Source organism: Cupriavidus gilardii (genome assembly GCF_013347325.1).
Taxonomy (GTDB): Bacteria; Pseudomonadota; Gammaproteobacteria; order Burkholderiales; family Burkholderiaceae; genus Cupriavidus; species Cupriavidus gilardii.
Genome location: NZ_CP054626.1, coordinates 57,672 through 112,996, shown reverse-complemented (window position 1 = coordinate 112,996; position 55,325 = coordinate 57,672). Strand labels below are relative to the sequence as shown.

Sequence of the window (55,325 nt, the reverse complement as noted above, 5' to 3'; positions counted from 1 at the left end):
GCACCGGATAGCCGATGCGGTCGGCCTCGCGGCGCAGCAGCGCCGGGTCCTGGTCCTCGCCGTGATAGCCCGGCACCAGCGGCACCGCGGCGCGTTCCATCAGCTGCTTGGCCGCGCTCTTGCTGCCCATCGCGCGGATCGCCGATGCCGGCGGCCCGATGAACACGAGTCCGGCCGCGGCGCAGGCCTCGGCAAAGCCCTCGTTCTCCGACAGGAAGCCGTAGCCCGGGTGGATCGCCTGCGCGCCGGTCGCGCGCGCCATTTCGATGATGTGGTCGCCGCGCAGATAGCTGTCGCGCGCCGCGGCGCCGCCGATATGCACGGCCTCGTCGCAATAGGCGACATGGCGCGCCTGCGCGTCCGCGTCGGAATAGACCGCGACGGTGCGGATGCCCAGGCGCCGGCAGGTGGCGGCGACGCGGCAGGCGATTTCGCCGCGGTTGGCGATCAGGATCTTGGTGAACATGGCTCCTCCTTGTTGATGGGGAACGGCGACCGGCTGGCTGCAGGTGTCCGCGCCGCCCGCCACTCTCCGTCGTCCCCGCGCGGGGCGGGGCAACGGGAGCACGGCAGGCGCGGACACCCTCGTCATCCCGCGTGTCCTTCCGCGCGGATGCCGAGCCGGCCCAGCAGCGCGCGATCGCGCTCGGCCTGCGGGTTGCCGGTGGTCAGCAGCTTGTCGCCGTAGAAAATCGAATTGGCGCCGGCCAGGAAGCACAGCGCCTGCAACGCTTCGTCCATGGCCTCGCGGCCGGCGGACAGGCGCACCATCGCGCGCGGCATCGTGATGCGCGCGACCGCGATCGTGCGGACGAACTCGAACGGGTCCAGCGGCGCGGTGCCCGCCAGCGGCGTGCCCTCGACCTGGACCAGATTGTTGATGGGCACCGACTCCGGATACGGGTCCATGTTGGCCAGCTGCGCGATCAACCCGGCGCGCGCCTCGCGCGTCTCGCCCATGCCGACGATGCCGCCGCAGCAGACGTTGATGCCGGCGTCGCGCACATGGCCGATGGTGTCCAGGCGGTCCTGGTAGGTACGCGTGCTGATGATCTCGCCGTAGAACTCCGGCGAGGTATCCAGATTGTGGTTGTAGTAGTCGAGGCCGGCTTCCTTGAGCCGCTGCGCCTGCTCGGCGCGCAGCATGCCGAGCGTGACGCAGGTCTCCAGGCCCATGGCCTTGACCTCGCGGACCATGTCGATCACCGGTTCGAGATGGCGGTCCTTCGGGCTGCGCCAGGCGGCGCCCATGCAGAAGCGCGTGGCGCCGTTGGCCTTGGCGGCGCGGGCGGCGTCGAGCACCTCGTCGAGCGCCATCAGCTTGCCGGCCTTGACGCCGGCATCGTGGTGCGCGCTCTGCGGGCAATAGCCGCAATCCTCCTCGCAGCCGCCAGTCTTGATCGACAGCAGCGTCGACAGCTGCACGGTATTGGCGTCGAAATGCTCGCGATGGACCTGCTGCGCGCGGAACAGCAGATCGTTGAAGGGCAGCGCGAACAGCGCGGCGACGGCGTCGACGGTCCAGCGGGCGCTGTTGCCGTTGGTATCGGCCGCGTCGGCGCGAGCGGCTTGAGCAGCCTGTTGGCGTGCGCTCTGGCGCAGCGAATCGGCGGAAATGGTGGCGATGGTAGTCATGTCGGGTCGAATTCTGTTGTCAGGCGGCGCGCTCGCAGGGCGCGTCGCCGGGATGTCGGGTGGGGTCGAGCAGCGCGGCCAGATCGAGGCAACGCGCGGCCTGGTCGGCAGGCACCTGCCAGGGCAGCGTGCCGAGCCACGGCGTGCCGATCGCGTCGAACGCGTCCCGCAGCGTGGCGATGTTGTCGTCGGCGAGCAGCATGTCCGGATCGATCCGGTTGGCGATCCAGCCGGCCAGGCGCAGCCCGCGCGCGCGTACCGCCTCGGCGGTCAGCAACGCATGGCTCAGGCAGCCCAGCCGGATGCCGACCACCAGGATCACCGGCAGGCCCAGCAGGACCGCGAGGTCGGCGGTATCCCAGCCGTCGGGTCCGGTGGCCAGCGGCACGCGAAAGCCGCCGACGCCTTCGACCACGACCGCGTCGGCCTGCACGCGCAGCGCGGCAAACGCCGACAGGATCGGCTCGGCGTCGATGCGGACGCCATCGGCCTGCGCGGCGAGATGCGGCGAGCACGGCGTGCGCAGCAGCCACGGGCAGGTCTGCGCCAGCGGCACGTCGACGCTGCTGGCCGCGCGCAATTGCGCGACATCGTCGTTGTGCCACTGGCCGTCGCGCAGCTCGCAGCCGCTCGCGACGGGCTTCATGCCGACCGTCGTGCGGCCCCGCGCGGCAAGCGCATGCAGCAGCGCCGCGCTGGCGTGCGTCTTGCCGACCCCGGTATCGGTACCGGTGACGAAACAGGCAAAGGCGGGAAGTCGGCTCATGCGGCCTCCTTGCACGTAGAGCTGGCCGGTGCCGCGAGCGTGCCCAGTGCCGCCAGCAAGGCCGCGACATCGCCTCGGCCGTGCGCGGCCGACAACGTGATGCGCAGCCGCGCGGTGCCCTCGGGCACGGTCGGCGGACGGATCGCGCCCACGCGAATGCCGGCCTGCTCGAGTCCCGCCGACAGCGACAGCGCCGCGGCGTTGCCGCCGACGATCAGCGGCTGGATCGCGGTCGCGCTGTCGGCCAACTGCCAGCCGGCCCGCGCGGCCATCGGCGCCAGACCGGTCCGAAGTTCGGCGATGCGCTGCCGCAGCGCCGCCCGCCGCTGCGCGCCCTCGTCGCCCTCGATCAGCGCGAGGCTGGCCAGCAGCGCATGGGCCGCCGCCGGCGGCGCCGCCGTGGTGAAGATATACGTGCGCGCGGTATTGACCAGATGCTCGACGATCAGCCGATGCGCGGCGACAAAGGCCCCGGCGACACCGGCCGCCTTGCCCAGCGTGCCGATATAGATCAGCCGCCGCGACGACAGGCCCAGTTGCTCGAGCACACCGTGGCCGCGTTCGCCCAGCACCCCGAAGCCATGGGCGTCGTCGACGATCAGCCAGGCATCGTGCCGCTCGGCCAGCGCCAGCAGTTCGGCCAGCGGCGCGATGTCGCCGTCCATGCTGAAGACGCCGTCGGTGACGATCAGCTTCAGCGGCGACGCGCTGGCGGCGAGCAACGCATCGAGCGCGGCGGCATCGCCATGCGGGTAGCGCTGCACGCTCGCGCGCGCCAGCCGTGCGCCATCGATCAGCGACGCGTGATTCAGCGCCTCGCAGAACAGCGTCACATCGGCGCCGCCGAGCGCGGTCAGCACCGCCAGATTGGCCATGTAGCCGGTGCAGAAGGTCAGCGCGGCCGCCTCCGGAATCGAGTCGGCGTACCAGCGCGCCAGTTCGGTCTCGAGGCGGTGATGCGCGAGACCGTGGCCCGTGACCAGATGCGAGGCGCCGCTGCCGGCGCCCCAGCGCCGCGCCCCCTCGGCGAAGGCCTCGACGATGGCCGGATGGTTGGCCAGGCCCAGATAGTCGTTGCTGCTGAAGCCCAGCAGGCAACGGGGCTCGGCCTCGCTGCCGTCGGGCAGCATGGCGCCGACGGTCTGCCGCGGGGCACACGGCGTATGCGCGATACGGCGGCTGCGGGTCAGCGCCTGGCGTTCGCGCTCGGCCGCGGCCTGGCTCAGTCGATCAAGCAGCATGGCGCGCCTCCTTGCCCGAGCCGGCCGGCGCCGTCACGGTGCCAAGCGCGCTGTCCAGCGCGGCCAGCAAACGCTCGCCGAGCCAGTTGGCCAGCGGCGCGTCGAAGACGTACGGGGGCATCACGTACAGCGTGTTGCCGATCGGCCGGATCAGCACGCCTTGCTCCAGCGCGGCCCGATGGAAGTCGGCGGCGAAGGTCTCGGAGGCGAACGGTTCGTGCAGATCGGCAGCCCAGATCAGGCCGCGCTGGCGCACGTGGCACAGCCGCGCATCGGCGGCCAGGCCGGCCAGCCCCTCGGCCAGCCACTGCGCGCGCTGCCGGTTCATCGCCAGCACGTCGTGCTGGGCGAACAGGTCCAGCGTGGCCACCGCGGCGCGGCAGGCCAGCGGATTGCCGGTGTACGAGTGCGAATGCAGGAAGCTGCGCGACAGCTCGTCGGCGACAAAGGCCTGCTGGATTGCGCCGCGCGTCAGCACCAGCGACAGCGGCAGATAGCCGCCGCTGATGCCCTTGGACAGGCACAGGAAATCGGGCCACTGCTGCGCGCCGAGCGCGGCCCCGCCACGCGACTGCTCCCATGCGAAGAAGGTGCCGGTGCGCCCGCAGCCGACCGCGATCTCGTCGGCGATCAGATGGACGCGATAGCGGTCGCACAGCGCGCGCACGCCGTCCAGATAGGCCGGGTCGTGCATCGCCATGCCGGCCGCGCACTGCACCAGCGGCTCGACGATCAGCGCCGCGATGCTGGCGGCGCGCTGCTGCAACAGCGCTTCGAGCTCGTCGAGCGCGCGCTGCGCGACCTCGCGCGGCGATTCGCCGGGCGCGGCCTGGCGCGCGTCCGGAGACATCGCCACGTGGGCGCGCATCAGCAGCGGATCGTAGGCATCGCGGAACACCGCGACATCGGTGACGGCCAGCGCGCCGACCGTCTCGCCGTGGTAGCCGTGGCGCAGGCAGACGAATTCGCGCTTGCCGGGCAGTCCGCTGTTGCGCCAGTAGTGGAAGCTCATCTTCAGCGCGATCTCGACGGCCGAGGCGCCGTCCGATGCGTAGAACGCATGGCCGAGCGCGCCGCCGGTCAGCGCCGACAGCCGTTCCGCCAGCTCCACCGCCGGGGCGTGCGTGCAGCCGGCCAGCATCACGTGTTCGAGCGTGTCGAGCTGGTCCTTCAGCGCGGCATTGATCGCGGGATTCGCGTGGCCGAACAGATTGACCCACCACGAGCTGGTGGCGTCGAACAGGCGCCGGCCTTCGTCGTCGTAGAGCCAGGGCCCTTCGCCGCGGACCACGGCCAGCGGCGGCCGGTCGCCGCCCGGACGCAGGCGCGTGCAGGGATGCCATACCGCGCGCAGGCTGCGCGCGGCGAGCCCGTCGCCGTGCCGCCGCGCCGGCGCGGCGGGCGGATCGGTGGGGGCGGTGTGCAAGGACTGGGTATGCAAGGGAGTCCTCCATGGTTGGCCAGCCGTACGCGCGCCAGCCCGGGCAGGCCCGGACGGTGCGGCGAACGCGGCTGGATTGGGAGAACGCATGGTAGGAAGGTCCTTGCGGGCTTGGCAAACGGCCGTGGTGTTGCGCGTTATGGGTGTGTTGACGTCAGATTCCGGCCAGATCGGCGACGAAACCGCAATCCCGCGGTACTGCGCGCGCATCTGCGCACATCGTCGCCGGCGAGCCCGCGGATGTCGCCGACACCATCGACGCCATCGGCGCCACCGGCGCCACCGCCAGCATCAGGCCGGCCGCCACGACGGGCTACGCTTCTCGAGGAAGGAGCGCACGCCCTCGCGGCCCTCGTCGGAGGCGCGGATGGCCGCGATGCGCTCGGCGGTATCGGCCAGCAGGTCGTCGTCGATGGACTGGCCGGCGATGTCCTGCACCAGCCGCTTGCTTTCGCGCACCGCGTTCGGGCTGTTGGCGACCAGCGCGGCGGTCAGCTCGGCAACCTTGGCGTCGAGCGCGTCGGCCGGCACCACCGCATGCACGAAGCCGAGCCGCAGCGCCTCGGCCGCATCGAAGCGCTCGGCGGTGATGAAGTAGCGGCGCGCCGCCTGCTCGCCCATCGCGCGGATCACGTACGGGCTGATCGTCGCCGGCAGCAGCCCCAGGCGCGCCTCGGACAGGCAGAAGTGCGCGTGGTCGGCCGCGACCGCGATATCGCAGGCTGCCACCAGGCCGACACCTCCGGCATAGGTATCGCCGTGGATGCGCGCGATCACCGGCTTGGGACAGGCCCAGATCGTATGCAGCATCTGCGCGAGCTGCAGCGCGTCGGCACGGTTCTCGTCGTGCGAGTAGCCGGCCATCTTCTTCATCCAGTTCAGGTCGGCGCCGGCGCAGAACGCGGGACCCTGCCCGGCCAGCACGATGGCGCGCACCTCCGGCGTATCGCCGAGCGCGCGGAAGGCGCCGCTCAGTTCGGCGATCACGGTCTCGTTGAAGGCGTTGCGCACATCGGGGCGGTTCAGCGTCACCGTGGCGACATGGCGCTCGACGCTCACGGTCAACGTGGTGAATTCCATCGCGGTTTCCATCGCTGTCTCCTTTCAGTTCTGTCCAGGTCTATTCAATGCGTCGATTCAATGCGTCGATTCAATGGGCCGGCTGGGCGCGCCGGTTCAACGGGCCCTGGCCGGCACGGCCGCCTTCGCCTGGCTGCCGCTGGCGCCCATCGCCGACCCTGGCCGGTTCAATGGCCGCGGCTCGAAGCCGGCATCGCGCAGCGCCTGCTCGGCCAGCGGCCTCCAGCGCGTCAGGCCCCGCGCGAACAGCTGGTGGCCGTCCTGCCCGAAAGCGGGCAGCGCGTGGTACTTGCCCACGCCGCCAGCGCTACGGAAGGACTCGAACCATTGCGCCGGATACGGTCCCATGTAGCGGTCGTTGGTCGTGTAGATCCAGTGCGTCGGCACGCGCGCGCTGCGGCCGTATTCGGCGAACAGCGCGGCCTGCTGCTCGGGCGCGCAGGGCTCGCCCGGATGCAGCCGCGGATCGCCGCCGCCGCCGCCAGCGAAGTTCAGCACCAGCCGGACGCCCGGGGGGTTCTTCGCCGCCAGCGCGATCACCGCGGCGCCGCCGAACGACTGGCCGACCAGCACGACGCGCGACACGTCGATCTCCGGGCGCGAGCGCGCCATCTCGATGACCTGCAGCACCTGCTGCGCGGCCACCTCGAAGCCGGGCCGATAGTTCTTGCGCGTGCAGCTGCCGGTGTTCTCGATGTCGTCGCCGCCGCTGGCGCCATAGCCGATCCGCGTGGGCACCAGCACCTGGAATCCCAGCGAGGCGAAATATGCGGCCTGCTCGGCCAGCCGCACGCGCCCGAGCCGGGCGCGCGCATAGGGATCGGGCGCGCGGCCATGATTGAGCACCAGCAGCGGATAGCGCTGATGGCCCGGCTCGCGAAACGCCGAGACGACGATGCGCTGTGCGACCTGCCGGCCGTGCGCGTCGGTCACCGTGACCGGCACCGACCAGGTCTCTTCGAGCGGCGCGGCGCCGGCCGGCAATGCAGGCAACGCGGTCCAGGCCAGCAGGCACAGCGCCAGCCGGACGAACGGCACGAACTGCACGAATTGCACGACATCAGGGGCACCGCGCGCACGGCAACGACGCAGCATCGCTTACATCCGGAAGACGCCGAACTTCATCTCGTCGATCGGGGCGTTCAGGCTCGCCGACAGCCCAAGGCCGAGCACCGTGCGGGTCTGCGCGGGATCGATCACGCCGTCGTCCCACAGCCGTGCGCTGGCGTAGTACGGATGGCCCTGATGTTCGTACTGCTCGCGGATCGGCCGCTTGAAGGCCTCCTCTTCTTCGGCGCTCCAGCTGCCGCCGCGGGCCTCGATGCCGTCGCGCCGCACCGTGGCCAGCACGCTGGCCGCCTGCTCGCCGCCCATCACCGAGATCCGCGCGTTCGGCCACATCCACAGGAAGCGCGGCGAATAGGCGCGGCCGCACATGCCGTAGTTGCCGGCGCCGAACGAGCCGCCGATGATCACCGTGAACTTCGGCACCTGGGCGGTCGCCACCGCGGTCACCATCTTGGCGCCGTTGCGCGCGATGCCCTCGTTCTCGTACTTGCGGCCCACCATGAAGCCGGTGATGTTCTGCAGGAACACCAGCGGGATCTTGCGCTGGCAGCACAGCTCGATGAAGTGCGCGCCCTTGAGCGCCGATTCCGAGAACAGGATGCCGTTGTTGGCGACGATGCCGACGGGGTAGCCCCAGATCCGCGCGAAGCCGCACACCAGCGTGGTGCCGTAGCGCGCCTTGAACTCGTCGAAGTCCGAGTCGTCGACGATGCGGGCGATCACCTCGCGCACGTCGTAGGGCTTGCGCGTATCGGTCGGGATCACGCCGTACAGCTCCTCGGCCGGATAGCGCGGCTCGACCGGCGCATGCAGCCGGATCTGGTCCGGCTTGCGGCGGTTCAGATGCTGCACGATATTGCGCGCCAGGCCCAGCGCATGCGCGTCGTTCTGTGCGAAGTAGTCGGCCACGCCAGACAGCCGCGTGTGCACGTCGGCGCCGCCCAGGTCCTCGGCGCTGACCTCCTCGCCGGTGGCCGCCTTGACCAGCGGCGGGCCGCCCAGAAAGATCGTGCCCTGGTTCTTGACGATGATCGACTCGTCGCTCATCGCCGGCACATAGGCGCCGCCCGCGGTGCACGAGCCCATCACCACCGCGATCTGCGGAATGCCCATCTTCGACAGGTTGGCCTGGTTGTAGAAGATGCGCCCGAAGTGATCGCGGTCGGGGAACACATCGTCCTGGTTCGGCAGGTTGGCGCCACCCGAATCGACCAGGTAGATGCAGGGCAGATGGTTCTGCTCGGCGATCTCCTGCGCGCGCAGATGCTTCTTGACGGTCATCGGGTAGTAGGTGCCGCCCTTGACCGTGGCGTCGTTGCACACGATCACGCATTCCTGCCCGGCCACGCGGCCGATGCCGGTGATGATGCCGGCGCCGGGCGCGGCATTGTCGTACATGTCGTACGCCGCCAGCTGCGACAGCTCCAGGAACGGCGTGCCCGGATCGAGCAGCTGCTGCACGCGCTCGCGCGGCAGCATCTTGCCGCGCGACAGATGCTTGTTGCGCGCGTCTTCGCCACCGCCCTGCGCGACCTGGGCGATCTTCGCCTTCAGGTCGGCGACCAGGGCCTGCATCGCCTCGGCATTGGCCTTGAAGGCCTCGGAACGGGCATTGAGTTTGGATTCGAGCGTGGGCATCGGGTCTGTCTCTTCCTGATCTTGTGATGCGTTGCGATGGATGCGTTCGGATGCGTTCGGATGCGTGGATGCGTGGAAGCGTCGGTTCGCGGTGCAGAAATTCAGCGTGCGGCGGCGGCGTGGTTCATCGTGCTTCGCCGCGGATGTCCCCATCGAGGTACAGCCAGCGCGGCGCTTGTCCCGGAGCACGCGGCTCGCGCACGAAGCGGCTGCGTTCATGCAGCCGCGACGCCCGCCCGCCGACCTTGTAGCGCGCGACGAATTCGACCTCGGCGTGCGTGTCGTCCCGCGGCACATGCTCGACGATGGTCAGGCCCAGCCACTGGGTGCGCGGGCCACGATGGTCCTGCGCCGCTTCCTTCGCCATATCCTGCTCCAGCGTCGCCGGGCAGGTCGACGGGTGCCAGCTCTGGCGCAGCCACTGCGCGTCGTTCAGCACGTAGGCGCTGTAGCGCGAGCGCATCAGCTGCTCGGCGGTGTCCGGCAGCGCCTCGCCGCGATGGAAGCGCCCGCAGCAGCCGGCGTAGCTGGCGCCGCCGCAGGGGCACGCGCCGTCGCGCGAAGGCGCCGCCGCCCGCTTCATGCCACCAGCTCCGGCAGTTGCCGCATATCGGTGAAGATGGTCTGGGCACCGGCCTCGCGCAGCATCGCGGCATCGTTGCGCGCGGCATAACCGAACACCGTCATGCCGGCCGCCACGCCGGCGGTGATGCCGGCCGGGCTGTCCTCCACCACCGCGCAGCGCGACGGCTCCACGCCCATCGTGCGCGCCGCCAGCAGATAGACGTCGGGCGCGGGCTTGCTGCGCTCGACCTCGGTGGCCGAGAACACGTGCTCGCGCGGCTGGCCGTCGGCGTCGTGCTGGAACAGCTCCAGCAGGCCGGTGCGCTTCAGTTGCAGCTTGACCTTGACGCGGTCGGCGCCCGAGGCCACGCACAGCGGCATGCCGGACGAGGCGATCGCGGCGATCGCGTCGCGCACGTGCGGCACGGCCTCGACCTCTGCCTCCAGCACTTCGTTGCGCCGGGCCAGCCAGTGCGACAGCCAGTTCTCCGGCAGCGGCGCGCCGCGCATCCGCTCGATGGTGTCGAGCTCCTCGCGCACGGCGCGGCCGAGGAACAGCGCGGTGGAGTCCTCCAGCGAGATCGCGATGCCCAGTTCGTTCAGCATCTGGTTCAGCACGCGGTTGACGATCGGTTCGCTGTCGACCAGCACGCCGTCGCAATCGAAGATCACGCAGTCGAAGCGGCGGGAGGGGGAAGCACTGAGGGTCATGCGGGTTTCTTTTCCTTGAAATCGGGGGTCGGCACGGCCCGCAACTCGGTGGGCGTGCCGCTCTTGAGCAGGGCCTCGATCTGGTCGAAGCGGTCGAAGCCCCAGTAGGGTTCGCCATCGACGATGACGAAGGGCGAGCCGAACACGCCCTTGGCCATCGCCACTTCCATCTCGGCCTTCAGCTGGTCCTTGATCGGCTGGCTGCTGGCGCCGGCGTCCATCGCGGTCGCGTCGATCTCCAGCGCCGCGGCGATCTTCACCAGCTCGGTGGGCTCGGCGATGTTGATGTCGTCGACGAAGTAGGCGCGGTACACCGCGTTGGCGAAGCGCACCGCCACGTCGGCGGCATGATGGTTCTGCAGCCACAGCATCGCGCGCGCGGCTTGCGTGGTCGGCAGCGGAAAGTTCGACGGCCGGCGGTAGGCAATGCCGTGGTGGCGCGCGGTGCGCTCGAAATCGCGCCAGCTGTAGTCGCCCTTGAGCGGAATCTGCGGCAGCGGCGCCATGCCGGTGGTCTTGAACACCACGCCGAGCAGGATCGGATGCCAGGCCACGCTGCGGCCGTACTGGCGCGCGAGGTCGTCGATGCGCGTGCTGGCGAAGTAGCCGTAGGGCGACGAGAAATCGAAATAGAAGTCGATCGGGGCGGCGGTCATGTCAGGTCCTCGGCAAGGGAAACGGCGAACGGAACGGCAGGAACGGCAAGGGCGGCAAACTGCTCGCGTCGGCGCGGCTCACGCCAGCGCCCGGGCAATCAGCATCTTCTGGATGTCGCTGGTGCCCTCGTAGATCTGGCAGACCCGCACATCGCGGTAGATCCGCTCGACCGGGAAGTCGCTGACATAGCCATAGCCGCCGAACACCTGGATCGCATCCGAACAGACCGCCTCGGCCATCTCGCTGGCATTGAGCTTGGCCATCGCGGCTTCCTTCAGGCACGGCCGGCCGGCGTCCTTCAGCACGGCGGCATGCCAGATCATCTGGCGCGCGACCTCGATGCGCGTGGCCATCTCGGCCAGCCGGAACTGCACCGCCTGGTGCGCGAACAGCGGCTGGCCGAAGCTCTCGCGCTCCTTCGAATAAGCCAGCGCCGCCTCGAACGCCGCGCGCGCCATGCCGACGCTTTGCGCGGCGATGCCGATGCGTCCGCCCTCCAGCCCGGACAGCGCCATCCTGTAGCCCGCGCCCTCTTCGCCCAGCAGATTGGCGGCCGGCACGCGGCAATCCTCGAACACGATCTGCGCGGTGTCCGACGAATGCTGGCCGAGCTTGTCTTCCAGCCGCGCGACGACATAGCCCGGCGTATCGGTCGGCACCAGGAAGGCGCTGATGCCGCGCTTGCCGGCGGCCTTGTCGGTGACCGCCATCACGATGGCCACGTCGGCGTGCTTGCCGCTGGTGATGAACTGCTTGACGCCGTTGAGCACGTAATGATCGCCATCGCGCGTCGCGGTGGTGCGCAGCGCCGCGGCGTCCGAGCCGACATGCGGCTCGGTCAGGCAGAACGCACCGAGCATCTCGCCTTTGGCCAGCGGCACCAGCCACTGCTGCTTCTGCGCCTCGTCGGCGAATGCCATCAGCATGCTGCAGACCGGGCAGTTGTTGACGCTGATCACCGTCGAGGTGCCGCCGTCGCCGGCGGCGATCTCCTCGAGAATCAGCGCCAGCGACAGGTAGTCAAGCCCCGCGCCGCCGTAGGCCTCGGGCACCGCCACGCCATAGGTGCCCATCGCCGCGAGTTCGCGGTGGACCTCCTTCGGGAACGTCTTGTCGCGGTCCCACGCGGCGGCCTGCGGCGCGATGACCTCCTGCGCGAATTGCCGGACCGCATCGCGGATCATTTCCTGTTCGGGACTGAGCAGCATCGATACCTCACCAGGGCAGCACGCTGCCGTCGTAATTGCGAAAACCGCCGTTGTCCTGCGCGGTGGCGTCGGCCAGCACGCGGCGCAGGCCGGACACGCTTTGCTGCGGCGTCAGGTCGGCGCCGGCGCCGCCCATGTCGGTACGGACCCAGCCCGGATGCAGCGCCAGGCAGACCGCGTGACGCGCATCGAGCGACACCGACTTGAGCGCCGCGTTGACCGCCGCCTTGCTGACGCGATACAGCCAGCTGCGATTGCTCTCCATCGCGCCGATGCTGCCCATGCGCGAGGACAGCACCGCCAGCACGCCGCCCTTGCCGCCGCGCCCCGTCTCAACGAACGGCAGCACCAGCGGCAGCGCCATCATCGGCCCCAGCACATTGGCATGCATCACGTCGTCGAACTCCTCGGCCGAGACCGGCTGCGCGCCCTCGGTGCGTGGGCCGATCACGCCGGCGTTGTAGACCGCCACGTCGAGCGATTCGCCGTCGAGCGTCCAGCCCAGGCCGGCAACCTGATCGGCTTCGGCCAGGTCGGCGCGGTGCGCCTCGGCGCCCAGCGATTTCAGTGCGGCCAGCCCGTCGTCGCTGCGGGCGGTGGCGATCACGCGCCAGCCGTCGGCGCGGTACTGGCGGACGAACTCCAGGCCGATGCCGCGCGAGGCGCCGAGTATCAGTGCGGTTGGCAAGCTAGCCTCCTGTCGGGTCGGGTGCAGGGTTTCCCGGCTCAGCATTCCGGGTTCGACGTGAGATGCGCGCGGCTTACACCAGCTCGATGCCGACCGCCGTGGCCTCGCCGCCGCCGATGCACAGGCTGGCCACGCCACGCTTGCCGCCGGTCTTGCGCAGCGCGCCGATCAGCGTGGTCATGATGCGCGCGCCGGAGGCGCCGATCGGATGGCCGAGCGCGCAGGCGCCGCCATGGATATTGACCTTGTCGCGCGGGATCTTCAGTTCGTGCATCGCCGCCATCGGCACCACGGCGAAGGCCTCGTTGATCTCGAACAGATCGACGCTGTCGCTGCTCCAGTCGAGCTTGCGATACAGCTTGGCGATGGCCTCGACCGGCGCGGTAGTGAACCAGCCCGGCGCCTGCGCATGGCTGGTATGGCCCAGCATGCGCGCCAGCGGCTGCAGGCCCAGCGCCTTCGCGGTCGATTCGCGCATCATCACCAGCGCGGCGGCGCCGTCATTGATCGACGACGACGAGGCCGCGGTGATGGTGCCGTCCTTGGCGAACGCGGGCTTGAGCGACGGGATCTTGTCGACCTTGATGCGGCGCGGGCCTTCGTCGGTGTCGATCACCACGTCGCCGCCCTTGGCCGCGACCGTGACCGGCGCGATCTCCCAGCGGAAGTCGCCGCGCTCGGTGGCCTGCTGCGCGCGCCGCACGCTCTCCATCGCGAAGGCGTCCTGCGCCTCGCGCGTGAAGCCGTACTTGGCCGCGCAGTCCTCGCCGAAGGTGCCCATCGCGCGGCCCTTCTCGTAGGCATCCTCCAGACCGTCGAGCATCATGTGGTCATAGATCATGCCGTGACCGATCCGGTAGCCGCCGCGCCCCTTCGGAATCAGGTACGGGGCGTTGGTCATGCTTTCCATGCCGCCGGCCACCGCGATCTCGTACGAACCTGCCACCAGGCCGTCGTACACCGTCATCGCGGCGCGCATGCCGGAGCCGCACATCTTGTTGACCGTGGTACAGGCGACCGACAGCGGCAGCCCCGCGCCGAGGGCGGCCTGGCGCGCCGGCGCCTGGCCCTGGCCGGCCGGCAGCACGCAGCCGAACACCACCTCCTCGACCTGCTCCGGCTGGATGCCGGCGCGCTCGATCGCCGCGCGGATGGCGGTGGCGCCAAGCTGCGGCGCCGTGACGCTGGCGAACTCGCCCTGGAATGCGGCCATCGGCGTGCGGGCCGCGGATACGATCACGATCGGATCTTGCATGGTGGTCTCCTTGATGGTCTGTGCTGTGCTGCCGTGCTGTCGTTCGATTTGCTCCCTGCCTCGGCTGCGAGGCCGGACAGGGAGCGGCCTGTCACCGCACCGGAATATGCGGCGGGTCCCCGTACTGCCGGTAGGCCGCCTGCAATTGCGCGCGCAGTTCCTCGTTGCTGCTGGCCGCCATGCCGAGATCGCGCAGCAGGCCATCCGACACGCCGTAGATCCAGCCGTGCACCGTGACCTGCTGGCCGCGCGCCCAGGCATCCTGGATCACCGTGGTCTGGCAGACGTTGTTGACCTGCTCGATCACGTTGAGCTCGCACAGCCGGCTGTGCGCATCGTCCTCGCGCACGATGGTGCCGAGGTAGGCGTCGTGCTTGTCGGCGACGTCGCGCACATGGCGCAGCCAGTTGTCGACCAGGCCCACGCGCTCGCGCTTGAGCGCGACCTTGACGCCGCCGCAGCCGTAGTGGCCGACCACGGTGATATGGCGCACCTTCAGCACCTCGACCGCGAACTGGATCACCGACAGCGCGTTCAGGTCGCTGTGCGCGATGACGTTGGCGATATTGCGGTGGACGAACACCTCGCCCGGGGCGAGACCCAGGATCTGGTTGGCGGGCACGCGCGAGTCCGAGCAGCCGATCCACAGGTATTCGGGCGCCTGCTGGTTGGCCAGGCTGGTGAAGAAGTTCGGATCTTCCGCATTGACGCGGTCGACCCATTCGCGGTTGTTGCGAAACAGCTGGGCGATGGCGTCAGTCATGCTGCCCTCCTTGCCGGCTCGCCGCCGGTTTCGGTTGAGCCGTATCGATGAATGAAGCGTTCCGAGGCATGGTAAGCGTAGAAGTCATGAACATGTCCGGCCAGCAGCCGGTCCTTGTGTCCCTGCCACAGGGCAGGATCGAAAAAGTCCGCATGGTGCCGCAGGAAGGCCGCGCGCACGCGCGGATCTCCCAGCAGGAAGGTGCGGAAGGTTTCGGGAAAGATGTCGTGGCGGCCGACGCTGTACCAGACCTCGCCCGACATCTCCTCTTCCTCGTTGCGGGGGGTCGGTACGCGGCGGATATTGCAGTCGGTCAGGTATTCGATCTCGTCGTAGTCGTAGAACACCACGCGGCCATGTCGCGTGACGCCGAAATTCTTGTACAGCATGTCGCCCGGGAAAATATTGGCGGCCATCAGTTCCTTGATCGCATTGCCGTATTCGATGATGCCGTGCTCGACCTGCTCGTCGGTGCCTTCCTGCAGGTAGATGTTCAGCGGCGTCATGCGGCGCTCGATATAGAGATGGCGCACCACGATTTCCTCGGTGCCGTCCTTGGCGCGCTGGTATTCGATCATCGACGGCGCATGCTCGTGCAGCTCGCGCACCAGCGCATCGTCGAAGCGCGACAGCGGAAAGGCGACGTCCGAATATTCCAGCGTGTCCGCCATGCGGCCGACGCGGTCGTGCTGCTTGACCAGCTGGTACTTCGACTTGATCAGTTCGCGCGTGGTTTCCTTCGGCGCCGGATAGAAGTCCTTGATCACCTTGAAGACATAGGGATAGGACGGCAGCGTGAACACCAGCATCACCAGCCCGCGAATGCCGGGAGCGATGATGAACTTGTCCGACGAATGCTGCAGGTGGTGCAGGAAGTCGCGGTAGAACAGGTTCTTGCCCTGCTTCTGCAAACCCAGCGACGTATAGATTTCCGCGCGCGGCTTGCGCGGCATGATGTCGCGCAGGAAGGTCACGTAGGCCGACGGGATCTCCATGTCGACCATGAAATAGGAGTGCGTGAACGAGAACAGGATCAGCAGCTGTTCCTTGCGCAGCAGCACCGTGTCGAGCGCCAGCTTGCCCGACGGGCCATGCACGATCGGGATCGCCAGCGGATAGGTGCGGTCGCCGTTCAGCAGGCGGCCGATGATGAAGGCCGACTTGTTGCGGAAGAACAGCGACGACAGCACGTGGATCTGGAAATTGGGCGCGATGCGGAAGTCGCCCAGGTGCTCGGTGACCGCGCGCACCACATAGCCGATATCGCGCTTCAGGTCCTCGTATGGCCGCTCGAGCTGGAAGTTGTGCACGATCCGTTCGAAGCAGTCGGCCATGCCTTCGCGGCTGCCCGGATAGTAGGCGCGGAAGGTCGGCCTGGTCGGCGACTCCTCGTTCTCGATGTATTCGGTCGAGATCGCCGGACGCACGAAGATGAAGTCGTTGTTGAAGTACGAGCGGTGCAGGATGCGGGTGAAGACCGAATTGAAGAAGGTCTCGGCCAGCTCCGGCTGGTGGTGGTTGGTCAGCAGGCCGATGTAGTGCAGCTTGATCTGCTGCCAGATCTCGTCCTCGATCTGCTCGGCGTCGTACTCGTCCTCGAGGATCACCGTGGTCTCGCGCACACGTTCGTTGTAGAACGCGATGCGGTCGCGCTGCAGCTGCTGCAGCCCGGCCCAGTCGCCCGCTTCGAACCGGACCTTGGCCTCGATGCTGACCTCGCGAAACAGCCGGTAGTGCTTGTCGAACCCGTCCAGCATGGTGCGCGCCACATCGTAGGCGATCTGCGACGACAGCAGTTTCGGGAAGTGGGACATGGCTGGGGCGGACTACCTGGGCGGGTCAGAATCGGGACGCGGATCCGGCTGGACATCGGCGGAAACCTGCATGCGGCGCTCGCCGCGGGCGAGACCGGATATCAGGGGTGATTGTAAGCGCTTCGCGCGTGGCATCGGTGGCGCCGCCCACCATGGAGCGGCGCACCGTACACCCCGCTTTGCTGTCTTTACCTCGTCATCGCCTCGTCATTACATCGTTTCCGCGAACAGCTCCCGGCCGATCAGCATGCGGCGGATCTCCGAGGTGCCGGCGCCAATCTCGTACAGCTTGGCGTCGCGCCACAGGCGGCCCACCGGATATTCGTTGATATAGCCGTTGCCACCCAGGATCTGCACCGATTCGCCGGCCATCCAGGTCGCCTTCTCGGCCGTGTAGAGGATCACGGCAGCGCAGTCCTTGCGCACCTGGCGCACGTGCTCGCTGCCGAGCGCGTCCAGGTTCTTGCCGACGGTATACAGATAGCTGCGCGCCGCCTGCAGCGTGGTGTACATGTCGGCGATCTTGCCCTGGATCAGCTGGAATTCGCCGATGCTCTGGCCGAACTGCTTGCGGTCGTGGATGTATGGCGTGACCACGTCCATGCAGGCCTGCATGATGCCGACCGGGCCGCCCGACAGCACCGCGCGCTCGTAGTCCAGGCCGCTCATCAGCACCCTGGCGCCGCCGTTCTCGGCGCCGAGGATGTTCTCGGCCGGCACCTCGACGTCCTGGAACACCAGCTCGCCGGTATGCGAGCCGCGCATGCCGAGCTTGTCCAGCTTCTGCGCCACCGAGAAGCCCTTCATGCCCTTCTCGACGATGAAGGCGGTCATGCCGCGCGCGCCGAGCTCCGGTTCGGTCTTGGCGTAGACCACCAGCACGTCGCAGTCCGGACCGTTGGTGATCCACATCTTGGTGCCGTTCAGCACATAGCGATCGCCTTTGCGGTCGGCGCGCAGCTTCATGCTGACGACGTCCGAGCCGGCATTGGGTTCGCTCATCGCCAGCGCGCCGATCCAGTCGCCGGACACCAGCTTGGGGAGGTACTTCGCCTTCTGCGCCGGCGTGCCGTTGCGGTGGATCTGGTTGACGCACAGGTTCGAGTGCGCGCCATACGACAGGCCGACCGAGGCGGAGGCGCGGCTGATCTCCTCCATCGCGATCATGTGGGCCAGATAGCCCATATTGGCGCCGCCGTACTCCTCGGCGACGGTGATGCCCAGCACGCCGAGGTCGCCCATCTTCTTCCAGCAGTCCATCGGGAACTGGTCGGTGCGGTCGATCTCGGCGGCGCGCGGCGCCAGCTCGGCCTGGGCCCAGGACTGCACGGACTCGCGCAGCATCTCGATGTCTTCACCCAGGTCGAATTTCAGGCCTGGCAGGGTCGCGGTCATGGTTGTCTCCTATTTCCTGTTGGAATCCGGATTCGATACGGAATGGGTCGATGGTTGGCCGACGCGGGCGCTCAGACGTGGTCCAGCGTGCGCACCACGCACAGCGTCATCAGCATCGTCGCCACCGCCTTGCGGGTGCCGGCGGTCTCGGTGAATACGTCGCCCTGGGCGACGATCAGCGTGCGGCCGGGCTTGAGCACGCGGCCCACGGCAATCAGCCGCTCGCCCCTGGCGGGCGACAGCAGATTGATCTTGTACTCGGCGGTCAGCCCCGCCTCGCCTTCGCCGACCATCGAGAGCGCGGCATAGCCGCAGGCGCTGTCGGCCAGCGCGCCGACCACGCCGCCGTGAAAGAAGCCATGCTGCTGGGTGACGCCCTCGGACCACGGCATCGCCAGCTCGACCTCGCCGCGCTCGACGCGGACCAGCGAGGCGCCGAAGGTCTGCATCAGGCCCTGGCGGGCGAAGCTGGCGGCGATCGCGTCGGCACGGCCGGTCGGCAGGTCCCCGTCGGTGCGTACCGACACATCGGGCGTAACGTGGGGGGCCTCCGCAGCCTCCGCAGCCTCTGCAGCGGCGTCTGTCACAACATCCGTGGTGGAATTCGGCATGGCAACTTCCTGTCGGCGCCGGCACCGCTCGCTGCGGTGGGCTGTCGGCTTATTTTATTTACGTTTACGTAAACGTCAATCAAATTTGTCGCAAGGTGGGACGTCGATGGTGGCACCGGCCACATTCAGGCACCTGTGACCTCAGCCCACATTCAGGCGCCGGCCGTGCGCTGCCGCTCGGGCTGCGCCGCCGCCAGCAAGGCGCGGCACTGGCGCTCGTGCTGGTCGATTTCGGCCAGCTGCGCCTGCAGATCCTCCATTTGCCGCTCCAGCGCCTGGCGGTGCTGCGCCAGCGAGGCCAGGAAGCGCTCGAGCTGGGGCACCGTATCGCGCGGCGACTCGTACAGGTCGAGGATCTCCCGGATTTCGTTCAGCGTCAGGCCGAGCCGCTTGCCACGCAGCGTCAGCTTCAGGCGCGTTCGCTCGCGGCCGCTGTAGAGCCGCTGCCTCCCCCCGGCGCCGACCCGGTCGGGCGACAACAGCCCCTGATCCTCGTAGAAGCGGATCGCGCGCGGCGTGATGTCGAACTCGCGCGCCAGTTCGGTGATGGTGTAGGTGGTACCGGCCGACAGGTTGGCGGGCTGGTCGGCGGGCTGAGCGGGAGGTGTTGGGGGCTGGCTGGCGGAGCTGGGCATGGGCGCCTGTAAAAGAGAACGAACGTTCGATACGCGTGCGCGTTTTCGCTTAAGATGGCAACAGGCCGTCCGAATTGACGTTTACGTTAGCGTCAAGCAGCGCGCCTGGCAACCGCCCCGACGCCGTCCCGCGCATTGCGTGCCCGGCGTCCGGAATCCGGATCCAACGACGAGAAAGCCCAACGCAGGGCTTCGCAACCGAGAGACTCCCCGATGAACGCACTCGAACACCAACTCCAATATCCGTTCGGCGAGACCATGCCGGAGCCCGGCGCGCGCCAGCAGGTCGCCCCCGGCGTCTACTGGCTGCGCATGCCGCTGCCGTTCGCGCTCGACCATATCAATCTATGGCTGGTGCGCGACCGTGTGGACGGGCGCGACGGCTGGACCGTGATCGATTGCGGCATCACCAACGACACCATCAAGGCGCACTGGGAAACGGTGTTCGCCAACGAGCTCGAAGACCTGCCGGTGCTGCGCGTGCTGGTCACGCATTGCCATCCGGACCACGTGGGCCTGGCGCACTGGCTGTGCCAGCGCTGGGACACGCGGCTGTGGATGAGCCTGGGCGACTATATGAGCGCGCGCGTGATGAGCGGCGGCAACGGCGTCGGCTCGAACGCCGGCGGCGACTTTGCGGCCAGCCACTTCGCGCGGCACGGCCTGGCCGACCCCGACAGCCTGGAAAAGCTGCGCGCGCGCAAGAGCTACTACGCGACGCTGGTGCCCGATCTGCCGACGCAATACCGGCGGCTGATGGACGGCGATACGGTGACGATGGGCGCCGATCCGGCCGCCGCCAGCTGGCGCGTGATCACCGGCTACGGCCACGCGCCGGAACACGTCGCGCTGTACAACGCCGAGCTGAAGGTGCTGATCTCCGGCGACATGGTGCTGCCGCGGATCTCGACCAACGTCAGCGTGTTCGACATGGAGCCCGAAGCCAATCCGCTGGCGCTCTATCTGCGCTCGCTCGACCGTTACCAGGACCTGCCCGAGGACACGCTGGTGCTGCCCTCCCACGGCCGGCCGTTCCGCAACCTGCAGACGCGCATCGGGCAGCTGCGCGAGCACCATGTCGAGCGCCTGGCCGAGACCCGCGCCGCCTGTGCCGAGAAGCCGTGCAGCGCGCGCGATATCGTCAACGTGATCTTCCGCCGCCAGTTCGACATCCACCAGATGACCTTCGCGATGGGCGAGGCGCTGGCCCACCTGCACGTGCTGTGGCATGCCGGCGAGCTGCGGCGGGCCATCGACGACGATGGCATCATCCGGTTCCGGGCCAACGCCTGAATTGCCGCCGGAGTTGCCGCCGGCGGTGCCGCCTGGATTGCCCGTCTGAATCGCCCACCTTGACCGACGCCTGGATTCCGATCCCATGTCCGCCATCGACAGCGCCTTTGCCCAGACCCCGCCGCCGCCCTACTACGCGGTGATCTTCACGTCCACGCGCACTGGCGCGGACGTGGGCGGGGCCAACCACGAGGCCGACTACGGCGCGATGGCGCAGCGGATGGTGGAGCTGGCCGCGACGATGCCCGGCTTTCTCGGCGTCGAATCGGTGCGCGACGGCAGCACGCCGGGGTCGCCCGGCATCACGGTGTCGTACTGGCGCTCGCCCGAGGACATCGCCGCCTGGCAGGCGCATGCCGAACACCGGGTCGCGCAGCGCCTGGGACGCGAGCGCTGGTATCAGGGCTTCCAGCTGCGCGTCTGCAAGGTCGAGCGGGCCTACGGGTTCGAGCGCTGATCTTCGCTGTCGTGGCCGCGCCGGGACGCGGCGTCGTTCGCCGTACCGAAGGCAAGCCCTTGCGTCCCCGCATGCACGGGCACGACGGAAACCTGACGGGAACCTCAAGCCTGGCGCGCCAGCGTCTCCAGGTACGCCAGCCCGTCGATCGCACGGCTGCCGTACCACGACACCATCTCCCCATCGACCAGCAGCACCGGCAGGCCGAGCTGGCGCTCCAGCGCATCGGCGTGGTCCTCGGTGAAGCGATAGGGCTCGGTCGACAGCAGCACCAGGTCGAGCTCGCGCACCAGCGCCTCGCTCCAGCGAAAGCTCGGATAGCGTTGCCCCGGCGCATTGGGCCGCGCGCAATCGCCGCCGACGCAGGCCTGCAGCGCGGCGCCGGTATCCTGGACATCGGGCCAGGTCCGCCAGCCGATCAGCGCCAGCATGCGGCTGATATAGGTGTCGCGCGACACCGTCATCCATGGGTCCTGCCAGATCGCGTACAGCACGCTGCGCGTCGGCCAGGTCCGCGCCTCGAGCCGCGCCAGCGCGTGCTGCAGCCGCGCACATAGCAATTCGGCTTCGGCTTCGCGATCGAAGATGCCGCCCAGCAGCCGGTACAGCTCGAGGTTGTCGCGCGGCGCGCACGGATGGGTGACGATCACGTTGGGCACGAAGCCGCGGATCTCATCGACGGTCTCGCGCCGGTTTTCGTCGATATTGACGACCACATGGGTCGGCGCCAGCGCGCGCAACTTGTCCAGCTGCACGTCCTTGGTGCCGCCGACCTTGGCGACCGCGCGCACCTGCGGTTCGGGATGGATGCAGAAGCCGGTGCGCGCCACCATCCGGTCGCCGAGTCCCAGCGCAAACAGCAGTTCGGTGACCGATGGCACCAGCGAGGCGATGCGCGCATCGGGCGCGGCGCGCGGGTGCGGCTGGCCCAGCGCGTCTTGCCACATCACACGCTCCCGCTGCCGTCGCCGGCCGGATCCGCGGGGCGCTGCCGCTGGCCCTGCTGGTTGTGCTGGCCCTGCTGGCCCTGCCGTTCGTGCTGGCCTTGCGGATCCTGCGTGTCGCGATGATCCGGCTGGCGGGGCTTGCGTGGCGCGCGCGTGAACAGCGCGTCGTACAGCCAGCGCGGCAGCACGTGCAGCACCGAGGCGACCACTCCCATCTGCCACGGCACCACGGCAAAGCGCCGGCCCGCGGCGATCGCCCGCACGGCCTTGCGCGCGAAGGCGTCGGCATCCATCAGGAAGGGCATCGGATACGGATTGCGCGCGGTCATCGGCGTGCGGATATAGCCCGGCGCGATGGTGACCACGCGGATCCGGTGCGGCCGGTGCTCCAGCCGCAGGCTCTCGAGCAGCTTGATCACCGCCGACTTCGAGGCACTGTACGCGCCCGCGCCCGGCAGGCCGCGCACGCCAGCCACGCTGGCAATGCCGACCAGCGTGCCGCGCCACTCGCGCGGCCCCACCTCTCTGGCCTGCATCGGCGCCAGGAACGGCTGGAAGGTGGTCAGCACGCCAAACCAGTTGGTGTCCATCACCGCGCGGAAGGCTTCGAGGTCCTCGCGTTCGCTGGCCACCGTGCCGACCGACACGCCGGCATTGGCGATCACGACATCGGGACAGCCGAAATGGTCGAGGAAGTCCTGCGCGGCGCCGAGCATCGCATCGGCATCGCGCACGTCCGCCGCATAGACGCGGGCGGCATTGGGATTGGGCAGGGTGGCGACGAACGCGCGCAGCGCATCGTCGCGGCGGCCGACCAGGCCGAGAATCGCGCCCTGCCGGGCGTATTCGCGCGCCAGGGCCTGGCCGATTCCGCTCGATGCGCCGGTGAGAAAGACTTTGACGGGTCGCATCGGGCGGCGGGGAGGAGAAAGTCGAAGCGGAGCGCGCTCAGCCGTTGGGCAGCCGTGCCTGGGCGGCAACGGCGGCGCGCAAGGCCATCACAGCTTCTTGTCGCGGACCTGGGTCACCAGGTAGTCCATCGTCTGCAGCGCGGCGCCCTTGCTGCCCGCGATGGACGGCGAGGTCACGTACTTGCCCTGGATCACGATGGTCGGCACGCCGTCGATCTTGTAGGCGTCGGCGATCTTGTTGGCGCGCGTGGTGTTGGTCGACACCGAGAACGAGTTGTAGGCCTCCAGGAAGGCCTTGCGGTCGATGCCGTTCTTGGCCATCAGATCGGCGATCTCGTTCGGGTCCAGCAGGCGCTTGCGCTCGGCGTGGATCGCGCTGAAGACCTTGCCGTGCATGGCCTCGAGCTTGCCCATCGATTCGAGCGCGTAATAGATGCGGGTATGCGGCAGCAGGTCGTCGCGGAAGGCCACCGGCACACGCTTGAAGACCACGTCCTTGCCCTGCTTCTTGACCCAGCCTTCGATCTCGGGCTCGAAGTCGTAGCAGTGCGGGCAGCCGTACCAGAAGAATTCGGTGACTTCGATCTTGCCCGCGGTGACGGGCTGGGCCGCCTTCAGGACCTGGTATTCCTTGCCTTCGGCCGGCGCGGCCTGGGCGGGCGATGCCATCATCAGTCCCGCGGCGGCGGCGAGCGTGGCGAACAAGGCGGCGATTTTCTTCATGGCGCGAGAGAAAAGTGAAACGGTGTGCGTATGACAGCGATGCGCCGCGCGGGTTCAGCCCGCCACGGCGCCGCCGCCTCCTGGCTTACTGCTTGGTGAAGCGGATCACCGACGCCTCGAAACCGGCCGATTGCAGGCGGTCGCGCGCGCGGTTCATGTCTTCGATCTTGTTGTATGGGCCGAGCCGTACGCGGTACAGCTTGACGCCATTGACCTCGCGGTCGGTCACCTTGGCCTCGAAACCCTGCATCGCCAGGTTGGCCTTCTGCCGGTTGGCGTCGTCCTGCGAGCGGAAGGCGCCAACCTGCAGCAGATAGCCGACCTTGTTGGCGTCGGCCTGGGCAATCTCGGCGATCGGGTCGGCCACCGGACGCTCGGCGGGCTTTTCGGCCGGCTTCTCCGCGGTCTTCGGCGCGGGCTTGACCGCTTCCTCCGGGGCCGGGGTCGGCTTGGTGGCGGGCGCGGCCGGAGCGGTCGGCTCGCGATGCGCCGGCTCCGCGGGCGGGCCGACCGGCTTGGGCGGGGTCTTGCTCCACAGCGGCTTGTTCGGGTCCGATGGCGGCTCCTGCACCGGCGACGGCAGCGTACCGACCACGTTGCCGGACTCGGCCGGCTTGGGCGTGCCCTTGCGCTGGAACGGCGTCGGCGCCTTGGTGATATACAGCGCCACCACCACCGCGATCGCCAGGCCGATGATCAGGCCGAGCACCAGGCCGAGAAACGTACCCCCGCGCTGCTGGGCGCGGCTGGCCTTGCGCGGGGCACGCTTGCGTTGCTGTTGCATGGAGTCCTCTTGGATATTGCCGGAAGATTATAGAGCCAGTGCCCGGCCGGGCAGCCGGGCGGCGCGGTCACCGCGGCCCGCGGACGGCAGGCCGTCGACAGGGCCGCGCTGCCGCCTCACATGCGCTGCGGCGCGGACACGCCGATCACCGCGAGGCCGTTGCGCAGCACCTGGCGGGTCGCCGCCAGCAGCGCGAGCCGCGCCAGCTTGACCGGCTCGTCGTCGACCAGCACGCGGTCGGCGTTGTAGAAGGCGTGGAAATCGCCGGCCAGGTCGCGCAGATAGAAGGCCACTGCATGCGGCGCCAGCTCGTTGGCGGCCTGGGCCAGCATCTCGGGGAATTCGGCCAGGCGCTGCCCCAGCGCCAGCGCCTGCGGGCTCGCCGCGGCACCGGTCACCGGCTCCAGGTCGGCGCCGGCCAGCTCGGCCAGGCGCTGCTGCCAGCCCTCGCCGCCCCACGACTCGAAGATCGAGCAGATGCGGGCGTGCGCGTACTGGACGTAGTACACCGGGTTTTCGTCGTTCTGCTTGAGCGCCAGGTCGACGTCGAAGACGAACTCGGTATCGGCCTTGCGCGACAGCAGGAAGAAGCGGACCGCGTCACGGCCGCGCGTGAAATGGGCCGGCCAGTCGGCCACGCCCGCCTCCAGGCAGCCGCGGATGGTCTCGTCGCCGCCATTGCTCCATTCGATCAGGTCGCGCACCGTGACATACGAACCGGCGCGCTTGGAGATCTTGACCTCCTCGCCGTTCTTCATCACGGTGACCATCTTGTGCAGCACGTAGTCGGGATAGCCGGCCGGGATGCCGATTTCCAGCCCCTGCAGGCCGGCCCGCACGCGCGCGATGGTGCCGTGGTGGTCGCTGCCCTGCACGTTGATGACCTTGTGGAAGCCGCGCTCCCACTTGGTCGTGTGATAGGCGACGTCCGGCACGAAGTAGGTGTAGCTGCCATCGCCCTTGCGCATCACCCGGTCCTTGTCGTCGCCGTCGTCGGTGGTGCGCAGCCACAGCGCGCCTTCGCTCTCGTAGGTCTTGCCCTTGGCGATCAGCGTGCGCACGGCCTCCTCGACCTTGCCGTCGGTGTACAGCGACGATTCCAGGTAGTAGCGGTCGAACTTGACGCCGAACGCCTGCAGGTCGATGTCCTGCTCGTTGCGCAGGTAGGTGACGGCGAACTTGCGGATCGAGTCCAGATCCTCGATGTCGCCGGAGGCGGTCACCGGCTCGCCGTCGGAGGCGCGCACGGTCTTGCCGGCGAGGAAATCGGCGGCGATGTCGGCGATGTAGTCGCCGTTGTAGGCGGCCTCGGGCCAGCCGGCCTCGCCGGGCTTCAGGCCGCGGGCGCGCGCCTGCACCGAGATCGCCAGGTTCTGGATCTGCACGCCGGCGTCGTTGTAGTAGAACTCGCGGTGCACGGCGTAGCCCTGCCACGACAGCAGGTTGGCCAGCGCGTCGCCCAGCGCGGCCTGGCGGCCGTGGCCGACGTGCAGCGGGCCGGTCGGGTTGGCCGACACGAACTCGACCAGCACCTGGCCGCGCGCGCCCTGCTGCTGCGCGCCATAGCCATCGCCCTGCGCCAGCACCGCGCGCAGCGTCTCGGCCTTGGCCGCCGGGGTCAGCCGCAGGTTGATGAAGCCGGGGCCGGCGATCTCCAGGCTGGCCACCAGCGGGGCGGTACGCGCATCGGCCTTCACCGCGTCGACGATCTGCTGCGCCAGCTCGCGCGGATTGCGCTTGAGCGTGCGGGCCACCTGCATCGCCAGATTGCAGGCGAGATCGCCGTGGGCGGCCACCTTGGGCCGTTCGAAGGCGACAGCGGGCAGCACGGCATCGGCCGGCGCCAGCGCGCGGACCGCATCGGTGAACGCGGCGGCAAGTTTGGAGGTCTGAACAGGCAGCATGAATGTCTGGGCCCGGCGCCACGTCCAGGACCGCGATGGCTTCGGCCATAGTGGCGGTGCCGTCACCGGCAGCGTAGCGATGCCGCAGCGCGGCACGGGCAATCGATTGCAGAACGCGGATTTTATCAGGTGCTATGCTGACATCATCCGCAGGAGCCAGTCGGCCGGCTCCCGGCACGCCGGAGCAGGACGGCTACCATCCCAACATGGCTGACAAGGAACCACCATGCTGATCACCTTCAAATCCCACGCGGCGCAAGACCTGATCATGATGAACGATCTCGCCGTCACGTTGCTCGGCATCATCGGCAAGCACGTCGGCGAACGCGGGGTGATCACCAAGGAAGAGCTGCCGCGCGCGATCCACCGGCTCGAGGCCGCGGTGATGCAGGCAAGGCAGTCCCCGGCGCAGAGCCAGCTGCCCGAGGAACAGCGCGGCAAGGGCGACGACTACGACGACGAAGAGGAGCCGCTGCACCTGGGGCAGCGCGCCTATCCCTTCCTGGACATGCTGCGGGCCTCGCAGCGCGAGGGCTGCGACGTGTTGTGGGGCGTCTGACGCAAGTCAGGCGTTCCCCCCCAAAAAAACAGGTTCTTCGCAGAATTCCGTGAAGGGTTCCGGTTTTTCGTATGCTTGATGCCTGTTATTTCAGGGGTCAGGAGCGGGAATGCTGGATCGGAAGACGTTGCAGGCGCTGGGTTGCTGGACCGGATACCGTCTTGAGCGGGTAGTCTGGCCCGAAGGCGACAGTCGGACGCTATTGCTTTATCTGAAGCCGACCAGCAAGGTCATGCACTGCCAGGAATGCGGCGCGCGCTGCAAGCAGGTACACGAGACCACCGTTCGGCGGGTACGAGACCTGCCGATTTTCGACTATCGCGTCGTTCTACACGTGCCGCGCCGGCGTGTCTGGTGTGATCAATGTGGCGGCCCGCGGCTGGAGCGCCTGGATTGGCTCGGGCGCTATCAGCGCGTGACAGCGCGCCTGGCCGAGGCTTGTGGTCGACTGTTGCGCGACTGCTCGGTGCGCGCTGTCGCCGCGTTCTATGAGCTTGGGTGGCACACGATCAAGTCCATCGACAAGGCGCGCTTGCGCGAGGCGGTGACGGAGCCGGACTGGGCCAACATCCGCTATCTGGCGATGGACGAATTTGCGCTGCATAAGGGCCACCGCTACGCCACGGTCGTCGTGGACCCGATCGGCCGGCAGGTGCTGTGGATTGGCAAGGGCCGTTCACGCGAGACGGCGCGCGCCTTCTTCGAGCAACTGCCAGCGGGCGCGGCAGAGCGGATTGAAGCGGTTGCCATCGACATGACGACGGCATATGAACTCGAGATCCGCGAGCATTGCCCGCAGGCCGAAGTCGTCTATGACTTGTTCCATATCGTGGCCAAATATGGACGCGAGGTCATTGATCGGGTTCGGGTCGATCAAGCCAATCGGCTACGCCACGACAGGCCGGCCCGACGCGTTCTGAAGTCGACGCGTTGGCTGCTGCTGCGCAATCGGGCCAATCTGAGCGAGGGTCAGGCCATTCATCTGAACGAGGTGTTGGCTGCGAACCGACCGTTGATGACGGTCTACATCCTGCGCGACGAACTCAAGCGGCTGTGGTTCTACCGCCGCCCGGGATGGGCGCAGCGGGCATGGCACAACTGGTTTGAGCAAGCGCAGCAAAGCGGTATTGGTCCGTTACAGCAGTTCGCCCATCGCTTGAGCGGCTACTGGCATGGCATTGTGGCCCGGTGCCGGCACCCGCTGAACACCAGCGTCGTCGAAGGCATCAATAACACCATCAAGGTCATCAAGCGGCGCGCTTACGGCTATCGCGATGAGGAGTACTTCTTCCTCAAAATCCGCGCTGCCTTCCCCGGTATTCCTCGATGAACCAAAAAACAGCCCGGCCGCTGGGGGCGGACCGGGCACCGGACCAGGGGGATCCGAAGGGGGGTACTGCGATATTGCGGCGTCGGGGGAGGCACCGCAATTCCTTGTCCGGCGCTGCCGATGGCTCGATCGGCAGCGCCGGCGACATTCCTGATCGCCGCGTTTCCGGCGGCGGCATGCGCCGCCGCCAATGACCGGGTCCGCTACTCCTTGCTCAGCATGTCGGCCAGTTCGTCGGCGTGTTCCTCCTCGACCGCCAGGATCTCTTCGAGGATGCGCCGCGTGGTCGGGTCCCGCTCGCCCATGTACTGGATCATCTCGCGATAGCTCTCGATCGCGATCCGCTCGGCGATCAGGTTCTCGCGGATCATGTCGGTCAGCCCGTTGGGCGCGACATATTCCGAATGGCTGCGCGCCGACAGACCGTCGGGCGAGAAATCCGGCTCCCCGCCCAGCTGCACGATGCGTGCGGCGATGCGGTCGGCGTGCGCCTGCTCTTCATCGGCATGGACCTTGAACTCGGCCGCGATCGGCTCGGCGTGGATGCCCTTGGCCATGAAGTGGTGGCGCCGATAGCGCAGCACGCAGACCAGCTCGGTGGCCAGCGCCTCGTTCAGCAGCTTGAGCACGGTCGCGCGGTCCGCGTCGTAGTTTTCGGTAACCGCGCCGTCCTCGATATGTTTGCGGGCACGTGCGCGGATGGTGGCGACATCCGACAGAAAGCCCTGGGTCGGCCCCTTGCCGGCGGAGGAGGCATCGGTGCGGGAAGAGGCGGCGCCCGTGGTCTGGGTGTCCATGTATGCGGTTCTCCTGTCAGGTTGCTTTGTGGGGTTCGCGGCCGGAGGTGCGTTGCCTCCGTTACCGTTGCTGGTTGCCCTGGCTCGGCTTGCGTCGCCGGCCTGACCCTCAGTTGCCGTCGTATTGGCCGTCCTCGCTGCGCCGGCGGCTGCTGCCGCCCACCAGCAGCAGCGCGGCGATTGCGCCGACCGCCGCGGCGATCGCGATGGCGCGGAACGGCGACTCGGCGACGCGATGCTGCACGCCGACGACGGCCTGGTCGACACGCTCGCGCGCACGTCCCGCGCTCTGCATCGTGGCCTCGCGCGCCTGGTCCGCCAGCATGCGCGCCCGCGTCTGCAGGCGGCGGCTGGCCTGCGCGGCCTCGGACGAACCTTCGCGCGCCAGCACCTCGATCGTGTGTTCGAGCGCCGAGATCAGTCCCCTCACCTCGTCCACCACCGGCGAGGCGGCCTCGCGCGCGGCGCCGCTGGTATCGCGGGCGGCATGGCGCAGCTGGCGCACCGTATCGCTGGCGCAATCGGCAAGATGGCGGACTTCCTTCTTCACCTTCGGATTGTGGGTCAGCATGGGACTCTCCTTAAGACGCGCGTCGGCCAACGCGCGACGCGACGCGCCGCGCTTGGCCGACGCAATGCAGGCGACCTGGCGCAGGGCCGGCCGACGATCAGCCGGCCAGCGCCGGCCCGTTCATCGGCCCATTCGACGACCGTTCATCGGCCTTTGCGGACCAGGCTCATGACGAAGGTCACCAGCGCCACTACCAGGAAGATGAAGAACAGGATCTTCGCGATCTCGACCGCGCCGGCAGCGATGCCGCCAAAGCCGAACACGGCGGCGACCAGGGCGATGATGAAAAAGACCAGTGCGTAGTAAAGCATGGTGAAACTCCCCTAGATGGATCGAACTGCCTCAGCACAACGGCGCGCAACAGCGCGAGCGGTGGATCGTCGGTAGGCCGTCATTTGACCGACTTGAAGATCGTTACCCCAAGCACCAGGAACAGCACGAACAGAATCAGGAACAGGAAGAACAGCACCTTGGCGATGCCCGCCGCGCCCGCCGCGATGCCGGTGAAACCGAGCAGTCCCGCGACGATGGAAATCACGGCAAAGATCAGCGCCCATTTCAGCATGGTGTTTCTCCTGTTCTCGCGGCTCGGGTGCTTCGGTGCGCCAGGCCATGCAAGCATGGTAGGAATCGCCACTTCGGCGAGGCACCGACCTTGCACCGATTCCCCTGTCAGCGGTTTCCTACAGGTCCGGCGCGGCGCCAGGTCTCGTGCGGAGCACCGCCTTCCGATGCCTGCGAGCGGGCCGGCGGATTGGTTGACCGGGCGCAACCGTTGTGATTCCATCGGCGCAGTCACCGCGCGCGACCGCGAGCGCGCAATCCAGGAACTTCCATCATGTTGAAGCTATCGTCGTTGCGGTCCACCGTGCTGCTCGCGGGTGGCATCCTGCTCACGGTGGTCGTGCTGATCGCCTCGGAGGCCGGCAATATCCGGCTGCGCCAGGGGTATTCGCAAGTCATCCGCTCGCAGAACGTGCAGAGCGACATCAGCGCGCTGCTGGCCGAACTGGTCAACGCCGAAGCGGGCCAGCGCGGCTACCTGCTGACCGGCAAGGAAAGCTATCTGGAGCCGTACCATCGCGCCATCCCGCGCATCAACACGCTGATGAACGACATCCGCAACCGCTTCGCCGACGACCCGGAGGCGTTGAAGCAGTTCGGCGAGGCATCGCTGCTGATCAGCCGCAAGCTGACGGAAATGGAACTGACGCTGATCTACGGCAAGCGCGATGTCGAAGTGGCGCTGGACCTGATCCGCACCGATTTCGGCAAGCAGACGATGGAGAAGGCGCGGCTCGGCCTGGAGACGCTGCGCGCGCGCTCGGCCGCGTCGGTATCGCGCAATCTCGAGAACGCCGACCGCGACATCAACCTGTCGCGCTACGGCATCGGCCTGCTGACCGCGATCAACATCGTGCTGCTGGTCATCGTCGGCTTCCAGCATTCGCGCCGGCTGGCGGTGTCCGAGGCCGCGCGCAGCGAGCTCGAGGAGGAAAGCGCGCGGCTGGACCGCATGGTGCGCGCGCGCACGCGCCAGCTGTCGGCGCTGGCCTCGCACCTGCAGCGCGTCACCGAGGACGAGAAGACGCGGCTGGCGCGCGAGCTGCACGACGAACTCGGCGCGATCCTGACCGCGACCAAGCTCGACATGCACTGGATCCGCCGGCGCCTCCAGAACGACTATCCCGAGATCCAGGAAAAGATCACGCGCGTGATGCTGCATGTGGACCAGGGCATCCAGATCAAGCGCCGGCTGATCGAGGACCTGCGCCCCACCGTGCTGCTGAACCTCGGCCTGAAGGAGGCCATTGCCCAGCTGGTCGAGGAAGTCGGCACGCGCAACCACTGGCAGACCGAGGTCGAGCTCGACCCGTCGGTGCCGCCGCTGCGCGATGCCGCCGCCATCGCGCTGTACCGCATCGTGCAGGAGTCGCTGACCAACGCGACCAAGTACGCCGAGGCGAGCCGCGTGTCGGTCGCGCTGACGCGCACCGACGATCATCTGCTGCTGAAGGTCAGCGACAATGGGCGCGGCCTGCCGGCCGATATCGAAACGCGCCGCACCTCGGGCCACCATGGGCTGCTCGGCATGGAGCAGCGCGTGATCGCGCTGGGCGGCACGCTGCAGATCGATTCGACGCCCGGGGCGGGGGTCACGATCCGCGTCGAGGTGCCGCTGACCGACGCGGTGGTCGCCCCGCCGCCGTCGCTGGACGAGGGCGACGAGCCGCTGCCGCACGAACTGCCCGCCGCGCCGGCGCAGGTGGAACCGCCGCCGCGGCCGGCCGCGGATGCCGGCACCGGCCCGTCTCCCGCCGGCCCCGCCGGGGCGCCGCAGCACGGCCAAGGGGCATGAAAAAAGGAGCCTGGAAAGGCTCCTTCTCGATGGCCGTGCCGGGACGCATTACATCTTGCGTTTCGTTTCCTCCGCCGAGCCCTGCATCTTCTCGCCGCCCCTTTCGATGTCCTTGCCGGCACCGGCGATGGTGTTGCAACCCGTAATCAGCGTGACACCGGCAAGAGCGAACAGCGCGATCAGCTTTTTCATGACGATCTCCTTTGCTTGGCGAAGGGTGCGGCGCGTTGCCGCGACGGAAAAAATTTGCTGCTCAAGGATCGGTCGATGGAACTCGGCACGAGTCGTCGTCGCCGGCCGCCAGCCACAAGCCGCCCGGCGGAACTCAGGTCGGTGCCTGCGCGTATTCCTCGATCACGCGGAATACCTGTTCGAGCTCGAGCGACTTGTCGAAAAAATAGTCGGCTCCCGCCTCGGCGCACTGACGCCGGTAGGTGGGCACCTGCGCATGATTGGTGTAGACGATCCGGATGCCCGGCGCCTGCGCCTTCTGGATCGCCCGCAGCACGTTGATGCCGTTGCCCTGACGCAATTGCAGGTCGACGATGACGACCTCATACCTGCCGCTTTCGAACAGGCGGATGGCGGTGCTTTCGGTATCCGCCCAATCGACGGTCTCGACGAAGGAGAATGCGTTCAAGTACTCCAGCAACATGCTCCGCAGGACCGCCGAGTCCTCGATCAGTAAGACCCGCAGCGTACGGTAGGGAGTTGCCGCGGCTTGATCCAACATGGTTCGATGGTAGCAATGGGGCCAGGGGCCAGGTATCCGGGTCCGTCCTACAGCACCGCCGCCGGCCCCATTGACGCCGGGACGCACGGCGTGCCGTCTATTCGACCAGGCCGTTCTTGATCGCGTAATAGGTCAGATCGGCATTGGTCTTCATGCCCATCTTTTCCAGGATGCGCGAGCGGTAGGTGCTGACCGTCTTGACACTGAGGAACAGCTCGTCGGCAATCACCGAAACGGACTGCCCGCGCGAGAGCTTGCAGAAGATCTGGAATTCGCGCTTCGACAGGGTCTGGTGCAGCGGCTGGTCGGTCGGCTTCTCCAGCCCGCCGATCAGCAGCTCGGCCACGGTCGGGCTGACATAGCGCCGCCCCTGGGCGACGGTGCGGATCGCCTTGACCAGATCGTCGGGCGCGCTTTCCTTGGTCAGATAGCCGGACGCGCCGGCGCGGATCAGATTGATCGCGTACTGGTCCTCGGGATAGGTCGACAGGATCAGCACCGGCAGGTCGGGATGGCGCTGGCGGATCAGCTTGAGCACGTCGATGCCGTTGCGGTCCGGCATCGAGATGTCGAGCACCACCACGTCGAACTCGGTTTCGCGCAGCCGCGCCATCACTTCGTCGCCGCTGGCCGCTTCGCCTTCGACGCGAATATCCGGTTCGTCGGAAATGAACTGGCGCAGACCGGCACGGACGATCTGGTGATCGTCGGCGATCAGGACGCGAATCATGAAGTTTCCCCCCTGCGATGGTATTGCCCGGACGCCGGGGCCAGGCTGTGTTTGGCCTGTTGCATTGTAGTCATTACAAAGCACCGGGAATGTCGGTGTCAGGCTGACAATGTGGCGTGCCAATGGCGCGCGGCACGACGGCGTTTCTTTCCAACGACAACCGGCAGCCAACGGCATGACGGGCCCGGCATATCTCGCGGAACGGAGTCGGCAAGTGTTCAAACCCGGGATTTTTTGATATCGGTGCCGCGTTTTGCGATGGCAATCTCGCAGCCTCCCGGGGAGCCCCCTCCGCAATCCCTCCTCCCGCATCCTCCCCGGCAATCCCACTCCATTACGACATGCCAGCCCAGACCGTTTCCATGGCAGTGCCCGCCCACCAGCCGGCACCTGCCGCACCCTCGCCCCGCCTCGCGCCCACGGCCGCGACCCTGCGCTGCAAGCGTGTGCGCGACGTCAGCCATCTCGATGCGACGACGATGCGTGCGCTGCGCCTCGGTGGAAAGCTGATGATAGGCAAGCAGGCGTTCAGCGTTCGACTGGACAACGCAGCGGACAAGCCACGCTACGTCGTGCAGGCGCTGGCGCGGTCGGGGAGCGGCGAGCGCGCCATGACCCCGGCAGCGGAAGCGAGCCGGCAGGCCCAGGCCGCCATGCTGGCGACGCGGCTGGCCAATCGCCACGTGCAACTGGCGGACCGCGTGCACCGCTTCACCAGCGATCGCCATCTGGTCGAACTGTGCCGCGCCTTCGCCATCAGCCGCGATCTGAACGTGCTGCCGTTCAAGGAGTTCCTGGCGAAATGCAGGGACGGCGCGAAGCTGCGCTTTCACGGCCAGGACTACTACGTGCACGTGGAGCCCGGCAAGCGGGGCATGGCCGATGCCGCCGCAAGCCTGGTGCCCGTCGGGCAGCCGACCACGCCGCTGGCGCGGCTGCTGCAGGCGCTGCGCAACCTGCTGCGCTTCCCGTCGTCCCGGCCGCCGCTTCGTACGGTCGAACAGCTGTTGACGCGCGCCGTACGCGCCTACCATGCGGGCGACAGCGTACCGGCCGAATCGCCGTCCCCGGCCGCGGGCCGTGCGCGGGTCGAGGCCGCGCTGCGGGCGACCGAGGTCGCCAGGCGCGTCGCACCGAGCACGGTCCCCGATCTGCGAGGCGCAAGACTGGCCGGCGCCGACCTGAGCAAACTGGATCTGAGCGGCGCGATCCTGGCTGACGCCGACCTGCAGGGCGCGCTGCTATGCGGTGCCACGCTCGTGTCCGCCGACCTGTCCGGCGCCAATCTGGCGAACGCCGATCTGGAGGATGCGCGCATGGCCCGCGCCAGCCTGCGCCACGCCAATCTGGCGAAGGCACGACTGTCCAGGGCCGCGCTGCCCGGGGCGGACCTGTCGCAGGCGAACATGACCGAAGCCAGTCTGATCGGCACGACCCTGCGCGAGGCGCGGCTCGAACACGCCAATCTGTCGAGGGCCATCGTGTCGTTCGCGCTTTTTGCGGGGGCGCAGATGGATGGCGCGGTGCTGACGGCCTGCTACGGCACCGCGCCGATGTTCGTCCGTGCCAGGGTGACCAACGCGGAGTTCGGCTATGCCTATCTGCCGGATGCGCGCTTCGACAATGTCGAGCTCGCGGGCACGACCTTTCACCACGCCACCTTGCACAATGCGCACTTCAATGAAGCCGGTATTGGCGGCGCCGACTTCGGCGAAGCCGCCGTCGAGGGGGCACGATTCAGTCGCGTCGACGTCGGCGATGGCAAGTGTCTCCTGACGCTGTCGCTGCAGGCGGGCAGCGACTTTTCCATCCGGATCCGCGACGTCGACGAAGCGTTGGCGCAATTGACAACGGGCGTGCCGTTGCGGGATCTGCCGCCGTCCCCGCGCGCCCGGCGGACAATTTCGGAGTATCTGTTCCAGCTCGCTTGCGCCTGCCGGGACGACGTGCGGCGTTGCGCCGCGCTGCGCAACTGGCTGCTGGAGCATCCGCAGTACGAAGCCGAGGCGGCGCGGCAGGTCCTGCGGCGCCTCTATTGGGAAGCCGAACGATCGGCCGACTCCCGCCCGCTGGCATGGCCGGAAACCGCCCCATTGCTGCCGGGGTTGATGCACGACGCCATCGCCTCGCTGGGCGAGGGCAACAGGGCTGCCTGGGCGCGCAAGCACGCGGGGCTGGTGATGCAGCTCGCATTTCTCGCCGCGCGGCCCGATGCGCCGGCAGCGGCGGCGCAACGAACGACCGCGCTGATGGACGCGTACCGCTCAACATTGCCGCCCGCCCTCGCCGATACGGTGGCCAGGCTCGAGAACAACGAGGGCGAAACGTTCTTCCCGATCGTCGCCGATGCAGGCCAATATGCACTGCTGGTGGCGCCGGAATACTATGGCTGCCTGATTCGCGGCGAGTCGCTCGAGCAGAGTGGCGTGTCGTCAAGTCACGGGGCGCTGCCCCCGACCTGGCAGTCGATGCTCCGGCTGACCGCGGTTGCCGATCCGGTGAACACCGGCGCGCAACGCTATGACGTTGGCGGCCTTGCGGACATCGGGAAGGATCTGGCCGCCTGCCCATTGCTGCACAACGCCTATGTCGGAGCGAATCGGTCGCAACAATGGCACGACGGGCTTCTTGCCGTCCTGCCGTTTGGCAGTGAATACCTGACCGATTTCCGGTCGGCAATCGCGGACAACCATGCCGTCCGACGGCTTGTCGATCATGAACATCAGCAGGCGTTGGCGTACCGCTCCAACGAGGTGCTGATCGGCGAGGGAAAGGATGTCCGGCCGACCCCCGCCCATCTGGAGGCGCTGCTCGACACCATGCCGTCCCATCGCGAAGACCCGGCATGCCAATCGCATTTCCTGTGGTGTGTTGCCGCCGTGCTGGCCCGGCTGTCTTCCGACGCATTCCTGGGCACCAGCAATGATGGCCCGTTTGCGCTGAGGCGCTATGCGGCGGCGTTGGGCAATGCGGCCATCTGCATCGACGCGTCGATGGCCTCCGTGCGCCGGAACTACATCGAGCGGCTGCTTTCGGACAGATGTACCGACGAGCTGTCCACGCACATGCTGCTCGACTTGTCCTTGAAACGGACCAACAACACGCGCCAGATGGACATCTTCGATACCGTCTGGCCATCGAAATGGCGCCCTCATCTGCGCAACGTGTTGGCACGGGCAAGGCAACAATAAAAAAGGGGCGGAGATCTCGATCCTCCGCCCCCTGGCAGCGCGGCGATTCGACGCCGCGCTGGCCCGCTTGCTCGCGGGCGATCCCTCTACGGAATCTACTGGATCCAGCGAACTTACTGAACCTTGGCCGACGCGCCCGCGCCGACCGTGGCCGAGGTGCCGCCAGTCGCGCCACCCACGAGGCCGCCCACCTTGCCGGCGGTGCCGCTGACCGTATCGCCAACGGCGCCGACCGTCTTGTCGGCGGTGCCTTCCACCGCGCCGACCGTGTCCTTGGCCTTGCTCTTTGTCTTGCCGTGCGCGTCGTGGGCCTTCGACTTGGCCTTGCTGCCGGCGGTGGCCGCACGGTCCTTGGCGCTCTTGCGGGTGTCGTCGATTTCGCCGGCCTTGTCGTTCAGGCCCGCCTTGACGCCGGTATCCATGTTCGCGCGGCTTCCTGCGACTTCAGCGCCCGCGTTCACGCCGGCGTTGGCGCCGGCCGACGGAGCCGTTGCCGTCGGCGCGGTCAGCGAGCCGGCGGCGCCGCCGGTCGCACCGGCTTGCGTACCTTGCGCCATGGCCAGCGACGAGGCGGCGGCGATCGACAGGGCGGACAGCGAGATCAGCAGTTTCTTCATGGAGTACTCCTTTCGAATGACTGTGCGGCGAGGCTTTCGCCGCGGGTTGTCGCCTGGAGAGCGAGACCTCAGTCTAGGGAGCACCCCACCGCGATGCTGTGAGGAGATGTAATGCGCTGTAAGGAGTCGTGAGCAGGCACACCGGCCGCGGCAGCACTCGCGATGGCAGCTTTCGCCAGTCCCGTCAACGACTTGCGGCGTGGCGCCGCGCGCCGACCGCGCCTGCCGTGGCCGCGCGGCTTCGCACACCGTTACAGGTTCGGCGCGAGCGCGCGCTCGAGCGCGGTCCGGTCTTCGTGCCGGCGCGCCACCATGTCTTCCAGCTGGTCCTGCCCGATCTTGCCGACCGAGAAGTAGGTCGCTTCGGGATGTGCCAGATAGAAGCCGCTGACCGAGGCCGCCGGCGTCATCGCCAGCGCGTCGGTCAAGCCCATGCCGATCTCGCCGGCATCGAGGACCTGGAACATCGGGCCCTTGACCGTGTGCTCCGGGCAGGCGGGATAACCGGGCGCGGGCCGGATGCCGCGATAGGCTTCCGCGATCAGCTGTTCGTTGTCGAGCGATTCATCGGCGGCGTAGCCCCACAGGTCGCGGCGAACGCGCGCGTGCAGGCATTCGGCGAACGCCTCGGCGAGACGATCGGCCAGCGCCTTCAGCATGATCGCGCTGTAGTCGTCATGGTCGGCCTCGAACTGGGCTTCCTTCTTGTCGACGCCGATGCCGGCGGTCACCGCGAACAGACCGACATAGTCCGCGATGCCGCTGTCCTTCGGCGCGACGAAGTCGGCCAGGCACCGGTTCGGCCGGCGCACGCCGTCGACCACCGGCCGCTCGCTCTGCTGGCGCAGGTTGTGCCAGGTCAGCGCGACCTGGCTGCGGCTCTCGTCGGTGTAGATCTCGATGTCGTCGTCGTTGACGGTATTGGCCGGCAGCAGCGCGATCACGCCGTTGGCGGTCAGCCAGCGGCCCTGGATCAGCCGCGCCAGCATCGCCTTGCCGTCGGAGAACACCCGGCGCGCCGATTCGCCGACGATCTCGTCGTTCAGGATCGCCGGGAATTTGCCCGCGAGATCCCAGGTCTGGAAGAACGGCGCCCAGTCGATGTAGTTGGCCAGCTCCGCCAGGTCGTAGTTGCGGAACACGCGCCGGCCGATGAATTTCGGTTTCGGCGGCACGTAGCCGCTCCAGTCGATCGGCGTCTTGTTCTTGCGCGCCTCGGCCAGCGTCACCATCGGCACGGCCTTTTTGTTCGCGTGCTGCGTGCGGATGCGCTCGTAGTCGGCGCGCAGCTCGTCCAGATAGCGCGTCGCGCCCTCGTCGGACAACAGGCTCGAGGCCACGCTGACCGAGCGCGAGGCATCGGGCACGTAGACCACCGGCCCTTCGTAGTTCGGCGCGATCTTGACGGCGGTGTGCACGCGCGAGGTGGTCGCGCCGCCGATCAGCAGCGGAATCTTCTTGACGCGGAAATAGTCGTCGCGCTGCATCTCGGAGGCGACGTAGGCCATTTCCTCGAGCGACGGCGTGATCAGGCCGGACAGGCCGATGATGTCGGCGCCCTCGACCTTGGCCTTGGCCAGGATCTCGTTGCACGGGACCATCACGCCCATGTTGACGACCTCGAAGTTGTTGCACTGGAGCACCACCGACACGATGTTCTTGCCGATGTCGTGCACGTCGCCCTTGACCGTGGCGATCACGATCTTCCCGCGCGCGCGCACGTCGCCGCCGGCCTCGGCCAGCAGGCGCTTCTCCTCTTCGATGAAGGGCAGCAGATGCGCTACCGCCTGCTTCATCACGCGCGCGCTCTTGACCACCTGCGGCAGGAACATCTTGCCGGCGCCGAACAGGTCGCCGACGATGTTCATGCCGTCCATCAGCGGGCCCTCGATCACCTCGATCGGGCGGCCGCCGCGCGCGGCGATCTGCTGGCGCGCCTCCTCGGTGTCCTCGACGATGAAGGTGGTGATGCCGTGCACCAGCGCATGCGCGAGGCGGTCGGCCACCGGCACCGGCTTCTCCGGCGTGCCGCGCCATTCGAGGTTCTCCTCGCGCTTCGCGCCGCCGCCCTTGTAGCGGTCCGCGATCTCGAGCAGGCGATCCGTCGCGTCGGCACGGCGGTTCAGCACCACGTCCTCGACGCGCTCGCGCAGTTCGGCATCGAGCTGGTCGTAGACGCCGAGCTGGCCGGCATTGACGATGCCCATGTCCATGCCCGCGGCGATCGCGTGATAGAGGAACACCGTGTGGATGGCCTCGCGCACCACGTCGTTGCCGCGGAACGAGAACGAGACGTTGGACACGCCGCCGCTGACCTTGGCGTACGGCAGGTTCTGCTTGATCCAGCGGGTCGCCTCGATGAAGTCGACCGCGTAGTTGTTGTGTTCCTCGATGCCGGTCGCGACCGCGAAGATGTTCGGATCGAAGATGATGTCCTCGGGCGGGAAGCCGACTTCGTTGACCAGGATGTCGTAGCTGCGCTTGCAGATCTCGGTCTTGCGCGCGAACGTGTCGGCCTGGCCCTGCTCGTCGAAGGCCATCACCACGGCGGCCGCGCCGTAGCGGCGGATCAGCGCGGCATGGTGGCGGAATTGCTCCTCGCCTTCCTTCAGCGAGATCGAGTTGACCACGGCCTTGCCCTGCACGCATTGCAGGCCGGCCTCGATCACCTCCCACTTGGACGAGTCGATCATGATCGGCACGCGCGCGATATCGGGCTCGGACGCGATCAGATTCAGGAAGCGCACCATCGCGGCCCTGGAGTCGAGCATCGCCTCGTCCATGTTGACGTCGATGATCTGCGCGCCGTTCTCGACCTGCTGGCGCGCGACCGCCAGCGCCTCGTCGAACTGGCCGTTCAGGATCATCCGGGCGAAGGCCTTGGAGCCGGTGACGTTGGTGCGTTCCCCGACGTTGACGAACAGGCTGCCCTCGCCAAGCGTGAACGGCTCCAGGCCGGACAGGCGCATCGGACGAGCGGGACGGGTATCGGTAGACATGGCGGACTCAGGTTCGGGATCGGATGCGCGGCACGCCGGGAACGGATGCGTTCGGCGGCGCGCCGGTAGGGCGTGGGCGGCGGGACGGCGGGGCTGCCGGTCAGGCCGCGGGCGCTTCGTCGCGATACTGGCCGGGCCAGGCGCGCGGCTTGCGGTTGGCGACCCGCTGCGCGATCGCGGCGATATGCTCGGGCGTGGTGCCGCAGCAGCCGCCGACCAGGTTGACGAGCCCCGATGCGGCAAACTCGTCGACCAGCGACGAGGTGACGTCCGGCGTCTCGTCGAAACCGGTATCGCTCATCGGGTTCGGCAGCCCCGCGTTCGGGTAGCACGAGATCGCGGTATCGCACAGCTTGGCCAGCTCGGCGATGTACGGCCGCATCAGCGTCGCGCCCAGCGCGCAGTTCAGGCCGAAGGTGATCGGGCGCGCGTGGCGCAGGCTGTTCCAGAAGGCTTCGACGGTCTGGCCCGACAGGATGCGGCCCGAGGCGTCGGTGACGGTGCCGGAGATCATCACCGGCAGGCGTTCGCCGGTGTCCTCGAACAGCTGATCGATCGCGAACAGCGCGGCCTTGGCGTTCAGCGTGTCGAAGATGGTCTCGACCAGAAACACGTCGGCGCCGCCTTCGAGCAGGCCCTTGCCCTGCTCGTAATACGATTCGCGCAACTCCTCGAAGCTGACGTTGCGCGCGCCCGGATCATTGACGTCCGGCGAGATGCTGGCGGTCTTCGGCGTCGGGCCGAAGGCGCCGGCGACAAAGCGCGGCTTGTCGGGCGTGCTGTAGCGATCGCAGGCCTCGCGCGCCAGCCTTGCGGCGGCCACGTTCATCTCGTAGGCCAGGTCCGCCATCTTGTAGTCCTCCTGCGCGACGCGGGTCGCGCCGAAGGTATTGGTCTCGATGATGTCGGCGCCAGCGGCCAGGTATTGCTCGTGGATTTCGCGGATCACCGCCGGACGGGTCAGCAGCAGCAGTTCGTTGTTGCCCTTGACGTCGACCGGATGCGCGGCGAAACGCTCGCCGCGGTATTCGGCCTCGCCCAGCTTGTAGCGCTGGATCATCGTGCCCATCGCGCCGTCGAGGATCAGGATGCGCTCGCGCAGCAGCCGCGGCAGCTGCGCGGCGCGGGTGTACGGCCGAGCCCGGGGACCGGCCTGCGGGCCTGCCTGCGGACCTGCCTGCGAGAGCGGCGCATTGGGGGACGCCATGCCGGGCGATTCGATGGTTGCAGCGCTCATGGCTTCACTGGCCTCGGTGATGCTGGAAAAGTGCACGATTTTATCAGTTACGGCCCCTTGCCGCCCCTTGCCGGCCTTCCTTGCCCGCGCCTACACTCGGGCAGACCGACCCGTCGAACCGGCCCACCCCGGGGCCGCCGACGGGCCCATCGACCGACACCGACGACTCCGCATGCAACACCTTGCCCCGCGCGAGGCCCAGACCCTGCTGGCCGAGCATCCCGACGCCCTGTTCATCGACTGCCGCAGCGAGATGGAGTACCTGTTCGTCGGCCATCCGACCGGCGCGCTCAACGTGCCGTGGAACGACGGTCCGGACTGGGAGGTCAATCCGCACTTCGTGCAGGCGGTCAAGAAGCTGGCCGGACAGGCGTCGGCGCGGCCGGTGCTGCTGATCTGCCGCAGCGGCAACCGCTCTACCGCGGCGGCACAGGCGCTCGAAGGCGCCGGCTTCACCACCGTCTATAACGTGCTGCACGGCTTCGAAGGCGATCTGGACGCGCAGCGGCACCGCAATACCGTCAACGGCTGGCGCTTCGAAGGGCTGCCGTGGGAGCAATACTGATGTCGTCGACGCCTTGAGCGCGCACAAAAAAACCCGCGCCGTGGCGCGGGTTCTTGTTGCAGCGGGACGCCGCTGTGTCAGGGCATCGGCGGTGCGTCGTCAGTGCATCGCCAGCGAGTGCGTCATCACCGTATCGAACTTGCCAAGAAATTCGTCCACCTCTTCCACGGACGGTTCGCTCTCGATCAGACGTTGCACATCGGCGCGGAAATGTTCGGCCAGCTGGCCGCCAAGGAAGATCTCGCGCTTCATGTTCTTGTCGACGATCTCGTAACCGCCGGAGGCAAGAGGGGCATGCTCGACGTCGGCACCGAACTCGACGATGCAGTAGTTGTCGCTGTTGTAGATCATTTGCATGGCGCACCTCCGGGCTATGGGACGGGCGGAAGGTTTGTTGATTGTTGCGTCAGCCGGTGGGAGCGCCGGCTTCCTTCCGCGATTTCACCTCCAAGCTGAGGGCATGAAGACGCTTTTCAAGCGCATGCCTCGCTGGGCGCTGGCGTGGTGCCCGTTGCCGTTGCGCCCGCTCGTCAGGTTGGAGCCGCGCCGGAGGCGGCAAGTTCGGTCCGCCACCCGAAAAGAGGGTTTGTCCTACGAAGCGTGTCCGCGACGCCTACCATGGCCGCCTGGCGGAATCATGCACACGGCCGGTGAGGCTCACGGCGTGTCGCACTGTGCCCCGCATGCGGCCTTGCACAGAAAAGCGTCGAGAACGGCATGAAACTGCTCCGCCTGCTCGATCGGCGACAGATGAGCCGCGTCAGGGAGCACCTCGAACTGGGCGGCCGGGATGCCATCGGCAATGGCCCTGGAGTCGGCCACGGGGCAGCCCTGGTCCTTGTCGCCGACCACGACGAGCGTCGGGCAATGAATGCGCGCCAAGGCATCGGCCTGGTCGAAGCCGAGAATCGCCAGGCAGGCACCAACATAGCCGCGGACTGGCGTGGCGAGCACCATCTGCCGGATCCGCTCGACCTGATTGGGGTGCGCGGCCCGGTACGGGGCAGTCAGCCAGCGTTGAAGCGTCGCATCGAGCACTCCAGCCATCCCGTGCGCCTCCACATGGCCGATGCGCTCGTGCCACATCGGATGCGCCTGGCGCGGGGTGCGGCAGACCGTGTCGACCAGCGTCAGCGAATGCAGCTGCTCCGGATAGCGCACGGCCAGCGTCTGGCCGATCATGCCGCCCAGCGAAATGCCGACGAAATGGGCCTGCGGCACGTCCAGTCCGTCCATCAGCGCAGCCACGTCGTCGGCCATGCGCAGCATCGAATAGGGACCGACCGGCGCGTCGCTGCGGCCGTGTCCGCGCAGGTCGTAGCGCAACACCCGATAGCGCGGCGCCAGATGGGCCGCGGTGGCGTCCCACAGCGTGTGGTCGCAGGCCAGGCCATGGCACAGCACGACCCACGGGCCTTCGGAGCCGTCGATGCGGGCATGCAATGACACGTCGCCGACGATCACGCGATGGGTTTCGGAGGCAGGGGGGCGGGCGGCGGGGGTTGAACCCGCGCTCGATCCCGGGCTTGAGCCCGAGGCGGCGGTGGGCGTGGCGGTGGGCGGCAAGGTGTCGGTCATCGGTGTCCTCCTGTCGGGGTAGGTCGGCGGCGACGCATCGCGCGGGGAGCGTCGCGGCAGGCACGCCGGTCGGCTCCGATCCTTCCAGACTAGGGCCCGGCGCCGCGCAGTACCAGATCGATCTGCGTGCCGTCGGGCTCCGTCTGCCGCAGTTTGACCGGCATCCAGCCGACCGATTCCGCCAGCCAGACCTCGACGCGGCGGCGGTCGTCGGCGCGGCGCGGCAGGCGGATGAAGTGCTTGGCGCGCACGAAGCCCGCCCCCGTCTCGATGTCCTCCTCGCCGACATACTGGACGCGCATCGGCTCGACATCGCTGGTGTCGGCGACCTGGAAGGTCTCGGTTGCGCCCGGCGCGGCATAGCGCTGCGGGTTGCCCCGCACCAGGCCGACCAGCTGCAGGAAGACGCTGAAGCGGTCCTGCGCCCCCTCGGGCAGCGGCGCCTGGCCGCCGCGCGACTCGAACACGATCGCGTTGGCGGCGCGGTCGAAGCGCGTCACCTGGCTGCGCTTGCGGCGCTCCTCAACGTAGCGCTCGGGCGCCAGCCCCTGCTCGCCCAGCGCGCCGGTGCTGTGGAAGGCGAAGCGGAACCACAGCATGCGGGTTTCGACCGACAGCTGATAGTGCCCGCCCGCGTGGTGCCAGCGAATGGTGCCGTCGGGGTTCTCGACGCCGTTGACGAAACTGGCGTAGCGCAGCGTCGCAGACGGCGGCGCGGCGTAGCGCAGCGCATCGGCCGGGGCCGGGTCGGCACCGGAGCCGGCCCCCGGGCCGCCCGCGCCGCCTCCTGCGGCGACGCTGCCGGCACCTCCCGGCGAGGTCGCCAGCGGCGGGCCTTCGGCCGGCGCAGGCGGACCGGGCGCCGGTTCGGGAGCGGGCGCCGGTTCCGGCGTGGCAGCCGGCGCGGGAGCGGGTTTGGGTGGGGGACGGCGGGGACGCGGCGGCGGCGTCGGTGCCACGGCGACGGGCTTGGGCGGCAGCAGGATCGCCTCGAGCGCCGGCGTGTCGACCGCGTCCAGCGGAATCAACGGACCGGGCATGCGCACCAGGCCGATCAGCACCACCGCATGGGCGATCAGCACGACCGCCAGCGCGACCGCCCAGCGCAGGCGGCGCGCGCGTTTTGCATCAGGCGTGACCGGCGGTTCCGGTCGGCGGGGTCCCGCCAAGATATCCAAGCTCCGTCGAGATCCGGTGTGCGATCTCGCGCACCTGGCGGTCGATCGCTCCGCCCCATTCTGCATCGAATACCGTCTGCGCGCCCAGCACGATCAGCGCCATCGAGACATGGCCGCTGGCGTCGAAGACCGGAAACGAGATCGCGTTGATGCCGGGCAGCACGCCGCCCAGCGTGCGCGCCGCGCCGTGCGCCCGCACGTCGGCGCAGACCGCGTCGTAGTCCGCCAGCGAGCGCGGCAAGTCCGGCAGATTGTCGTCGCGGCGCTCCTTGAGTTCACGCTCGATCAGCGGCAGCGTCTGCTGGCGCGGCAGATAGGCACCGAACAGCCGCCCGGTGGCCGAATTGAGCATCGGCATCACGTCGCCCAGGCGCAGGCTGACGGTGACCGGATGGCTGGACTCCTCCCAGTGCACCACGGTCGGGCCGTGATTGCCCCAGACCGCGATGCCGACGGTCTGGTCGATGTCGTCGCGCAGTTGCGACAGGATCGGCCGCGCCTTCTTGACCGGATCGAGCCGGTTCAGTCCCGCCAGCCCCAGCTGCAGCGCGAAGGGGCCGAGGTCGTAGCGGCCGCTGACCGGGTCCTGCGCGACCATGCCCAGACGCTGGAAGCTGACCAGATAGCGGTGCGCCTTGGCCGGATTCATGTCGGCCGCGGCGGCGAGGTCGCGCAGCATCATCGCGCGCGGCGAGGCGGCCAGCGCCTTGAGCAGCTGGAAGCCCACTTCGATGGACTGGATGCCGGTGCGCAGCTTGGCGTCGTCTTCTTCTGGTTCGGTCATGCGTCGGAACAGGACGGGGCGGTGGATGGCGAGTGGGGCGGTTGGCCGCGCCGCATGCGGCGCCTTGCCGAACAAGCGGCCGGCAAGCGCGGCAATATAGTTCGATTCCGTCACGTCGCGCTACGCCTCGATCGGTAAATTTACTATAGCGAAATCGATTTACCAGTTTTTAATCCGTCGCTAGACTGCGCAAAGGCGTGTCCGGCCACGCTCGAACTGCCACCACGCCCGTACAACAACATCCCGGAGACCCGCATGCCAGCCCTGCTCGCCGCTGCGCCCGCCGCGCCCCTTTCCATGCCGAACCTGCGTCGCCTGCTGAACGCCGCCGTGCTCGGTGCCGGCGCGCTGGCGGCGCTGGCCGCCGCTCTGCCCCGCCCAGCCGCGGCGCAGCCCGCCTGGCCGAGCCAGCCGGTGCGCTGGGTCGTGCCGTATCCGGCCGGCGGCGGCACCGACGTGGTGGCGCGCACGCTGGCCCAGGCGATCTCGCCCGCGCTGGGCAAGCAGGTGGTGATCGACAACCGGCCGGGCGCGGCGACGATCGTGGGCGCCGACACCGTCGCGCACAGCAAGCCGGACGGCCACACGATCCTGACCGCCGACACCGCGACGCTGGCAGCCAACCCCTCGCTGTACCGCAAGCTGCCGTACGACCCGGCCAGGGACTTCGTCCATGTCGGCATGATCGCCCGCTTCCCGCTGATCCTGGTCGCCAACCCGAACTTCCCGGCGCGCACGCTGAAGGAGGCGGTCGACTACGCGCGCAAGAACCCGGACAAGGTCAATTTCGCCTCGCCGGGCGCCGGCAGCCCGCACCATCTGGCGATGGAGCTGTTCATGGAGCAGACCGGCATCCGGATGACCCACGTGCCGTACAAGGGCGCGGCGCCCGCGGTGCAGGATCTGCTGGCGGGCCAGGTGGACCTGATGTTCCTCGATCTGGCGGCCGGCCAGCAGAACGTGCTCGGCGGCAAGCTGCGCGCGCTCGGCAGCGCCACGACGAAGCGGCTGGCCGCGTTGCCGCAGGTACCGACGGTGGCCGAGGGCGGCGTCGCCGGATTCGAAGCCTATGCCTGGCAAGGCGTGGTCGCGCCGGCCGGCACGCCGCAGCCGGTGGTGGCCCGTCTGAACGCCGAGCTGGTCAAGGCGCTGAAGCAGCCCGAGGTCCAGAAGCGCTTCGAGGGCATCGGCGTCGAGCCGGTCGCCAGCACGCCGGATGAGTTCGCCAAGTACGCGCGCGGTGAGGCCGAGCGCTGGGGCAAATTGATCAAGGCCAAGGGCATCACGGTAGACTGACGCCCTCGCGGCGGCCGGCACAGCCGGCGCCATATCAGCCATCCGGACGCCGGCGCCATGCCGGCGTCGTTCTTGATGCAGGAATCCCGATGAAACTGGCCACCCTGAAGGACGGCTCGCGCGACGGACAGCTCGTGGTCGTGTCGCGCGACCTGAAGACCGCGCACTATGCCACCGACATCGCCGGCAAGCTGCAGACCGCGCTGGACGACTGGCATTTCCTCGCGCCGCAGCTGCAGGATCTGTACGACGCGCTGAACGCCGGCCGCGCCCGGCATCCGTTCGCATTCGACCCGCGCCAATGCATGGCGCCGCTGCCGCGCGCCTACCAGTGGGCCGACGGCTCCGCCTACGTCAACCACGTCGAGCTGGTGCGCCGCGCACGCGGCGCCGAGATGCCGCCGGAGTTCTGGACCGACCCGCTGATGTACCAGGGGGGCGCCGACGATCTGCTCGGCCCCTGCGACGACATCGTCTGCGCCAGCGAGGCCTGGGGCATCGACTTCGAGGCCGAAGTCGCGGTGATCACCGGCGACGTGCGCATGGGCGCCACGCCCGAGCAGGCGGCCGAGAGCATCCGGCTGCTGGTGCTGGCCAACGACGTGTCGCTGCGCAACCTGATCCCGGCCGAACTGGCCAAGGGCTTCGGCTTCTTCCAGAGCAAGCCGGCCACGGCGTTCTCGCCGGTCGCGGTGACGCCCGACGAGCTGGGCGACGCCTGGCGCGAACGCAAGGTCCATCTGCCGCTGACGGTCTGGTGGAACAGCAGGAAGGTCGGCTCGCCCGACTGCGGCACGGACATGGTGTTCGACTTCGGCCAGCTGATCGCCCATATCTGCAAGACGCGCAATGTGCGGGCCGGCAGCATCGTCGGCTCCGGCACGATCTCCAACGTCGACCGCAGCAAGGGCTACTGCTGCATTGCCGAGAAGCGCACGCTGGAGACCATCGAGAGCGGCGCGCCGGTGACGCCATTCATGCAGTACGGCGACGCGGTCAAGATCGAGATGTTCGACGCCCAAGGCCGCTCGATCTTCGGCGCGATCGACCAGGTGGTGGCGGCCCCCGCCTGACGCGGCGATCGCGGCGGCGATGCGCCTATAATTCCCCGACCGCCCGGTTGGGGAATGGCCGCGGGGCCCGCCCCGGTCCCCGTGCTCCCTTTCCTGTCGGGCGCCGCCGCGGCAGCCTGCCGCGCCCTCAACCCGTCCGCCACGAGTCCGCGCCGCCATGAACGCCCCTTCCGCCGCCACTCCCGCCGCCACTGCTGCCACCACTGCTGCCACCACTGCTGCCACCACTCCAGCCGCTGCCTCGGCCGCCACCGTCGGCACCAACGGCACCGGGCCTTCCGAACGCTACGCCCGCTATCAGGCGCTGACGCTGCGCCAGCACGGCCCCATTCTCGAGATCGTGATGGGCGCCCAACAGTCGGCCAACCGCAAGCTGGCCACCGCCGACGCCAACATGCACCGCGAGCTGGCCGAGATCTGGCGCGACGTGTCGGCCGATCCCGAGATCCGGGTCGCGCTGATCCGCGGAGAGGGCAAGGGCTTCTCGGCCGGCGGCGACCTGGCGCTGGTCGAGGACATGGCCAACGATTTCGAGACCCGTTCGCGCGTCTGGCACGAGGCGCGCGACCTCGTCTACAACGTGATCAACTGCGACAAGCCGGTGGTCTCGGCGATGCACGGTCCCGCGGTCGGCGCCGGACTGGTGGCGGGGCTGCTGGCCGATATCTCGATCGCGGCGCGCACCGCGCGCATCGTCGACGGCCATACACGGCTGGGCGTCGCCGCCGGCGACCACGCCGCGATCGTCTGGCCGTTGCTGTGCGGCATGGCCAAGGCCAAGTACTATCTGATGCTGTGCGAGTCGGTCAGCGGCGAGGAAGCCGAGCGCATCGGCCTGGTCTCGCTGGCGGTCGACGAGAGCGAGCTGGTCGCCAAGGCCTTCGAGATCGCCAACCGGCTCGCCGAAGGATCGCAGAGCGCGATCCGCTGGACCAAGTACGCGCTGAACAACTGGCTGCGCATGGCCGGGCCCGCCTTCGATACCTCGCTGGCGCTCGAGTTCATGGGCTTCGCCGGACCCGATGTCCGGGAAGGCGTGGCCAGCCTGCGCGAGAAGCGGCCGCCGCGCTTTGGCGACTAAGTCTGCGCGTGCCGCCCACCGATGACGATCGCCCCACCGCGGAGCACAGACCATGTTTGGACAGATACCCGATTTCAACGACGGCTTCGAATTTCTGCGCAAGATGTGGGGCAACGCGGCCGGCATGCCGACCGGGCTGATGCCGGGCCTGCAGGCGATGACGCCGCCGATGGATCTGGACGAGGTCGACAAGCGCATCCACGACCTGAAGGCAGTCGAAAGCTGGCTGCAGCTGAACGCCAATCTGCTGCGAACGACGATCCAGGGCCTCGAGGTCCAGCGCGCGACGCTGGTCGCGCTGAAGACCGTCGGCGAGGCGCTGTCGCCGGAGGCCTTGCAGAGCGCGATGGAAAACGTCGCACGGGCGGCCAACGCCCCCAGCGCGGCGCCGCCGCGGCGTCCGGCTTCACCGCCGCCCGCACAGCCCGCCGCCGGCGCCGAAGGCATCGATCCCAGCGATCTGGCCGACATGGCCGAGATGGAGGCCACGCCGGACCAGGATGACGATGATGACGGCGACCAGAGCCCGCCGGACCATGAGGCGCCCCCCGCGGGCGGCGGGCAGCAGGCCGCGCAAGCAGGCCGGACATCGCAGTCGGCCGGCGCCGCGCCGCCGCCACAGGCCAATCTGTGGTGGGACATGCTGCAGCAGCAGTTCAATCAGATCGCCAGCAGCGCCGCCGCCGCGAGCCTCGCCTCGCTGAACAACCTGGGCGGGTTCGGCGCGGGGCAGCCCGGGGCGGCACCATCGGCCCGGGGCGGCGGCCAGCCCGGCCATGGCGCAACGGCACCCGAGCCGCCCGCGCGGTCCGGCCAGGGCGCGGCGAAGACGGCAACCAGGACCCGCGCCAGGACGGCAACCAAGGCAGGCAGCCGCGGCACGGGCGGCGCCGCCCACGATGCAAAGGCCGGCACGAATGGCGCGACGAATGGCGCGACGAATGGGGCCACGGAAAGCCCTGACAAAGGCCCCGCGCCGGCCGGCAAGCCCGCGAAGACCGCGCGCCGCGGCAAGGCCAGCAACGGACACTGACGCCGGAGGCGGCCTTGGCAGCGAGCAAGACCACCGCGGTGATCCTGATGGGCGGCGGCGCGCGGGCCGCCTACCAGGCCGGCGTGCTGCGCGGCATCGCGCGCATCGCCGCCCGCCACGGCGCGGGCACGCGCAATCCGTTCGAGATCGTCTGCGGCACCTCGGCCGGTGCGATCAACGGCGCGGGCCTCGCGATCGACGCCGGCGACTTCGATCGCGCCACGGAAACGCTGGCCGCGCTGTGGTCCAGCATCCATGCCGAGGACGTCTATCGCACCGACGTGCTGCGCGTCGGCATCTCGGGCGCGCGCTGGCTGTCCGCGCTGGCGGTCGGCTGGGCGCTGCAGCACGCGCCGCGCGCGCTGTTCGACAACAAGCCGCTGGACAGCCTGCTGAGCGAGCTGTTCGATCCGGACCGCGTGCAGGCCAGCCTCGACGCCGGCCACCTGCAGGCGCTGGCGATCACCGCGCTGTCCTATTCGACCGGGCGGCACGTGACCTTCTACCAGTCGCACCGCCGTATCCAGCCCTGGCGCCGCAGCCAGCGCGTCGCGGTGGAGGCGCGCATCGGCGTCGATCATCTGCTGGCCTCGTCGTCGATTCCCTTCCTGTTTCCCGCCACGCCGCTGGAACTCGACGGCCATCACGAGTGGTTCGGCGACGGCACCATGCGGCAGATGTCGCCGCTGTCGCCGGCCATCCATCTCGGCGCCTCGCGCATCCTGGCGATCGGCGCGGCCTCGGCGCCGCGCGCCGGCTGGTACGACACCGTGCCGGCGGGCGGCTATCCGTCGCTGGCGCAGGTCGGCGGCCAGGCACTGGCCAGCATCTTCCTGGACGGGCTGTCGACGGATCTCGAGCGGCTGCAGCACATCAACACGCTGCTCTCGCGGATGCCGGAGATCGCCAACGATCGCGAGGGCTGGCGCCCGGTGCAGGTGATGACGATCGCGCCGAGCGAGCCGATCGAGGCGCTGGCGATCGAGCACGTCAAGCGGCTTCCCCGCACCGTGCGCGCGCTGCTGGCGCCGCTGGGCGGCACCGAGGCGAAAGGCGCGGCATTTGCTAGCTACCTGCTGTTCGAGCCCGAGTTCACGCAGGCGCTGATCGCACTCGGCGAGCGCGATGCGCAGGCGCAGGGCGACGAACTGGCCGCTTTCCTCTATGGCGTGATCCCCGGCACGCCGGCCGCGGGCAGCACGCCGGCGATCAGCGAGGCCGGCTCTCCGCCCGCCTCGGCGCTGGCCTGACGCGTTTTCCGCGGTTTTCACAGTGGCGACAGCTGACTGTGGCAGGCTGCTGCCCGGTCCGCCATTGGCAGGCGGCATCGAACCGTTCGCAGGGCAACTTGCGAACGGGCAGCAAAAGGTCTATAGGAATGATTCGCATCTGGTAGAATCTGCCCGTAATTTCAAAGGCTTACCATGCTCTACCCCGAACTGTTCAAATCGCTGGAAGCGGTCCGCTGGCATATGGACAAGGACATCCCCTGGGATTCCTTCGATGCCAGCCTGCTGACGGACGATCAGGCGAAAACCATCCGCATGAACGCGATCACCGAGTGGTCCGCCCTGCCGGCCACCGAAATGTTCCTGCGCGACAACCGCCACGACTCCGACTTTTCGGCGTTCATGAGCGTGTGGTTCTTTGAGGAGCAGAAGCATTCGCTGGTGCTGATGGAATACCTGCGCCGCTTCCGCCCGGATCTGGTCCCGACCGAGGAAGAACTGCACGCCGTGCGCTTCGAATTCGATCCGGCGCCGCCGCTGGAAACGCTGATGCTGCATTTCTGCGGCGAAATCCGCCTGAACCACTGGTATCGCCGTGCCGCCGAATGGCACACCGAGCCGGTGATCAAGCATATCTACCGCACGCTGTCGCAGGACGAGGCCCGCCATGGCGGCGCCTACCTGCGCTACATGAAGAAATACCTGAACCAGTTCGGCGACAACGCGCGCTCGGCCTTCGCCAAGATCGGCGTGCTGATGGCATCGGCGCGCCGCACCGAGAAGCCGCTGCACCCGACCAATCTGCACGTCAACAAGGCGCTGTTCCCGAACGACACCGTGCAGTCGCGCCTGCCCGATCCGGACTGGCTCGAGCACTGGCTGGACAAGCAGATCCGCTTCGACGAAGGCTGGGAGAAAAAGGTCATCGACCGCATCCTGCACAACATGTCGCTGCTGTTCGAGCGCACCTTCGAGACCGTGCAGGACCTGAACCGCTATCGCAAGGAACTGAACGCGCGGCTGCAGGCCAATGGCGGCACCAAGCCCGCCGAAGCCTGACACCGGCGCCGTCCTTGCGATGACGCTGTCCCCTCCGGCCTTCGAGGCCAAGCTCGCTTCGACCGACGATCCCCAGGTGCTGCAACGGCGCCTGGCGGCCTTGCCGCGCCCGATGGTGTTTACCAACGGCGTTTTCGACATCCTGCATCGCGGCCATGCCACCTATCTGGCCCAGGCACGCGAGCTGGGCGCCTGCCTGGTGGTCGGCGTCAACAGCGACGCCTCGGTGCGGATGCTGGGCAAGGGCGACGACCGCCCGCTCAATGGCGAGGCCGACCGCATGGCGCTGCTGGCCGCGCTCGAGTCGGTCGATCTGGTGCTGATGTTCGGCGAGAAGACACCGGTCGAGCTGATCCGGCTGGTACGCCCCGACATCTACGTCAAGGGCGGCGACTACGACATCGATACGCTCGAAGAGACCCGGCTGGTGCGCAGCTGGGGCGGCCAGGCCCGCGCGATCCCCTTCCTGCACGACCGCTCGACCACCAAGCTGCTGCACAAGGTCAGGCAAGGCGGCTGAAGCCGCCGGCGGTCCGCCCCCCGCCCATCGAGCGGCGCGGGTCTTCAGCTCGCGCGCTGCTGCGCGGCCATCACCGACAACCCCAGCAACACCAGGTTCTCGTGCCGCTCGAACGGCAGCGTCAGCGCGCCGGCCAGCGCCTCGCGCGCGCCGCCCGACAGCAGGCAGCGGGCCGGACCGCGCCGCGTCAGCGCGCTCCAGGCCCGTTCGATCGCGCCGGCCTGCGCCGCCAGGCAGCCCGCGGCGATCGCGTCGCGGGTGTTGTCCGCCCACGCCGCCGTGGCCTGGGCCTCGGCAATCTCGACCGCCGGCAACTGCGCCGTATTGCGCGCCAGTGATCCCATCATCAACGCCAGCCCCGGCAGGATCATGCCGCCGGCGAAGCGCGAGCGCGCCGGCGTGCCGGCGCCGGCGCTGCCCGGCGCCAGCACCACGTCGATCGTCGTCGCGGTGCCCGCCGTGACGATCAGCAGATGGCCCTCGGGCAGATGGCGGCGCGCGCCGATGGCGCCGACCCAGCGGTCGACGCCCAACTGGCTCGGTTCGCGATAGCCGTTGTCCAGCGTGCCGTGCGACGCGGTGGCGCGGGCCCAGTGCACCGCCGGCGGAGCGCCGAAGGCATCGGCCAGCAAGGCGTCGACCTCGGCCGCGATGACGGGCCCGGCCACGTTACTGATCCAGACACCGCGCGGTGCGCCTTCGGCATCGGCCAAGGCGCGCCAGTCCGCGGCGAGCGTGGGCAGGGCTTCGTGCCCGCAGGCACCGGCGGCGCGCCACGGCACCGGCAACGCACCGGAGGGCGCGGCGCCTGGCGAATGCGCGCCGCACCAGGCCCACTTCAAGCGGGTATTGCCGATATCGATCAGCAGCACGGTGCCGGCCGCCTTGGCATCGGCATCCGCACTCGCATTCGCATTGGCGAGCGCGCTCATCGCGCCCCCTCGCTGGCGGGCCGCAGCGACAGTTCGCCCGACGCGATCCGCTGCAACCCGCTTGCCGTCTCCAGCAGCAGATGGCCTTCGCCATCGACGCCGCGCGCCATGCCCTCGGCCTGCACCGCGCCGTCGTGCAGCAGCCGCACCGGCTGGTTGCGATAGGCGTCGCGCGCCGACCAGCGCCGCGCCATCGGCGCGAAGCCGTCGGCGAGAAAGGCGTTGCGCATCGCCGCCAGCCGGTTCAGCACCGCCGCCAGCAGATCGGTCGGCCCATGCCGCGGATCGAATCGGTCCGTGCATTCGGTGACGCCGGCCAGAGAGCGGCCGAGCGCGGCCTCCATCGCGGCATCGCGCACCAGGTTCAGGCCGATGCCGACCACCGCCCATACCCGCTGCGGACCCGCGGGCACCGATTCGATCAGGATGCCCGCCAGCTTGCGGTCGTCGATCTGCAGATCGTTCGGCCACTTGAGGCCGACCGCCTTGCCCAGCCGGGCATCGACATCGTTCAGCGCCTCGGCCAGCGCCAGCCCGACCGCCAGACTGAGACCGGCCAGCCGCGCCGGCGGCAGCGCCAGCGGCAGCGCGACGGAGAACGTCATGCCCGCCTGGCCCTGCCAGGGCCGTCCCTGGCGCCCGCGTCCGGCGGTCTGCCGGTAGGCGAGCCGCAGCATGCCGGCCGGCAGCATGTCTGCCTCGGCCCACGGCGTGCGCCGGCAGGCCTGAACCAGGTCGGCGTTGGTCGAGCCGGTCTCGTCGACGATCTCGAGTTGCCACTGCGCCGCGTCCTCGACCAGTGCGGCCCGCAGGCGTACCGGATCGATGCGCCAGGCAGGCGGCAACGAGGGAGAAGGCGTGGGGAGATCGGCGGAGGAATCGGCCGAAAAATCGGTGGGGGCGGTGGTCATGCGGGCGGAGGAGGCAGGAAATCGGCGGCGGCCGACGATATCGGGCCATGCGCATTGTAGCCGCGTCCACTTTGGCGCCTGCCGGCGCGTGGCTTAAAATCGGCTTTCGCACCTTACATCGGTCAGCCATTGGAACGCTATACGAAGCCGGACATCGCTGTCACGCAACAGGACGGCACTGCCGCCGTGCAGTTGCAGGGAGACTGGACCGCGCTGTCGCTGGCGCAGGAGCGCTGCGCCCATGACCTGCGCCGGCAGCTGCAGGCCCTCGTTCCCGGCACGGCGCGCTGGCAGCTGGGCGGCATCGGCCGGCTCGACCATATCGGCGCGCAGTTGTTGTGGCAGGCCTGGGGCGAAAGGTTTCCGGCCCATCTCGAGGCCACCGACGGCCAGCGCCGCGCGTTCGAGCGGATCGCCGCGGTGCGGCGGCACGGCTGGAAAAAACGGATGGTCGACCGCTTCAACCCGATCACGCTGCTGGGCGCGTCGATGCTGTCGCTGTTCTCGCAGCTGGGCAACGGCGTCGCGATGCTGGGCCAGCTGTCGCTGGACCTGCTGCGCTTCGCCGCCGCGCCGCGGCGCGGCCCGTGGCGCGAGATCTCGGCCAACGTCTACAGCATCGGCTACAAGGCGCTGGGCATCACCGCGCTGGTGGGGTTCCTGATCGGCGTGGTGCTGGCCTATCTGCTGGCCAACCAGCTGCGGACCTACGGCGCCAGCGTCTTCATCGTCAATATCCTCGGCCTGTCGGTGATCCGCGAGCTCGGGCCCGTG

54 protein-coding genes and 1 pseudogene (2 of these 55 cut by a window edge) are annotated in these 55,325 nt (G+C 68.6%); 15 read left to right on the top strand and 40 right to left on the bottom strand.

Annotated elements, in window-relative coordinates:
- From FOB47_RS10760 to FOB47_RS10670, 19 genes are all read right to left on the bottom strand, one after another.
- Positions 1-466, bottom strand: partial view of an acetyl/propionyl/methylcrotonyl-CoA carboxylase subunit alpha gene (locus FOB47_RS10760; protein WP_174781051.1) — the 5' portion only. Its footprint begins 1,559 nt before the window's first position; the window shows 466 of its 2,025 coding nt (coding positions 1-466); the start codon lies at positions 464-466; its stop codon lies off the left edge, out of view.
- 122 nt (positions 467-588) lie between these two features.
- A complete protein-coding gene (gene bioB, locus FOB47_RS10755; RefSeq protein ID WP_174781050.1) occupies positions 589-1,635 on the bottom strand; it encodes a biotin synthase BioB in 1,047 nt (348 codons plus the stop codon).
- Between the two features lie 19 nt (positions 1,636-1,654).
- Positions 1,655-2,401: a dethiobiotin synthase gene (gene bioD / locus FOB47_RS10750; protein WP_174781049.1), complete on the bottom strand. Its 747-nt coding sequence runs from the start codon at positions 2,399-2,401 to the stop codon at positions 1,655-1,657.
- Positions 2,398-3,642, bottom strand: a complete 1,245-nt coding sequence (gene bioF / locus FOB47_RS10745; RefSeq protein ID WP_174781048.1) for an 8-amino-7-oxononanoate synthase — start codon at positions 3,640-3,642, stop codon at positions 2,398-2,400. The genes bioD and bioF overlap by 4 nt, the downstream gene beginning before the upstream one ends.
- Positions 3,632-5,068 (bottom strand): adenosylmethionine--8-amino-7-oxononanoate transaminase, encoded by a 1,437-nt coding sequence (bioA, locus tag FOB47_RS10740; RefSeq protein ID WP_390884848.1) that lies wholly within the window; start codon positions 5,066-5,068, stop codon positions 3,632-3,634. Before bioA ends, bioF begins: the two co-directional genes overlap by 11 nt.
- Before the next feature lie 306 nt (positions 5,069-5,374).
- Positions 5,375-6,163, bottom strand: a complete 789-nt coding sequence (locus FOB47_RS10735) for an enoyl-CoA hydratase/isomerase family protein (RefSeq protein ID WP_053822941.1) — start codon at positions 6,161-6,163, stop codon at positions 5,375-5,377.
- 96 nt (positions 6,164-6,259) lie between these two features.
- Positions 6,260-7,258 (bottom strand): alpha/beta hydrolase, encoded by a 999-nt coding sequence (locus FOB47_RS10730; RefSeq protein ID WP_174781046.1) that lies wholly within the window; start codon positions 7,256-7,258, stop codon positions 6,260-6,262.
- Between the two features lie 3 nt (positions 7,259-7,261).
- A complete protein-coding gene (locus FOB47_RS10725; protein ID WP_174781045.1) occupies positions 7,262-8,869 on the bottom strand; it encodes a carboxyl transferase domain-containing protein in 1,608 nt (535 codons plus the stop codon).
- Positions 8,870-8,993: 124 nt separating this feature from the next.
- Positions 8,994-9,452 carry a YchJ family metal-binding protein gene (locus FOB47_RS10720; protein ID WP_174781044.1) on the bottom strand — a complete coding sequence of 153 codons (459 nt, stop codon included), beginning with the start codon at positions 9,450-9,452 and terminating at the stop codon, positions 8,994-8,996.
- Positions 9,449-10,144, bottom strand: coding sequence for an HAD family hydrolase (locus FOB47_RS10715; RefSeq protein ID WP_174781043.1), 696 nt, complete (start codon positions 10,142-10,144; stop codon positions 9,449-9,451). Before FOB47_RS10715 ends, FOB47_RS10720 begins: the two co-directional genes overlap by 4 nt.
- Positions 10,141-10,800, bottom strand: a complete 660-nt coding sequence (locus FOB47_RS10710; RefSeq protein WP_174781042.1) for a 2-hydroxychromene-2-carboxylate isomerase — start codon at positions 10,798-10,800, stop codon at positions 10,141-10,143. Before FOB47_RS10710 ends, FOB47_RS10715 begins: the two co-directional genes overlap by 4 nt.
- A gap of 78 nt (positions 10,801-10,878) precedes the next feature.
- Complete coding sequence (locus FOB47_RS10705) at positions 10,879-12,009, bottom strand: acyl-CoA dehydrogenase family protein (RefSeq protein WP_174781041.1); 1,131 nt, start codon at positions 12,007-12,009, stop codon at positions 10,879-10,881.
- A 7-nt stretch (positions 12,010-12,016) separates the two neighbouring features.
- On the bottom strand, positions 12,017-12,697 hold the full coding sequence (locus FOB47_RS10700) for an SDR family oxidoreductase (RefSeq protein ID WP_174781040.1): 681 nt from the start codon (positions 12,695-12,697) through the stop codon (positions 12,017-12,019).
- Between the two features lie 73 nt (positions 12,698-12,770).
- Positions 12,771-13,952 carry an acetyl-CoA C-acetyltransferase gene (locus FOB47_RS10695; RefSeq protein ID WP_053820876.1) on the bottom strand — a complete coding sequence of 394 codons (1,182 nt, stop codon included), beginning with the start codon at positions 13,950-13,952 and terminating at the stop codon, positions 12,771-12,773.
- A 91-nt stretch (positions 13,953-14,043) separates the two neighbouring features.
- Positions 14,044-14,715, bottom strand: a complete 672-nt coding sequence (gene can / locus FOB47_RS10690) for a carbonate dehydratase (RefSeq protein WP_174781039.1) — start codon at positions 14,713-14,715, stop codon at positions 14,044-14,046.
- Positions 14,712-16,529: a bifunctional isocitrate dehydrogenase kinase/phosphatase gene (gene aceK / locus FOB47_RS10685; RefSeq protein WP_174781038.1), complete on the bottom strand. Its 1,818-nt coding sequence runs from the start codon at positions 16,527-16,529 to the stop codon at positions 14,712-14,714. The genes can and aceK overlap by 4 nt, the downstream gene beginning before the upstream one ends.
- 210 nt (positions 16,530-16,739) lie before the next feature.
- Complete coding sequence (locus FOB47_RS10680; protein ID WP_053820874.1) at positions 16,740-17,924, bottom strand: isovaleryl-CoA dehydrogenase; 1,185 nt, start codon at positions 17,922-17,924, stop codon at positions 16,740-16,742.
- 71 nt (positions 17,925-17,995) lie between these two features.
- Positions 17,996-18,373, bottom strand: coding sequence for a PaaI family thioesterase (locus tag FOB47_RS10675; protein WP_244959501.1), 378 nt, complete (start codon positions 18,371-18,373; stop codon positions 17,996-17,998).
- A gap of 314 nt (positions 18,374-18,687) precedes the next feature.
- Entirely contained in the window at positions 18,688-19,170 is a 483-nt protein-coding gene (locus FOB47_RS10670) for a MerR family transcriptional regulator (protein ID WP_244959396.1), read from the bottom strand.
- Between the two features lie 213 nt (positions 19,171-19,383).
- Between FOB47_RS10670 and FOB47_RS10665 the strand changes: the two genes are divergently transcribed.
- Positions 19,384-20,463 (top strand): MBL fold metallo-hydrolase, encoded by a 1,080-nt coding sequence (locus FOB47_RS10665; RefSeq protein WP_174781037.1) that lies wholly within the window; start codon positions 19,384-19,386, stop codon positions 20,461-20,463.
- Between the two features lie 85 nt (positions 20,464-20,548).
- Positions 20,549-20,920, top strand: a complete 372-nt coding sequence (locus FOB47_RS10660) for an antibiotic biosynthesis monooxygenase family protein (protein WP_174781036.1) — start codon at positions 20,549-20,551, stop codon at positions 20,918-20,920.
- 104 nt (positions 20,921-21,024) lie between these two features.
- Here the strand turns inward: FOB47_RS10660 and FOB47_RS10655 are convergent, their stop codons facing one another.
- The 5 genes from FOB47_RS10655 to argS all read right to left on the bottom strand — a co-directional run bounded on the left by FOB47_RS10655 (position 21,025) and on the right by argS (position 26,189).
- Positions 21,025-21,867, bottom strand: a complete 843-nt coding sequence (locus FOB47_RS10655; protein ID WP_174781035.1) for a helical backbone metal receptor — start codon at positions 21,865-21,867, stop codon at positions 21,025-21,027.
- On the bottom strand, positions 21,867-22,778 hold the full coding sequence (locus FOB47_RS10650; RefSeq protein WP_174781034.1) for an SDR family oxidoreductase: 912 nt from the start codon (positions 22,776-22,778) through the stop codon (positions 21,867-21,869). Before FOB47_RS10650 ends, FOB47_RS10655 begins: the two co-directional genes overlap by 1 nt.
- A gap of 87 nt (positions 22,779-22,865) precedes the next feature.
- Positions 22,866-23,501 (bottom strand): thiol:disulfide interchange protein DsbA/DsbL, encoded by a 636-nt coding sequence (locus FOB47_RS10645; RefSeq protein ID WP_053820872.1) that lies wholly within the window; start codon positions 23,499-23,501, stop codon positions 22,866-22,868.
- 85 nt (positions 23,502-23,586) lie between these two features.
- The gene (locus FOB47_RS10640; protein WP_053820871.1) at positions 23,587-24,285 is read right to left on the bottom strand and encodes an SPOR domain-containing protein; all 699 of its coding nucleotides are present in this window, start codon (positions 24,283-24,285) and stop codon (positions 23,587-23,589) included.
- A 116-nt stretch (positions 24,286-24,401) separates the two neighbouring features.
- A complete protein-coding gene (gene argS / locus FOB47_RS10635; protein ID WP_174781033.1) occupies positions 24,402-26,189 on the bottom strand; it encodes an arginine--tRNA ligase in 1,788 nt (595 codons plus the stop codon).
- A gap of 226 nt (positions 26,190-26,415) precedes the next feature.
- On the opposite strand from argS, the gene FOB47_RS10630 reads away from it, so the two are divergent.
- Together FOB47_RS10630 and FOB47_RS10625 are read left to right on the top strand one after the other, a co-directional pair.
- Positions 26,416-26,748 carry a DUF1840 domain-containing protein gene (locus FOB47_RS10630; protein ID WP_053820870.1) on the top strand — a complete coding sequence of 111 codons (333 nt, stop codon included), beginning with the start codon at positions 26,416-26,418 and terminating at the stop codon, positions 26,746-26,748.
- 109 nt (positions 26,749-26,857) lie between these two features.
- Entirely contained in the window at positions 26,858-28,078 is a 1,221-nt protein-coding gene (locus FOB47_RS10625) for an ISL3 family transposase (RefSeq protein WP_174781032.1), read from the top strand.
- Positions 28,079-28,281: 203 nt separating this feature from the next.
- On the opposite strand, the gene FOB47_RS10620 is transcribed toward FOB47_RS10625, so the two are convergent.
- The 4 genes from FOB47_RS10620 to FOB47_RS10605 all read right to left on the bottom strand — a co-directional run bounded on the left by FOB47_RS10620 (position 28,282) and on the right by FOB47_RS10605 (position 30,011).
- Positions 28,282-28,875, bottom strand: coding sequence for a ferritin-like domain-containing protein (locus FOB47_RS10620; RefSeq protein WP_006579440.1), 594 nt, complete (start codon positions 28,873-28,875; stop codon positions 28,282-28,284).
- 109 nt (positions 28,876-28,984) lie between these two features.
- Positions 28,985-29,446, bottom strand: a complete 462-nt coding sequence (locus FOB47_RS10615; RefSeq protein ID WP_053820868.1) for a glycine zipper domain-containing protein — start codon at positions 29,444-29,446, stop codon at positions 28,985-28,987.
- A 143-nt stretch (positions 29,447-29,589) separates the two neighbouring features.
- Positions 29,590-29,757, bottom strand: coding sequence for a DUF1328 domain-containing protein (locus FOB47_RS10610; protein ID WP_006579618.1), 168 nt, complete (start codon positions 29,755-29,757; stop codon positions 29,590-29,592).
- A gap of 80 nt (positions 29,758-29,837) precedes the next feature.
- Positions 29,838-30,011 carry a DUF1328 family protein gene (locus FOB47_RS10605; protein ID WP_006579617.1) on the bottom strand — a complete coding sequence of 58 codons (174 nt, stop codon included), beginning with the start codon at positions 30,009-30,011 and terminating at the stop codon, positions 29,838-29,840.
- 273 nt (positions 30,012-30,284) lie between these two features.
- Between FOB47_RS10605 and FOB47_RS10600 the strand changes: the two are divergent.
- Positions 30,285-31,673 (top strand): annotated as a pseudogene (locus FOB47_RS10600) (CHASE3 domain-containing protein); the annotation flags it as partial.
- A 180-nt stretch (positions 31,674-31,853) separates the two neighbouring features.
- Here the strand turns inward: FOB47_RS10600 and FOB47_RS10595 are convergent.
- The 3 genes from FOB47_RS10595 to FOB47_RS10585 all read right to left on the bottom strand — a co-directional run bounded on the left by FOB47_RS10595 (position 31,854) and on the right by FOB47_RS10585 (position 33,268).
- The gene (locus tag FOB47_RS10595) at positions 31,854-31,997 is read right to left on the bottom strand and encodes an entericidin A/B family lipoprotein (protein WP_006579379.1); all 144 of its coding nucleotides are present in this window, start codon (positions 31,995-31,997) and stop codon (positions 31,854-31,856) included.
- 133 nt (positions 31,998-32,130) lie between these two features.
- A complete protein-coding gene (locus FOB47_RS10590; protein ID WP_053820866.1) occupies positions 32,131-32,538 on the bottom strand; it encodes a response regulator in 408 nt (135 codons plus the stop codon).
- Between the two features lie 97 nt (positions 32,539-32,635).
- The gene (locus FOB47_RS10585) at positions 32,636-33,268 is read right to left on the bottom strand and encodes a response regulator (RefSeq protein ID WP_006579377.1); all 633 of its coding nucleotides are present in this window, start codon (positions 33,266-33,268) and stop codon (positions 32,636-32,638) included.
- Positions 33,269-33,609: 341 nt separating this feature from the next.
- Here FOB47_RS10585 and FOB47_RS10580 point away from each other — a divergent pair, with 341 nt between their 5' ends.
- A complete protein-coding gene (locus FOB47_RS10580) occupies positions 33,610-36,459 on the top strand; it encodes a pentapeptide repeat-containing protein (RefSeq protein ID WP_174781031.1) in 2,850 nt (949 codons plus the stop codon).
- Between the two features lie 113 nt (positions 36,460-36,572).
- On the opposite strand, the gene FOB47_RS10575 is transcribed toward FOB47_RS10580, so the two are convergent.
- The 3 genes from FOB47_RS10575 to FOB47_RS10565 form a co-directional block, all read right to left on the bottom strand.
- Complete coding sequence (locus FOB47_RS10575) at positions 36,573-37,076, bottom strand: hypothetical protein (protein WP_023263509.1); 504 nt, start codon at positions 37,074-37,076, stop codon at positions 36,573-36,575.
- Positions 37,077-37,327: 251 nt separating this feature from the next.
- The gene (gene metH / locus FOB47_RS10570) at positions 37,328-40,075 is read right to left on the bottom strand and encodes a methionine synthase (protein WP_082371361.1); all 2,748 of its coding nucleotides are present in this window, start codon (positions 40,073-40,075) and stop codon (positions 37,328-37,330) included.
- A 100-nt stretch (positions 40,076-40,175) separates the two neighbouring features.
- The gene (locus FOB47_RS10565; RefSeq protein ID WP_244959500.1) at positions 40,176-41,282 is read right to left on the bottom strand and encodes a homocysteine S-methyltransferase family protein; all 1,107 of its coding nucleotides are present in this window, start codon (positions 41,280-41,282) and stop codon (positions 40,176-40,178) included.
- Positions 41,283-41,484: 202 nt separating this feature from the next.
- On the opposite strand from FOB47_RS10565, the gene FOB47_RS10560 reads away from it, so the two are divergent.
- Entirely contained in the window at positions 41,485-41,877 is a 393-nt protein-coding gene (locus tag FOB47_RS10560; protein WP_053820864.1) for a rhodanese-like domain-containing protein, read from the top strand.
- A gap of 99 nt (positions 41,878-41,976) precedes the next feature.
- Here the strand turns inward: FOB47_RS10560 and FOB47_RS10555 are convergent, their stop codons facing one another.
- From FOB47_RS10555 to FOB47_RS10540, 4 genes are all read right to left on the bottom strand, one after another.
- Positions 41,977-42,234 (bottom strand): BTH_I0359 family protein, encoded by a 258-nt coding sequence (locus tag FOB47_RS10555; protein WP_006579976.1) that lies wholly within the window; start codon positions 42,232-42,234, stop codon positions 41,977-41,979.
- Between the two features lie 300 nt (positions 42,235-42,534).
- Entirely contained in the window at positions 42,535-43,341 is an 807-nt protein-coding gene (gene pcaD / locus FOB47_RS10550) for a 3-oxoadipate enol-lactonase (RefSeq protein WP_174782389.1), read from the bottom strand.
- A gap of 203 nt (positions 43,342-43,544) precedes the next feature.
- Positions 43,545-44,627, bottom strand: a complete 1,083-nt coding sequence (locus FOB47_RS10545) for a DUF3108 domain-containing protein (protein ID WP_244959499.1) — start codon at positions 44,625-44,627, stop codon at positions 43,545-43,547.
- Positions 44,584-45,417: an IclR family transcriptional regulator gene (locus FOB47_RS10540; protein ID WP_151022703.1), complete on the bottom strand. Its 834-nt coding sequence runs from the start codon at positions 45,415-45,417 to the stop codon at positions 44,584-44,586. Before FOB47_RS10540 ends, FOB47_RS10545 begins: the two co-directional genes overlap by 44 nt.
- A 297-nt stretch (positions 45,418-45,714) precedes the next feature.
- Here FOB47_RS10540 and FOB47_RS10535 point away from each other — a divergent pair, with 297 nt between their 5' ends.
- The 7 genes from FOB47_RS10535 (at position 45,715) to rfaE2 (ending at position 52,708) form a co-directional block, all read left to right on the top strand.
- Positions 45,715-46,713, top strand: a complete 999-nt coding sequence (locus tag FOB47_RS10535) for a Bug family tripartite tricarboxylate transporter substrate binding protein (RefSeq protein ID WP_174782388.1) — start codon at positions 45,715-45,717, stop codon at positions 46,711-46,713.
- Positions 46,714-46,802: 89 nt separating this feature from the next.
- On the top strand, positions 46,803-47,786 hold the full coding sequence (locus FOB47_RS10530) for a fumarylacetoacetate hydrolase family protein (protein WP_174781029.1): 984 nt from the start codon (positions 46,803-46,805) through the stop codon (positions 47,784-47,786).
- Positions 47,787-47,943: 157 nt separating this feature from the next.
- A complete protein-coding gene (locus FOB47_RS10525; RefSeq protein WP_174781028.1) occupies positions 47,944-48,867 on the top strand; it encodes an enoyl-CoA hydratase/isomerase family protein in 924 nt (307 codons plus the stop codon).
- A gap of 52 nt (positions 48,868-48,919) precedes the next feature.
- Entirely contained in the window at positions 48,920-49,900 is a 981-nt protein-coding gene (locus FOB47_RS10520) for a PhaM family polyhydroxyalkanoate granule multifunctional regulatory protein (RefSeq protein WP_174781027.1), read from the top strand.
- A 47-nt stretch (positions 49,901-49,947) separates the two neighbouring features.
- Complete coding sequence (locus FOB47_RS10515) at positions 49,948-51,150, top strand: patatin-like phospholipase family protein (protein WP_174782387.1); 1,203 nt, start codon at positions 49,948-49,950, stop codon at positions 51,148-51,150.
- Between the two features lie 174 nt (positions 51,151-51,324).
- Positions 51,325-52,188, top strand: a complete 864-nt coding sequence (locus tag FOB47_RS10510) for a ferritin family protein (RefSeq protein ID WP_053820860.1) — start codon at positions 51,325-51,327, stop codon at positions 52,186-52,188.
- Between the two features lie 25 nt (positions 52,189-52,213).
- Positions 52,214-52,708: a D-glycero-beta-D-manno-heptose 1-phosphate adenylyltransferase gene (rfaE2, locus tag FOB47_RS10505; RefSeq protein ID WP_174782386.1), complete on the top strand. Its 495-nt coding sequence runs from the start codon at positions 52,214-52,216 to the stop codon at positions 52,706-52,708.
- Positions 52,709-52,752: 44 nt separating this feature from the next.
- Here rfaE2 and FOB47_RS10500 read toward each other — a convergent pair whose 3' ends face one another.
- Positions 52,753-53,640, bottom strand: coding sequence for a type III pantothenate kinase (locus FOB47_RS10500; protein ID WP_174781026.1), 888 nt, complete (start codon positions 53,638-53,640; stop codon positions 52,753-52,755).
- Positions 53,637-54,551 (bottom strand): biotin--[acetyl-CoA-carboxylase] ligase, encoded by a 915-nt coding sequence (locus FOB47_RS10495; RefSeq protein WP_174781025.1) that lies wholly within the window; start codon positions 54,549-54,551, stop codon positions 53,637-53,639. The genes FOB47_RS10500 and FOB47_RS10495 overlap by 4 nt, the downstream gene beginning before the upstream one ends.
- Before the next feature lie 129 nt (positions 54,552-54,680).
- Between FOB47_RS10495 and FOB47_RS10490 the strand changes: the two genes are divergently transcribed.
- Positions 54,681-55,325, top strand: the 5' portion of a protein-coding gene (locus FOB47_RS10490) for an MlaE family ABC transporter permease (RefSeq protein ID WP_174781024.1). 480 nt of this gene lie beyond the right edge of the window; only the first 645 of its 1,125 coding nucleotides appear in the window; it begins with the start codon at positions 54,681-54,683; its stop codon lies beyond the right edge, outside the window.

Excerpts from the sequence above, each read along its gene's own strand:
- bioB (WP_174781050.1), bottom strand. The coding sequence starts at position 1,635 with ATGACTACCATCGCCACCATTTCCGCCGATTCGCTGCGCCAGAGCGCA.
- bioD (WP_174781049.1), bottom strand. The coding sequence starts at position 2,401 with ATGAGCCGACTTCCCGCCTTTGCCTGTTTCGTCACCGGTACCGATACC.
- bioF (WP_174781048.1), bottom strand. The coding sequence starts at position 3,642 with ATGCTGCTTGATCGACTGAGCCAGGCCGCGGCCGAGCGCGAACGCCAG.
- FOB47_RS10735 (WP_053822941.1), bottom strand. The coding sequence starts at position 6,163 with ATGGAATTCACCACGTTGACCGTGAGCGTCGAGCGCCATGTCGCCACG.
- FOB47_RS10730 (WP_174781046.1), bottom strand. The coding sequence starts at position 7,258 with ATGCTGCGTCGTTGCCGTGCGCGCGGTGCCCCTGATGTCGTGCAATTC.
- FOB47_RS10725 (WP_174781045.1), bottom strand. The coding sequence starts at position 8,869 with ATGCCCACGCTCGAATCCAAACTCAATGCCCGTTCCGAGGCCTTCAAG.
- FOB47_RS10720 (WP_174781044.1), bottom strand. The coding sequence starts at position 9,452 with ATGAAGCGGGCGGCGGCGCCTTCGCGCGACGGCGCGTGCCCCTGCGGC.
- FOB47_RS10715 (WP_174781043.1), bottom strand. The coding sequence starts at position 10,144 with ATGACCCTCAGTGCTTCCCCCTCCCGCCGCTTCGACTGCGTGATCTTC.
- FOB47_RS10710 (WP_174781042.1), bottom strand. The coding sequence starts at position 10,800 with ATGACCGCCGCCCCGATCGACTTCTATTTCGATTTCTCGTCGCCCTAC.
- FOB47_RS10705 (WP_174781041.1), bottom strand. The coding sequence starts at position 12,009 with ATGCTGCTCAGTCCCGAACAGGAAATGATCCGCGATGCGGTCCGGCAA.
- FOB47_RS10695 (WP_053820876.1), bottom strand. The coding sequence starts at position 13,952 with ATGCAAGATCCGATCGTGATCGTATCCGCGGCCCGCACGCCGATGGCC.
- can (WP_174781039.1), bottom strand. The coding sequence starts at position 14,715 with ATGACTGACGCCATCGCCCAGCTGTTTCGCAACAACCGCGAATGGGTC.
- aceK (WP_174781038.1), bottom strand. The coding sequence starts at position 16,529 with ATGTCCCACTTCCCGAAACTGCTGTCGTCGCAGATCGCCTACGATGTG.
- FOB47_RS10680 (WP_053820874.1), bottom strand. The coding sequence starts at position 17,924 with ATGACCGCGACCCTGCCAGGCCTGAAATTCGACCTGGGTGAAGACATC.
- FOB47_RS10675 (WP_244959501.1), bottom strand. The coding sequence starts at position 18,373 with ATGCAGACCTTCGGCGCCTCGCTGGTCCGCGTCGAGCGCGGCGAGGTC.
- FOB47_RS10670 (WP_244959396.1), bottom strand. The coding sequence starts at position 19,170 with ATGCCCAGCTCCGCCAGCCAGCCCCCAACACCTCCCGCTCAGCCCGCC.
- FOB47_RS10665 (WP_174781037.1), top strand. The coding sequence starts at position 19,384 with ATGAACGCACTCGAACACCAACTCCAATATCCGTTCGGCGAGACCATG.
- FOB47_RS10660 (WP_174781036.1), top strand. The coding sequence starts at position 20,549 with ATGTCCGCCATCGACAGCGCCTTTGCCCAGACCCCGCCGCCGCCCTAC.
- FOB47_RS10655 (WP_174781035.1), bottom strand. The coding sequence starts at position 21,867 with ATGTGGCAAGACGCGCTGGGCCAGCCGCACCCGCGCGCCGCGCCCGAT.
- FOB47_RS10650 (WP_174781034.1), bottom strand. The coding sequence starts at position 22,778 with ATGCGACCCGTCAAAGTCTTTCTCACCGGCGCATCGAGCGGAATCGGC.
- FOB47_RS10645 (WP_053820872.1), bottom strand. The coding sequence starts at position 23,501 with ATGAAGAAAATCGCCGCCTTGTTCGCCACGCTCGCCGCCGCCGCGGGA.
- FOB47_RS10640 (WP_053820871.1), bottom strand. The coding sequence starts at position 24,285 with ATGCAACAGCAACGCAAGCGTGCCCCGCGCAAGGCCAGCCGCGCCCAG.
- argS (WP_174781033.1), bottom strand. The coding sequence starts at position 26,189 with ATGCTGCCTGTTCAGACCTCCAAACTTGCCGCCGCGTTCACCGATGCG.
- FOB47_RS10630 (WP_053820870.1), top strand. The coding sequence starts at position 26,416 with ATGCTGATCACCTTCAAATCCCACGCGGCGCAAGACCTGATCATGATG.
- FOB47_RS10625 (WP_174781032.1), top strand. The coding sequence starts at position 26,858 with ATGCTGGATCGGAAGACGTTGCAGGCGCTGGGTTGCTGGACCGGATAC.
- FOB47_RS10620 (WP_006579440.1), bottom strand. The coding sequence starts at position 28,875 with ATGGACACCCAGACCACGGGCGCCGCCTCTTCCCGCACCGATGCCTCC.
- FOB47_RS10615 (WP_053820868.1), bottom strand. The coding sequence starts at position 29,446 with ATGCTGACCCACAATCCGAAGGTGAAGAAGGAAGTCCGCCATCTTGCC.
- FOB47_RS10610 (WP_006579618.1), bottom strand. The coding sequence starts at position 29,757 with ATGCTTTACTACGCACTGGTCTTTTTCATCATCGCCCTGGTCGCCGCC.
- FOB47_RS10605 (WP_006579617.1), bottom strand. The coding sequence starts at position 30,011 with ATGCTGAAATGGGCGCTGATCTTTGCCGTGATTTCCATCGTCGCGGGA.
- FOB47_RS10595 (WP_006579379.1), bottom strand. The coding sequence starts at position 31,997 with ATGAAAAAGCTGATCGCGCTGTTCGCTCTTGCCGGTGTCACGCTGATT.
- FOB47_RS10590 (WP_053820866.1), bottom strand. The coding sequence starts at position 32,538 with ATGTTGGATCAAGCCGCGGCAACTCCCTACCGTACGCTGCGGGTCTTA.
- FOB47_RS10585 (WP_006579377.1), bottom strand. The coding sequence starts at position 33,268 with ATGATTCGCGTCCTGATCGCCGACGATCACCAGATCGTCCGTGCCGGT.
- FOB47_RS10580 (WP_174781031.1), top strand. The coding sequence starts at position 33,610 with ATGCCAGCCCAGACCGTTTCCATGGCAGTGCCCGCCCACCAGCCGGCA.
- FOB47_RS10575 (WP_023263509.1), bottom strand. The coding sequence starts at position 37,076 with ATGAAGAAACTGCTGATCTCGCTGTCCGCCCTGTCGATCGCCGCCGCC.
- metH (WP_082371361.1), bottom strand. The coding sequence starts at position 40,075 with ATGTCTACCGATACCCGTCCCGCTCGTCCGATGCGCCTGTCCGGCCTG.
- FOB47_RS10565 (WP_244959500.1), bottom strand. The coding sequence starts at position 41,282 with ATGGCGTCCCCCAATGCGCCGCTCTCGCAGGCAGGTCCGCAGGCAGGC.
- FOB47_RS10560 (WP_053820864.1), top strand. The coding sequence starts at position 41,485 with ATGCAACACCTTGCCCCGCGCGAGGCCCAGACCCTGCTGGCCGAGCAT.
- FOB47_RS10555 (WP_006579976.1), bottom strand. The coding sequence starts at position 42,234 with ATGCAAATGATCTACAACAGCGACAACTACTGCATCGTCGAGTTCGGT.
- FOB47_RS10540 (WP_151022703.1), bottom strand. The coding sequence starts at position 45,417 with ATGACCGAACCAGAAGAAGACGACGCCAAGCTGCGCACCGGCATCCAG.
- FOB47_RS10535 (WP_174782388.1), top strand. The coding sequence starts at position 45,715 with ATGCCGAACCTGCGTCGCCTGCTGAACGCCGCCGTGCTCGGTGCCGGC.
- FOB47_RS10530 (WP_174781029.1), top strand. The coding sequence starts at position 46,803 with ATGAAACTGGCCACCCTGAAGGACGGCTCGCGCGACGGACAGCTCGTG.
- FOB47_RS10525 (WP_174781028.1), top strand. The coding sequence starts at position 47,944 with ATGAACGCCCCTTCCGCCGCCACTCCCGCCGCCACTGCTGCCACCACT.
- FOB47_RS10520 (WP_174781027.1), top strand. The coding sequence starts at position 48,920 with ATGTTTGGACAGATACCCGATTTCAACGACGGCTTCGAATTTCTGCGC.
- FOB47_RS10515 (WP_174782387.1), top strand. The coding sequence starts at position 49,948 with ATGGGCGGCGGCGCGCGGGCCGCCTACCAGGCCGGCGTGCTGCGCGGC.
- FOB47_RS10510 (WP_053820860.1), top strand. The coding sequence starts at position 51,325 with ATGCTCTACCCCGAACTGTTCAAATCGCTGGAAGCGGTCCGCTGGCAT.
- FOB47_RS10500 (WP_174781026.1), bottom strand. The coding sequence starts at position 53,640 with ATGAGCGCGCTCGCCAATGCGAATGCGAGTGCGGATGCCGATGCCAAG.
- FOB47_RS10495 (WP_174781025.1), bottom strand. The coding sequence starts at position 54,551 with ATGACCACCGCCCCCACCGATTTTTCGGCCGATTCCTCCGCCGATCTC.